This is a genomic window from Cupriavidus basilensis (assembly GCF_000832305.1).
In the GTDB taxonomy this organism is placed as follows: Bacteria; Pseudomonadota; Gammaproteobacteria; order Burkholderiales; family Burkholderiaceae; genus Cupriavidus; species Cupriavidus basilensis_F.
In genome coordinates this window covers 3,527,424-3,584,551 of the sequence record NZ_CP010536.1, presented here as the reverse complement: position 1 = coordinate 3,584,551, position 57,128 = coordinate 3,527,424, and the positions used below count along the sequence as shown (strand labels likewise).

The following is a 57,128-nucleotide window of genomic DNA, read 5'->3' as shown; positions in this document are numbered from 1 at the left end:
GCGGCGACGTCAGAACGTCCAGAAGAGGAAGTGTCGACGCCGCCGCTCATGGACCGGGCGAGGAGGCCGGGTTTCGGGGCCGAGCCGCGCATCCGGGTCGATCACCCGCGCGCGCAGCGCCATGTCGTAGAACGCGCCCACCATCGGTAGGGCGCTGTGCGCGCCTTCGCCCCAGTAGTTACCGAGCGTCACGCGTCCATCGTCGAAACCCACCCACGCGCCCGCGACCAGTTGCGGATGCATCAGGATGAACCAGCTATCCGTGTTGTCCTGCGTCGTGCCGGTCTTGCCGGCCACGTCGGCGCGAATCCCGAAGCGCGCCCGGATCGCCGCGCCGGTGCCCCGGCTAACGACGTCGCGCATCACGTCCACGAGCGTTTGCGCCGCGCCGGCGGGCAGCGCCTGTTCCGGCGGTGCGCTCGGGAATTCGGCCAGCACCTTGCCGTCGTGATCCTCGATGCGCGTGACCATGCGCGGTTCGATATAGGCACCGCGGTTCGCGATCGTGCTGTACGCCGAGACCATTTCCTTGAGCGTGACCGGGCTTGTGCCGAGCGCGAGCGACGGCACCGCTTCGAGCGGACTCGCGCGCACCCCCATTGCGCGCGCGAGCCGTGCGACCTTCTCGGGGCGTTCCTTTTGCATGAGCTGAGCGGTGACGCGGTTGCGCGAATACACTAGCGCGTCGCGCAGCGTCATCGGCCGGCCGGTGGGCGGTTCCGCGTCGGTAGGCCGCCAGATCGCATCCCCGGACAGCGCAATGGCCACATTGCGGTCTACGATCGTGTCGCTTGGCCGCGCACCGTCCGCGAAGGCCGCGCCGTAGACGAACGGCTTGAACGTCGAGCCCGGCTGACGCCGGGCCTGCTGCACGTGATCGAACGGTTCGTCACGGAAATCGCGGCTGCCGACCCATGCCTTGATATCGCCGTTGCGTGGATCGATCGCGACAAAACCCGCCTGGATCTGCGTCTTGCTCCGGCAGAGCGCGCGCACGAACGTGGGGTTCGCGCCGAGCTTGCTGAGCGCGGCCTCATCCGATTGACCCGCATCGCGCGCGGCGCGGTAGTCGGGCGACTGCCGGATGAAGGTGCGGAACAGGTCGTTGCCTGGCCAGCAGCCCGTGCGTTCGTTCCATGCGCCGTTCGCGATCCACTGCAACTGGTTCGTCTGCCAATCCAACGCCTGCGTCGCCATTGCCTGCAGACGCGAATCGATGGTCGTGCGCACGACCAGCCCGTCGGCATAGATGTTGTAGCCGTTGCGATCAGCCCACGCGATCAGCCACTTGCGCAATTGCGCCGAAAAATGCGGCGCGGCGCCCGGTTGCGCGGTCTGCAACTCGAAATCGACGTTGAGCGGTTGTCGCTTCAATGCGGCGTAGGCATCGGGCTTGAGCTTCCCGTATTTGTTCATCTGCCCGAGCACCGTGTTTCGCCGCTGCAATGCGCGTTCGGGATTGAGCACAGGGTTGTAGGTGCTGTTGGCCTTCAGCATGCCGACGAGCGTCGCGCTGTCGAGAATGTCGAGCTGACTGGCCGATTTGCCGAAGTAGGTGCGCGCGGCCATTTCCACGCCGTAGGCGTTGTACAGGAACGGCACCGTGTTCAGGTACGTCTCCAGGATCTGATCCTTGCTGTACACGGCTTCGATCTTGAATGCCGTGATCGCTTCCCTGAGCTTGCGCGTGAGGGTCGGCGCGCGGCCGATTTCGTCGGGATACAAGTTGCGCGCGAGCTGCTGCGTGATCGTCGATCCACCTTGCCGGTCGCCGGAGAACGTATGCAGCGCGGCCGACGCGGTACGCTTCCAGTCGATGCCATGATGCTCGTAGAAGCGGCGGTCTTCGGTCGCGATCAATGCAGCCACCATGTGCGGCGAGACCTGCCTGAGCGACACCCACTCGCGATTGACCGGTTTGAACGTATCAAGCAGCTTGCCGTCGGCCGACACGATCCACGCTGGCCGATCAACGCGGGCTTTGCGGATGTCGCCGATGCCCGGCGTAGACGGCACGAGCGCAAGCACGTACAACACGAAGAGCGCCGGCAATGCGGCGAGCGTCAGCGCGACGCCGCGTCGCGTCGGGTGGCGCAGGCGGCGCAGCGCGCTGTCGAGCACTAGCCTGGTGATGGTGCTGCCGGCGGCGGCCAGCGGTCGGACGCGGGCGAGCCACCGTGCGCAATGCTCACAAAACAACGATGCATATCGGCGAATCACGGTGGCGGGGCGCTGGCGGAAAGAGCGCGATGGTAGCAAAGCGCAAGGGCGCTTCTGTTATCAAAACAGGGCCGCGGCGCGCGGCACTTACATAAGCTTACATTTGTTTCACGTGGACAACGTTCGCCATGGCCACGCAAGCGCCGATCGCCAAGCGCGAGCGCAACGCGCCGGATGGCCGCCTGCGCTCACCGGCCATTCGGCGGGCGGCGAGCGCAGGCTGGACGGCGGGTTCGTCGGCCCCTACTGGACGGTGATGGTCGCCATCATATTTGGATGTATGCCGCAGAAGATCTTGTAGACCCCCGGCTTGTCGAACTTGAACTTGTAGGTGTCGTTCTGATCGAGCGCGCTGGAGCGGAACAGGCCGGCGTCGTTGACAACCGTGTGCGGTTCGCCATCGAGGTTCTTCCAGGTCACGGTCGAGCCAGCTTTGATCGTGAGCGACATCGGCGAGAACATGAAATTCTTCACAACGACGACGTGGTTCTCCTGCGCTTGCGCGAAGGAGAACTCGCAAGCCAATGCTGCCATGAGTATCCCGGCTCCGAGGGGGACGACGAAGGCGCGGCGAAGGATGGTTGTTAGCATGATCTGGGTCCTGGTTGGTTGGCGGTGCCTGGAAATTCAGGCGAGCGTGGTGTCGGCGAGTGTCGCTGCAAGCGGGTGGCGCATGATCTTGATGCTGGTCACGCCAAGCATCCCGGGAAGCTGATCGCCCGGCACCGTCAGCGGCATGGGACCGGGCCCATTGCCGGCAGTCGGTTGTGGATAGGCCGTCGAGCGCGCCGTATGGAAGGTGATATTGCCCTCCACCTTCGACACGATCTGGTGGATATGGCCGTTCAAGACCGTGACCGAGCCGAAGCGCGTCAGATAGCGCATCGCCTCGCCCGCGTCGCCGGTGCCCCAACCCCATGGTTGGTAGATCGTCCACATTGGCATGTGTGCAAAGACGACGATCGGCGTGCTGGACGAGCGGCCCTTCAGATCGGCTTTCAGCCAGGCGAGTTGGTCGTCGCCCAGGCCGCCCAAACCGTTTGGCTTGAAATGCATCACGTTGACCAGGCCGATAAAGTGGACGCCGCTGTGGTCGAAGCTGTAGTAGCCCTTGTTGCCGGAGGCTTGGCCGAAGCGGTTGAAGTATTCCGTTCCAGGCCCGTCGGTCACGTCATGCTCGCCGGGCACGGTATGCAACTCGGTGATATTCAACCCCGACATCAATTGGGCCGCGCGGTCGAACTCTTCGGCCTTGGATAGATGCGTAATGTCGCCCGTGTGGATCGTCAGCGCCGGCTTGATCGGCATGGCATTGACGAAGTCAATGGTCTGCCTGAGCGTGCCCGCGACGTCGGGATTGGCTTCCTTGTTGAAGCCAATATGCGTGTCGCTGATCTGCAGGAAAAGCGGGACGCCCGCGGCAGATGACGGGCCTTTCCCGGAGGCGGCAAGGCCCAGTTCCACGGGCGCGAGAACGCCGCCCGCCAGGACAAAGACGGTGCCCGCGCCACCGAAAGCGAGACACTTCAATGCGCCGCGGCGCGACGGGTTGGACGGAAGATCTGACGACATATTGCCCTCACAAGGAAAGTTCGAGAGGTGGGCCGCCGGACCATCCGGCGGACCTCCCGATTGGATTCACCAGGTAAACCGCCGGGCTATCCGTTTTATTCCGCGATGTGTACCGCGCTGCGGCGGCTAGGAAGCCGGGTGCGCACGCAGGTCCGTGATGAAGCCATTGAGTTCAGCTTCGCCGGCATCGGTAATCGCCCAGTAATTCATCCCCGCGGCACTCCAGTGGGCGAGGTGATAGCCCTGCTGCGCGTATAGGCGAGGCGTGGCGCCCGCGTCGTTGCCCGGCCACACATAAAGATTGATCGGGTGCAGCTTGTAGCGATAGACCATCACGGCCACCGCCCGCCCGTTCAGGTAATCCAGCCGGCCGCCGACCAGCGGATACCCCTGCTGCACAAGATCGACCACGGGCGGCGCAAAGTCCAGCTTGCCGTCAAACCACGGCTTGACCGTATGCCGGTCGGTTGAAATCACATCGGAGAGGTGATTGACCTGCAGCGAGCGAATATGGTTATCCACGAGTTCCTGGGTCAGGCGCGTCTCGCTCGACGGCACGGAGAGGTACAGCCCCACGCTCCAGGTCAACGCGACCACGCTCATCAGCATCGCGCCAGCCGGCGCCCAAGCCAGCGACCCACCGCCACGCCACTGACCGAATCGCTCACCCAGCCGCTGCCAGAGCGGGCGGCGCGCCGGCAGCGCAGCCTTGATGCGTTTCACCAGTGCCTGCGGCGCCGCCACGCGCAAATCCGCCTGGCGCAGTTGCGCACTCACCAGGCGGTGTTGTGCATAGACCTGTCGGCACTGCTCGCAGTCAGCAAGATGGCGCTCGAACTCGAGCGCTTCGGACAGGCTCAACTCCTGGTCGAGATAGCCCGGCAGCAATTCAAACGCTTGCTTGTGATCCATCACGCCTCCTGATCCGTCGGGGCTAGCAGCGCCGCGAGTTGCTGGCGGCCTCGGCCCAGGCGAGACATCACCGTGCCGATCGGGATGCCCACGATGGCGGCGATTTCCTTGTACGACAAATCCTCCAGCTCCCGCAGCACGACAACCTCCCGGTATTCCAGCCGCAAGCCCCGCAGCGCCTTGTGCACCCGCTTCTGGTTCTGGCTGCGTATCAGCATCGCTTCAGGACTGTCGTCATGGTCGGCGACACTCGTCTCAAGGCTATCCATGTCTTCTTCGAACATCATGGTTTGGGCTGCATGCCCCCGGTTTTGCTGATGCCAGGTGTAGAAGGTGTTGCGCACAATGCTCAACAGCCATGCACGGGCATCCTCGCCGTGGAATCCGCCAAAGAACCGGAACGCGCGCAGGTACGCCTCCTGCACCACGTCCTGGGCATCCTGGTCGTTGTGCGTGAGCCATCGCGCAACATTGAAGGCCGAGTTCATATGCGGCAATAAAAGCGTCTCGAAGCGCTGCGCGGTGTCTGGATCGGCCATTGTGAAGTTTCTGCTGTAACCGCAATCCGTGCCCGGCAGTGCGTTAACAGCAAGACCGCCGGCATGCCATTTTTATTCCCGGAACCGCCGCCTGAAATGGATCCCGTGTGGATTTCGCATGGCAAGCGCCGATCATGTGACCGGTGTGCCGCCTGCGCCCGTAATCAAGGGGTGGGCTTCGTCTGTGCGGTCTGGCTGTCACCGGCCTGTGCTGCCTGGTTTCCACCCATCAGCGCATTCCTTTGCGCTTGATGTTTGGCTTCCAGCCTTTGTTCCGCTGCTTGAATGTCGGCGGGATAGTCACCATTGTCGCCTTGGGAGGGGTTGTAGCCGACCGACTCCAATTCCTCGAGTTCATGTCGCACTTGCGCACGCGTGATTGGATGCGTGGCCGGTGCCGGCGGCATTTGCGCATAGACACTAACGGAAGTTGCCATCAACGCGGCGCTCACGATGAGCGAGCCGCGCATGGGCAACACGAAAGGCCGGTTCAGTGAATTCGATTTCATGGCAGTACTCCTTGGTTGTGCGAGCGAGCCATGCCCGCGGTCGACACGACTGCGCAGCAAGACGCTCTGCACGGGTAAACCGCGGGACCGGTCTGCTTATTCCCCAATTTCCTTCGCAGGAAAAACGCATCCGCGACTTCAGCGACATCAGCGACATCAGCGGCATCAGCGGCAAGAGGACAAAGGAACATGAACCCGGGCGCAGGCATTTCCCTTGGCCGCTGGCCGCATCCATAGCCTGTGCGGGAATAAAACGGGTGGCTGCGCGGTTCTACAAATGCACGGCGAACCAGTTCTCGGGATGGATCGATACCCCCGGAAACCGGAAGCGCGTTACGTGCCCAGGCGTAGCCTTCACGGAGACGCGCTTTGGAAGCTATCCCTACTGTATTTGGAGCTCGTCATGAAAATCCTGATTTCGGCCACTGTCGCGGCATTGACTTCCTTCGCTGCCCTGGCGCAGTCGTCCAGCACCCCCCCGACTTCTGACAGCAGCACCCATATCGTCGGGCCGCGCGATCCCTACACGGATGGCGCGAAAGCCGGCAAGTTCGACGTGTATTCCGACGGCGCAAGAATCACGGATCGGCGCGATCCGTTCACCGACGGCGCGCACAGCTAAGACGCTGCCAGATCCACGGGCGGCTTGAATGGAAAGGGCGGGGCCGCGGCCCGCCCGTATCGCGCCAGAGCCCGGAAATTGCCAAGGCCCTCAGGCGGCTGCACACTACCGATTGGCAGTGATGCCAACCCAGCGTGCGCTCGGCAGTGCAGGCGCCTGGTGGCAAGCGCTGGCGCATCGAGAGCCGTGGAGGGCAGAGCATGTCACGCGTTCCCTATCTTCAAAGGTGGCGGCCGGCGGGTGTGCGATCGGTCCGTCTGACTACCGGACTGGTGCTGTTTACCTATGTGGGCACGCACCTCCTGAACCACTCGCTGGGGAATATCTCGCTGGCCTGGCTGGAGCGTGGCCTGCTCGTGCAGAAGTTCATCTGGCAGGGATGGCTTGGAACGGCCCTGTTGTACAGCGCGCTGGTGGCGCATTTCTTCCTGGGTCTGTGGGCTCTGTACGAACGGCGCTCGTTGCACTGGACCCCGGGTGAGGTAGCGCAACTCGTCCTCGGCTTGTGCATACCGCCGCTGCTAGTCAACCATGTCGTGAATACACGGGTCGCCTTTGCCGAGTTCGGCCTGAACAAAAGTTACGCACAGTTGCTGTACGCGTTCTGGATCGATTCACCGTTTTTCGGCCGCGTGCAGCTGATGCTATTGGTGGTGGCCTGGCTGCATGGGTGTTACGGCATCTGGTTCTGGTTGCGCTTGAAACCATGGTTCGGGGCGTGGCGCAGCGTGCTGCTGAGCGTCGCCGTGCTGGTCCCGGTGCTCGCGCTGCTCGGCTTCTTGCAGGGCGGACGGGAAGTGATCGCGCTCGCGCAGGATCCCGTCTGGCGCGCCGCGGCGACCCGGACCACGATCATCGGAACGGGGCTGCAAAACCTCTGGCTCGCCGAGTTGCGCAACGACTTTTTGCTCTTCGATGGTGGTGCGCTGCTGCTGGTGCTCGCAGCGCGGCTGGTGCGCACGGTGCGGGAGCGCCGGGCCGGGCGGCTCTGCGTTCAGTATCCGGACGGGCGAAAGGTATTCGCGCCGCTCGGATTCTCGGTGCTGGAGGCTAGCCGCATGGCCGGGGTGCCCCATGCCAGCACCTGCGGTGGCCGTGCCCGATGCACGCTGTGCCGGGTGCGTGTGCTCAGTGCCGTGCCGCTGCCCGCGCCGGCGGAGGCGGAGCGGCGCGTTCTGGAGCGGCTGGGAGCGGATTCGCGGACAGTGCGCCTCGCCTGCCAGTTGCGGCCGACCCATGATCTGCGCGTGTGGCCACTGGTGCCGCCGGCCGCATCGGCAGCCTTCCTGCAGCGGCGCCAGCGGGACGTCATGCCGCAAGAGCGGTTCGCGGCATTCATGTTCGTGGATATGCGGGATTCCACAAAGCTTGCGGCGGCACAATTGCCGTACGACAGCCTGTTCATGGTCAGCCGCTTCCTCAGTGCGGTCTGCGCCGCGGTGGTTCAGGCGGGCGGTCTGCCAAACCAGTTCCTGGGAGATGCGGTGCTCGCCATCTTTGGCTTGCGCTGCGAGCCGGCCGAGGCCTGCCGCCAGGCGCTTGGCGCAGTGCCGCTGGTTGCAGCCAATATCGAGGAACTCAACGCTGCGCTCAAGCAGCAGTTGCACACGCCAATCCGCTTTGGCATCGGATTGCATTGCGGCCGGGCCGTCATGGGCGAGATTGGTTTCCGCGACCACGTTACGTTTACGGCAATTGGTGACCCGTTGAATGTGGCCTCGAGACTCGAGCAGTTGACAAAGGAGATGGCTTGCGAGGCGATCGTCTCGGAACAGGTCTTCCAGCAAGCCGGCGTTTCGGCCGCAGGCCTGCCGCAGCTTGCCGCACACCTGCGAGGCCGCGATGACCCGGTGCCCGTTTGCGTGCTGACCAAGGCGGCGCAGATGCCTCGGGCCTGACTACGCCCTGCGCGCCGCGCTCTAGTGTCCAGCAGGCCAAGGGCAAGCTGCGCGAAGTGTTCGGTCGGCCACCATCAGCGCTGGCCACGCGCCCCGGGTCGCTTGCGCGATCGCGCTTATGCGTCAATGCTTGTTCCCATACCACATTCACGGAGCCGCATCATGGACACACGAAGCGAACTGCAAGCCACCGTGGATGCCCTGGTTCAAGCAGGCAAAGGACTGCTGGCCGCCGACGAGAGCGGGGCGACGATCGCCAAGCGGTTCGAACGCATCGGCGTGGCATCGAGCGAGGAGAGCCGCCGGGCGTGGCGCAACCTGCTCCTGTCGACACCAGGTCTTGGTGAATGCATCAGCGGCGTGATCCTGTACGAGGAAACGCTGGGCCAGTGCGCCGACGATGGCACGCCGCTGCCAGCGCTCGCCGCGCGCCATGGCATTGTGCCCGGCATCAAGGTGGACAAGGGCAAGCTCGCGCTCGCCCACGCTCCCGGCGACGAGATCACCGAGGGCCTCGACGGGCTGGCCAAGCGGCTTGCCGCCTATCGCCAGCAAGGCGCACGCTTCGCCAAGTGGCGCGCGGTGTACAACGTGTCCGGCGAACTGCCCAGCCGGCTTGCCATCCAGGCCAATGCGCAGGCGCTGGCGCGCTATGCCGCGATCTGCCAGGAGATGGGCGTGGTGCCTATCGTCGAGCCTGAGGTGCTGATGGATGGCGCGCACGCCATGGCGCGTTGCGCCGAGGTCACCGAGGCGGTGCTGCATGACGTCTTTCACGCCTTGCACCGGCATGCGGTAGTGCTCGAACACATGCTGCTGAAACCCAGCATGGTGCTCCCCGGCAAGGACGCCGGGCACGCGGCGCCGGCCGAGGTTGCCATGCAGACCGTGCAGGTGCTCAAGCGCACGGTGCCCGCGGCGGTGCCGGGCATCTTCTTCCTGTCCGGCGGCCAAACGCCCATTGAGGCCACCGCCAATCTCGATGCCATGAACCGGCTCGCCCCGTTGCCCTGGCGGCTGTCGTTCTCCTACGGGCGCGCCTTGCAGGAGCCGCCCCTGCTGGCCTGGCGCGGCGAGGCCGCCAACGCGGCGCAAGCGCAACGGGCCCTGCTGCAGCGCTCACGGCTCAATGGCCTGGCCAGCCTGGGACAATATGAAGCGGCGCTGGAGACCGCTGCGGGCTGAGCATTCGGCAGGCGCGGCCAGGGCAGGGCGCTCAAGCTTTGAGGCAGCGCTCCTGCAGGAAGCGGCGTAGCGCTCGGACGCGCGGCGCCACGCCGGACAGGAGGCAATCCAATGCGTGTTTCAGCATCTCGGCGGCCCCTCATGTGGCTCTGCGGCCTCGCCTTGGCGGGGTCAATGACCTGGGTGCAGGCTGTCCAGGCTGTTCAGCGCATACAGTGCGATGGCCAGCACGTGCAACGCCACCGCCGCCTGCGCTCACGGCGAGACGGGTTCCTCCATCTGATAAGCCCGGTGAAGCAGTGCCACGAAGCTCGGCGCCGCAGGCATGGGCGCGGAACCGATCCGGTTCACCGCCACCCCCGGCGTCCAGGAGTTCATCACCGCTGCCCCGCCCAGGCCAGGCAGGTCCGCAAGCGCCACCGGCTGGACGCGCTGACGCACACCGAGGCGATCCAGTTGCCGGCGGACGATACCCATGGTCGTGCCTGCCAGCATCTCGGCCTCGGGCCACACCACCGTTTCCGCGTCTGCGTCCCAAAAGACCAGGTTCCAGATGGTCCCCTCGCTAAGCCGCCCCCGAGCATCGACGAAAGCGGCATCGTCGAAGCCTTTGCCCACGGACTGGCGGAGGAAATACGTCTTGGCCACTTCGCCAACGTGTTTCAGGGCGGGGAGCACCCGCTCGTGAGGGACAGCGGCCAACCCCAACGGCCCCTGTGGGCCGGACGCGGGCGGCCCGGTACGCACCAGCATTTCAGGCTCGACATCCGCACCGGCCACGGTGAACTCACCCGCCGGCGAGTACACGGTGGCCACCAGCGAGACGTCCGCCGGCGCGCATGCCAGCGCCGCGCGCAGATAGGCACGCACCTGATCGTCGGGCAAGGCGCGGCCGAACAACGCCATCGAGGCAACCCTGAGCCGCTCGAGATGGAGGTCCAGCCCACGGGCCCGGCCCCCGCGCACCTGCATCGCGGTGAAATGCGCGTAGCCCGCAAAGGCAAGGGGTGCCAACCCGGCGAGCGTTGCCGGCAGGCCGTTGCGGTGAACGATAAAGGAAGACTGGCTAGCTGACATGGGTCGCTGTGACTCCGGTAGTGGCATGCAATGGGCTTGGCGAAAGCCGCGTCCCGCCTGCATGTGCAGGGTTGGCCGCAACTATCTGCTATTGACCGCGCTTTGAGAAACGAGTATTTCTTGCCGGATCATTAAAAATGGCTTGAAGATCGATGAAGCGAATGCTGCCGGGCACACGCGCACTGAGGACCTTCGAGGCAGCCGGGCGGCACTTGAACTTCACGCGCGCGGCGCAGGAGGTGGGGTTGACGCCAGCGGCCGTCAGCTACCAGATCAAGGAGATCGAGGGCCAGCTGGGCATCGTGCTGTTCGCGCGCACCAGCCGCAGCATCCAGCTCACGCCAGCCGGCGCCGTCCTGTTCGAGGCGGCCGCCGACGCGCTCGACACCTTGCAGCGGGCCACCAGCCGGGCCCGGAGAATGGCGCGGGGCCCGGCGCATCTGCGCATCTCGCTAGGCGCGATGTTCGCCACCAACTGGCTGCTGCCACGGCTTGCGCGGTTCAGGGCCGCCAACCCGACGCTCGAACTCACATTCGATATTTCCGATCAGGTACGGGACTTCGACGCGGACGACGTGGATATCGCGATCCGCTTTGGCGCGGGGCACTACGAAGACACGTGCTCGGACCGGTTGTTCGACACGGTTGTCGTCCCGATCTGCAGCCCGAAACTGCGCGAAGCCGGTACCCGGCTGCAAACACCGCGGGACTTGCTTGGCCACACGCTGTGCTATGTCGACTGCCCGGTGGACGGCATGGCCTGGCCCGACTGGCGCATGTGGATGGCCGCCGCCGGCATTGACGATTTCGACGACAGCCGATGCGTCGCCTTTGCCGATTCGAGCCATGTCGTGCAGGCCGTGATCGACGGCGCTGCCATTGGCCTCGTGGAACTGCCCATGATTGCCAATGACCTGGCCCAGGGCCGCCTGGTGCGGCTATTCGAGATTGGCGTGAGCATCGCGCCGGCGTATGCCTATCATCTCGTCTATCCGGCGCGAAGCAGCCAGGATCCTCGCATCCTTGCGTTCAGCCAATGGATGCGCCATGAGACGGCGCACACGACGCACCCTGTTAAAGGATAGGATTTTGCCGCCCAGCCTCGCTGAAAGAGACGGTGGGAGCACACCGGTCAGCGGCGGTCAATCGGCTATGATGCTGACGCCGGCGATGCCGGCAGCGACTGGTCATGGCGGGGAGATTCGGGTTTGCCCCGGTAAAGTATTTGCACTCGTTGTCGATATGCAGTGTAGGCACTGCCCCCCCTCAATTCGCCCGATCTGCTGTCATGGCCAAACCTACGCATTCCAGCCGTCGTAAGCGTTGCCCGATGCGGGTTGGCTGCGCATTCACGCGTAGCTATCGCAGCCCGGACGCCACCATGCCGCGCCATCGGTTCTTTCGCGATGCAAGCGCCAACGGTTCGCTTCACGGCACGGCAAAAGTGCCTGCCGAAGCGCGGCTAATCCATCCCGAATCCGCAAAGTGAATCACCAGGCGCGACGCATCGGGTTTGCCTCCCTGCTAACGGGCCTGGTCAGCCTTCTTTTATTGTTCTTGTCCGGTTGCCAGCAGCAAGACAACGCTTCGCCAGGCGCCGCCGTGCCCGCCAGGACTTCCATCACCGCGTTGATATGGGCGCCAGACTGGCCAGAGGAGATGCTCCAGATTGCTGCCGAATTCAGCAAGCTCAATCCAGATGTCCGCGTGGATGTGCAGTTCATGATCGGCAATTCGGTCGAGGAGAACATCAAGCCCCGGATCGCCTCTGGCAACTTGCCGGATCTGGTGAGTGTCAACCCGAACGCCTATGCGGCTGAATTGGCCGATCAGGGCATCCTGGCAGACGTGAGCACCACATCGGCATGGAACAACATGCTCAGCCCGCTCAAGGGGGACTGGACCAGTCGCCAATCCAGGCGATTTGGCATATCCGGCGGCGTGGCGACAACGCTGATCTACTACAACAAGGCACTGTTCGCGAGGGCTGGGATCAAGGAACTGCCAACCAATTTCCACGAGTTCCTGATGGTTTGCGAGCAGCTCAAGCTTGCGGGCTTCACACCCATCATGTGGAGCGGCGGCTTCCCGAACATGCTCGGCAACGGCCCCTTCAGCTTTGGCTTTGCCAACAACGTGGTGGCGCGCGAGCCAGCCTGGAAGCAGAAGATCGGCGATGGCACGCTGGACCTGAACACGCCCGAGGTAGCCGATATCTTCGCCAGTATTGCGCTGATGCCGCAACGCGGCTACGTGCAAGACGCCTTCATGGCGACGGATTACGATGAGGGCATACGGCTGTTCAAGGATGGCAAGGTCGCGATGGCTTTTCACGGCAGTTGGGCGGCTGGCCATTTGCTGCACGGCAATCCGTTCGAGGTTGGCGTGTTCATTCCGCCCTGGAACGCGCCCGGCAAGCGTGTGGTGCCTGTGATCGGCAGCGAAACCGGGTTTGCGGTGTGCGACACGCCCCACAAGGCCGCAGCCATGCGTTTTCTCGAATTCATTGCCGGCAAGGGGTTCTCCATTCTCCAGAGAAAACGCCAGAACATCCCCCCATTCAAGCAAGGCGCGGGAACGCTTGCGAGCGATCAGAGAATGATCGACTACACAAACATGGTCAGCCGCTATCCGGTGACCGCCAGCCCCTACTATTCGGTTCTGCCTTCCAACTCGATCGAGCAGCTTCATCGATTGATGCAGGACGTGCTGACCGGGACGATTACGCCCGCACAGGCAGCCAGACGCCTCGACGCGTCGGTCAAGAATGAAGCAAAGATGCACTACAAATGAGCTCAATCACAGGTTCGCTGCGAAGCGCCTTCGCCTATCTCTCGCTGGACCTGCTGCGCCGTGTCGAAATCCGCTACCGGCTGATGACCGCGTTCAGCCTGCTGTCGCTGATACCGATACTGATTTCGGGCTACATCTCGTATGTGGAATCCACCGCCGCGATCAAGGAGAAGGCGCAGATCTTCTCCAAGGAGATGGTCAAGCAGGTCTCCAAGAACATCTCGCTGCGCATGGAGCAGGTCGAGACGGAAAGCAGCCTTCTTGTCCTGTCCGATCGCGTTCAAAATGCGCTGACAAACGTGGTCAACGGCAGCGCAAAGGAGCAGAACGAGGCGCGCCAGGATATGACCCGGCTGCTGCTGCAGCACTACGGATCGGCTGACTTCATCAACCAGAAGTATCTGCTCGACAAGAACAACCGGATCATGGACACCCAGGTGTTCGCGCAGCTGACGCGGGGTGTCATGCGCCTGGTCAAGCAGGCTCCCGAGCGCAACGGCCGGGCTTACTGGGGCAGTTACGACAACGGCGCCGGACAGCAAAACCTGGGGATGGTGCGCGCCATCATTGGCAAGAGCAACAATCGGCAGATCGGCAACCTGGTCCTGGTCATTCGCCCCGACTATTTCTCGACCATGTTCAATGACGTCGCCTTGGGGAGCGGAACGCAGATCTATGTGCTCGATGCCAGCAGCAACAAGCTGGTTGTCCGCACCGACGGCATATCCACGAACACCGACGGGACGGCCGAGCCTGACCTGATCAGAAAAATCGCGAACAACACGCTAAACGGGGAGCCCAGTGGGTTCGTCGACTTCGAGGGCCAGCGCGAGGGGCGCTACCTGGCCGCGTACACGGGAATTCCCGGCACGACATGGATCGTGGTCAGCACCATCCCTGAGAAGAAGCTGATGGCGGAGGCACAGTCCGTGCGCAATCAGATCGTACTGGTTGGCATCTCGGGTTTCCTGCTCTCGATCTTCCTGGCCTATTTCATCTCCCACAGCATTTCGGCACCACTCAAAGAGCTGGTGCGAAAGATGCACGACACCGGCAACGATGCGGGCGCCGAGGCACAGGCGCTGGCGCGCACCGATGCCGGCGGCAAGGACGAACTGGACTGGCTCGCGCAGTGTTTCGAAAGAATGAGTGGGGCCATCAAGCAAAAGATCCAGAAGATCAACGAAATCAACGCCTCCCTGGAGCAGACCGTCGACGAGCGCACCGCGGAACTCGTCACCAGGGAGCAGGAGTCGCGAACGTTGATCGAGAACTCGCCGGACACCATTACCCGCTACGACCGAGACCTGCGCCGCACTTACGCCAATCCGGCCTTCTGCAACTCGGCAGGGTGCAGCCTTGCCGAATCGCTCGGCAAGCGGCCCTCGGAAATCCCCGGCGGCGCCAATGCGCTGATCTACGAGGAGAAGATCGCCGAAACCATTGCAAGCGGGAAAAGCGGGCAAATGGAGCTGAGATGGCTTAGCAGGGATGGGCAGGAACATTGCACCCATATCCGCCTGACGCCGGAGATTGACCGCTCGGGCAAGGTGAACTCGGTGCTGGCCGTGGGCCGCGATCTATCGGACCGGATGGCGTTCGAGGCGACCATCTGGAAGCAGGCCAATTTCGATGCGCTAACCCATCTTCCGAATCGCCAGATGTTTCACAGCCGACTCGAGCACGAAGCCGGCATCGCGCATCGCTCCCGGCAGCATATGGCCTTGATGCTGATCGACCTGGATCGTTTCAAGGAGGTCAATGACTCCTTGGGACACGACACAGGCGACATCCTGCTGATCGAGGCGGCCAGGCGCATCATTTCGTGCGTGCGCGAATCGGACATCGTCGCGCGCCTGGGCGGTGACGAGTTCACCGTCATTCTGCCCAACACGGGCGATACCAAAAGCATTGAACGCATCGCCAAGGCCATCATCCACAAGCTGGCCGAGCCCTTCGCGCTCGGCGCGGACGAGGCTTTTATTTCCGCCAGCGTCGGCGTCACGCTTTACCCCGACGACACCAGCGAACTGGACGTCCTTTTCAAGAATGCCGACCAGGCCATGTATGCGGCCAAGAACGCCGGGCGCAACCGCTTTTGCTACTTCACGCCCGACTTGCGCGTAGCGGCAGAAAAACGCCTGCGCCTCACAAGCGATCTGCGTGCCGCCCTGCCTGGCGGACAGTTCAAGGTCTACTACCAACCCATCGTGGACCTGGCCACCGGGGAAATCCGCAAGGCCGAGGCACTGATCCGCTGGTTGCACCCCGAGCGCGGCACGATCAGTCCGCTGGACTTCATTCCCCTGGCCGAAGACACAGGGCTCATCGTGCCAATCGGGGATTGGGTGTTCAAGCAGGCCGTGCATCAGGCCCGTCAATGGCGCGGCCGCTTCCATCCGTTTTTCCAGATCAGCGTCAACATGTCGCCGATGCGGATTCGGCAAGACAGCCAGGTTTGTGCGCAATGGTCCGACTATCTCATGCGCGAAGGGATGCCGGGGCAGAGCATGGTGGTTGAAATCACCGAGGGCCTGCTGCTGGACGCTGAACTGAACAAGAAGCTGCTGACCTTCCGCGATGCGGGAATCGGCGTCTCGATCGACGACTTCGGCACCGGTTACTCGTCCCTGGCCTATCTCAAGCGCTTTGACATCGATTACCTCAAGATCGACCGCTCATTCGTGCAGAACCTCGGCTCAGACGGCGACAATCAGGCGCTTTGCGAAGCCATGGTCATGCTGGCTCACAAACTGGGTTTGAAGGTCATTGCCGAGGGCGTGGAGACGACAGAGCAACGCGATTTTCTCGTCGCCGTGGGTTGTGATTTTGCCCAGGGCTATTTGTATTCCCAGCCGGTTCCGCCTGATCAGTTCGAGGGCTTGGTATGGCCGGATATCGGGCAAAGGCCGGGTAGCCAGGCCGGCGCGATGATCTGCTCCGCATAGGCCCGGCAGTCTTCATCGCCATGCCCATCCCGGCATGGCGGCATGGCGGCATGGCGGCATTGCGGCAGCCCGGCAGCCCCTCAGTCCACGCCGTTGCCATGCGCCTTGTGCTGCGACGCCATCACCTGCTGCTGGGCGGGCGGCACGGCTTCGTAGTGACTGAGCTGGATCGTGTAGTTGCCGTGGCCGCCTGTGATGCTGTTCAGGCGCGATTGATAGTCGTTCAACTCCGACAGCGGCACCTGTCCGGCGACGAGCACGCTGTTGCCCGCCGCGGTGCGCGTGCCACGCACCTGGCCGCGCTTGGCGGAGAGGTCGCTGATGATGTCGCCCATTGACGCCTCGGGCATCGTCACCTCGATATCCACGATCGGCTCCAGCACGCTCGGCCGCGCCTTGAGCACGGCCTCGATAAAGGCCTTGCGCCCTGCCGCCGCGAACGCCACCTCCTTCGAATCCACCGAATGGCTCTTGCCGTCGAACACGGTGACGCGCACGTCCTGCATCGGAAAGCCCGCCAGCGGCCCGCTCTCCAGTACCTGGCGGATGCCTTTTTCCACGGCGGGGATGAACTGGCCCGGAATCGCGCCGCCCTTGACCGCATCGACAAACTCGAAGCCCGTGCCGCGCGGCAGCGGCTCCACGCGCAGCTGCACCTCGCCGAACTGGCCAGCACCGCCCGTCTGCTTCTTGTGGCGATGATGCCCCTCGGCCTTGCCGCCGATGGTTTCGCGATAAGCGATCTTCGGCGGCCGCGTCACCACCTCCAGCTTGTACTGGCCGGTCAGGCGCTCCAGCGCGCAGCGCAGTTGCAGCTCGCCCAGGCCAAGCATCACCGTCTCATTGGTGCCCGCCGGATGCTCGATGCGCAGGCAGGGGTCTTCCGCGCCAAGCTTCTGCAGAACCTCCGACAAGCGCTGCTCGTTGCCGCGGCGCGCCGGCTCGATCGCCAGGCCGTAGATCGGGGTGGGGAAGTCAAGCGGGGCCAGGTGGATGTTGCCGTCCTCGCTGGCGTCGTGCAGCACGGCATCGAAGGCGATCTCGTCGATCTTGGCCACGGCGCAGATATCGCCCGGCCCGGCCTGCGGCACTTCAACGCGCTCCTTGCCCTGCAGCATCAGCAGATGCGCCACCTTGAACGGCTGGCGCGCATCGCCGATAAACAACAGGCTGTCGCGCGTGACCGTGCCCTGGTGGATGCGGAATACGGCCATCTTGCCCAGATACGGGTCCATCGTGATCTTGAAGACATGCGCCAGCACATGCTTGTCGGGCACCGGCTCCGCGCGAATCGCTACCTGGCGCCCGCCCGCATCACGGTAAAACAACGGCGGATTGCCCTCGGCCGGGTTCGGCAGCAAGTGCACAAACACATCGAGCAACTCCGCGACACCAGCCCCGCTGGCCGCCGAGGTAAAGCAGATCGGCACCAGGTGGCCCTCGCGCAGCGCCCGCTCGAACGGCGCATGCAACTGCTCCGGCGCGATCTGCTCGCCCTGCTCCAGATACAGCTCCATCAGCTGCGGATCGATCTCCACCACCTGATCGACCAGCGCCTCGTGCGCCGACGCCACCGACAGGAAATCCGCCTCGCCCGCCGGGTTGAAGAAGCAATCCACCACCTCGCCCCCGCGCCCCGCCGGCAGGTTGATCGGCAAGCACTCCTTGCCGAACGCCTCCTGGATATCGGCCAGCAGCTTGGGCAGGTCCACCTTCTCCTTGTCGATGCCGTTGACCACGATCATCCGGCACAGCTTGCGCGCCTGCGCCCAGGCCATCATGCGCCGGGTCGTCATCTCGATGCCGGTCTGCGCGTTGATGACGATGGCAGCCGTCTCCACCGCCGCCAGGGCGCTCATCGACAAGCCGGAGAAATCGGGATAGCCGGGCGTGTCCAGCAGGTAGATGCGGGCGTCGCGATAGTGCAGGTGGGCCACCGCGGTGGTGAGCGAGTGGTGGTACTTGCGCTCCAGCGGATCAAAGTCGCAGACCGTGGTGCCGCGCTCCACGCTGCCGGGAATGTGCAGCGCACCTCCCTTGTGCAGCAGCGCCTCCACCAGGGAGGTCTTGCCGCACCCCGCGTGCCCCAGCAGGGCGACGGTACGAATTGCATCGGGACTATAAAGCATGGTCGCCCTCGTCCGGCAATGTCAGTTAGACCATTATTGGCGAAATGGGGTGGGAACGCCATGTGGGGTGAATCCGGATCTCGTGCAGGGTGGCGACGGTGTGCTGGGTGGGAAGGGGATTGTCGGCAGGAGCTTCTTCTTTTGGTGCGCTGCACGATGACTGTTTCGCACCTGCAATTCACCTGGCGATGCCGTCGTCACGGGACCTACGCTTCCACCAGTCAACGCACCAGTGCGCGCGCAAGCGCTATCACCCCCGCCTCGATGGCATCGATGCCGACAGACGCAAAACCCAGCACCAGCCCCGGCGGCGCCGGCCGGTCGATCGCGTAGAGCGATAGCGGTCGTGTCTCGATGCCCTCGCACGCCGCGCGGCGCGCTACGTCGGCGTCGACCATGTCTGGCGGAAGAAAGGCCGGCGCATCGAGCCCTGCAATGATTCGAGGGACATCCAGCAGTCCCGAAAGATGCCGGTCGGCGGCGCTATTGAGCGCTTCGGCACGCTCGCCGTACAGCATGCGCATGCGACGGATGTGGCGGCCAAAATGGCCGTCCGCGATGAATTCGTGCAGCACTGACTGCTGGTCCAGTGGCACATGCCGCGCAGTCAGCGACAACGCAGCCACGAACGGGTCGACTAACCGCTCGGGCAAGATTGCGTATGCGGTCCGCAGCGCGGGAAACAGTACCTTGCTGAACGTTCCGCAGTAGATCACGTGCCCATCGTGATCGATGCCCTTCATCGCGGCCAATGGATTGCCCACGAAGCGGTATTCGCTGTCGTAGTCATCCTCGATGATGACGGCGCCGCGCTCCCGCGCCCATTCGAGCAGCGACAACCGCCGTTCAAGCGCAAGCGGCGGTCCGAGCGGCGCTTGCCGCCCGGCCGTGACATAGGCGAGACGCGCGTCTGGCGCGTGCTGCCGTCCCCATTCCACGTCGATACCGCACGCATCGACAGGCACGCCGACAACCCGGGCACCCGCAGCTTCGAGCACCAAGCGCGCGCCCGGGTAGCCCGGATCTTCCATCCACGCGACGTCGCCCGGATCGAGCAGCAGACGCGCGCCCAGATCAATAGCCTGCTGGACGCTGCCCAACACCACGACGCAGTCTGCCGTGCACGTAATCCCGCGGGACATTCCCACGTATGCGGCAATCGCCTCGCGCAGCGGCCGATACCCTTGCGCCTCACCATCGCCGAGCAGATCGCGTCGGGTGCGGCGAGCGCGTTTCGCCGCCAGTCGTGCCCATAGGTCGAACGGAAACGCATCGAGATCGGGTTGGCTGGCCCGAAAGGCCTTGGCGGGACTCGAGCGGCCGCTCGCCTGAAACGCTGTTCGCCCCAGAAGACGACCACGTGCGGAGAGTGCGACACCATGATTTCGCGCGCCGTCATCGTCCTCGTCATTGCCCTTGCGCTCGTGCGCGCCAAACCGTCCGTCGCGTTTCTTGATCGACGGCCGATCGCTGCTGTCGATACGTCGATCCGGCAATTCGGACGCGACGAAACTGCCTCGCCCGACCGCGCCCGTCAGATACCCTTCGGCCGTGAGTTGTGAAAACACGCCTAGTACCGTGCCGCGAGATAACGCAAAACGTGCCGCAAGATCGCGCGACGAAGGCAGGCGCGCCCCTGGCGACAGCCGGCCCATCAGAATGGCGTTGCGCAGTTCGTCGTATAGCCAGCGTTGCAATGGCATCCCGTCCGGTCGCGGCGCAAGTGCAAGTTCGATCTGTTCGGCTCGGCGCATCGTTGCTTTTCATAATGGCTCAATCAATTTCTCAATAATGGACCTTTTTTGTGACCATTAACACCCCTATCCTGCTCGTCATCAAGCATGCGACAACCCGTTGCATCGTTCGCAATCGCAATCGCAAACAGGAGAAGAGAGATGACGCACAGGGTTTTGGTAGCCGGAGCAAGCGGCGCCATTGGCACCGCACTGGTGCCCCTGCTAATCGCCGCGGGCTATACGGTGTTCGGCAGCACCCGGCGCCCCGACCGGGCAAAACACCTCGAAGCCGCCGGTGTCACGCCGGTCGTCGTGGACGTATTCGATGCGCTCGCGCTACGCGACGCGTTGGGTCGCATCGCGCCGCATAGCGTGATTCACCAGTTGACCGATCTGCCCTCCGGGCTGGACCCCGCCCGCATGGCCCAGGCGGTGACCGCCAACGCCCGGATTCGCGACGAAGGAACGCGTAACCTGGTGGCAGCGGCCATTTCAGCCGGTAGCAAGCGGATGATTGCGCAAAGCATCGCGTGGGCGTATCGACCAGGCGCGACGCCCTACGATGAAAGCTGCGCACTCGATATCGATGCCCATGGCCCGCGCGGCACTAGCGTGCGGGGCGTAGCGGCACTGGAGCGCCATGTGTTGGAAACGGCGCCGCTGACCGGGACCGTGCTCCGGTATGGACAGATTTACGGGCCCGGCACGGGTTGCGATGTCCCCGCCGGCTCAAGCCCGCTGCACGTCGAAGCCGCCGCGTTTGCGGCTTGGCTTGCGCTCGAACGGGGCACATCGGGGATATACAACATTGCGCAGGACGACGCCGAGGTCAACAGTGCCAAGGCGAAGCGTGAGCTGGGTTGGTCGCAGGACCTGCGATCGGGGACACAGGTATGAACCCGCGTGCTCTGCCGCTCCTCGCACACTTGGCGCACCTGCCGCGGCTGCCGGGCAATCCCATGATGCTTGCGGCAATCGCAGTGGCATTGCTGGCGCCCGGTCCGGCGACGCCCCGTTCGGTGATCGACTGGTTCGCCAGCATTTGTAGCAGCGGTGGCGATCCGCTGCTGTCCAGTGCATCGCCGGATGCCAGCGCGACGGGCCGTCCCGCTTCGACCGTAAAAATTCTGTCGTGCGAAGCCCTGCCTGACGCGCCGGGCAAATCGTTGACGACGGCCATCGTCGACTTTCCGCCGCTCGGCTTTACGCCCGCGCATCGTCACCCGGGTTCGGTGACGGCGGTCGTGCTGGAAGGGACGATCCGCTCTCAACTGGCGGGAGGACCAGCCATCGACTATGTCAGCGGACAGACCTGGTTTGAGCCGCCGCGCGCGCTTCACCTGTTCGCCGAGAATCCCGATCCGACGCGTCCGGCTCGGCTTCTTGCGACATTCGTTTCCGACACCGGTTGTGGGGCATTGGTGCTGCCCCAGGATTAGATTTCACGGTCAGTGCCCAGGCGGCCGCCCCAGAGCGGCATCCCCGGGCAGTTGACGATGGTGGCGTTCGATAACGCAAGAATTTGTCACCACATCGATCAGCGGACATCAGCGGGCACTTGACCGCTGGCTCTCCGAACCTCGCATGGTGCTGCTGCATCCGCCGCCCTGCAGCCCCGCGCTGAACCTGATTGCAATCGTCTGGAAACAGGCCAGGCGCCACTGGGGCAACTCTGTCACCCGGGCCAAGGAAACCATCGGCTCCGAGATCACTGAACTTCTCGGCGGCTATGGGGAAAAACGCCAAATCAACTTCTCTTGAGCGCTTAACCTGCGGTTATAGGGCGACCATCAAAAAGCACGCGACGACGAAAATATTTGTTCCTATGATACGGACAGCCTCCTGACCAGCATGCGACAACGTTCCGGGGGGCCTAAGGTTCGGTAATCCATCGGCAGCCCAAACCACGGCGTCGTCGTCAATGGCCGAACACCAGTCGGTGGTGTGCGTCTCGCGCGCGGAACCGCTCTTCACGCGAATCGACAACAAGTGAGAGTTCGATGAAACGATGGACTTATGCCGCCACGGCAGTGGCGTTGCTCAGTGGGTTCGCGACGGCGAGCGTCGCTTTCGCCGCACTGCCGGCGAAACTCAACGCAGCAACGAGCGGCGACCTGCCGCCGGTGTCATTTACGAACGCGCAGAACGAGCTCGACGGATATGACGTCCAGGTCGCGCGCTTTGTCGCTAAATACCTCGGCATTCCCATGCGACTGGACCGCCTCGAATTCAAGGGGATTCTGCCCGGATTGCAAACCGGTCGCTTCGATATCGTTTTCTCGAACGTCAATATCACGCCTGAGCGAGCCGCTATCTTCGATTACTCGATCCCATATTCGCGATCCGCAGTCGTCGTCGTCGTGCGCGATGGGGTGACCGACGTGAAGAGTTTCAAGGATCTGAAAGGCAAGCGCGTCGGCGCTATCGCCGGCGCGAGCGATGGCGAAATTCCGGCTCGGGAACTCGAAAAGCAGTATGGGGAGTTCGCGATCTTCAAGGGTTACGCCGGCTACGCCGAAATGTTCACGGATCTCGCTGTTGCTCGGCTCGACGCCATCATCGCGCCGGATACCTCGGCGGCGAACCTGTTACGCCAACGCCCGGGGGTAGCGTCGATTGTCCGCGAGCCCTATCGGATCCGCTATGTCGGCGCGCCAATGCCAAAAGGTTCGGCCGAGCTGAAAGCCAAAGTGGATGCGGCGATTCGGGAGATGAAAAAGAACGGACTGCTCGACAAATGGGGCATGCAGTACTTCGGCATCGATCATTACAGCGCCCAACTACCGGAAGACACGAAGTGACTTTAACAAACGAAAGCGCTAACGCATCTGCGGGCAGCGATTCGACTGCCACGCACGAGGGGAACCCATGAATATCGATTTCGTACAGGTTCTGCCATATCTGCCGATCTTGCTCAAGGCCGCGCTGCTGACGATACTCCTGGCCGTGGTGACGCAGGTTTGCGGAACCGTGTTCGGCCTTCTGCTCGCCCTCGGGCGCGACTCGCGCCATGCAGTCCTGCGCGGCGCCGCGTTCATCTACATCTGGATTTTCCGGGGCACGCCGGTTCTGTTGCATCTGTTTTTCGTCTACTACGCAGCGCCCATGTTCGGGTTGCGGCTCGAGGCGTTGCCCGCGGCAATCATCGCCCTTTCGATGAGTTCCGCCGCCTATAACGCCGAGATTATTCGCGCCGGCATTCGCGCCGTGCACCGTGGCCAACGCGAGGCCGCCCAAGCGGTCGGCATGACCAATCCACGGATTCTGCGGCATGTCATCCTGCCACAGGCCACACGCATCGTGCTGCCTCCGTACATGGGCAACTTCATCAGTCATACCAAGAGCACGTCGCTTGCGTCGGTGATTACGGTGCCAGAACTGATGCTGAGCGCGCAGACGATCTACAGCAGCACGTACCGCGCCGTGGAAGTCCTCACGATAGCCGGGGCAATCTATCTGGCGCTTACAACCGTACTGACGCTGGTGCAGCTCCATTTCGAGAACTCGACGGTCGAGCGTCGTGGCCTGCCAGCGCGTCGAAGGCGCGCACTCGGCCTCGGCGCTGCAACGCGGGAGGGCGCGTGATGATTGATGTGCCGATGATCGACGTACGCGATCTCTACAAACACTTTGACGCCGTCAAGGCCCTGAATGGCGTGAATCTTGAAGTTCAGCGCGGCGAGGTGGTTTGCCTGATAGGCCCGAGCGGATCGGGCAAAAGCACGCTGCTGCGCTCGATTAATTATCTGGAACGTCCGACCCGCGGCGACATTTCCATTGACGGCCAAACTGTCGGTCACGTGAATCAAGCCGGTAAGAAAGCGCGGCCGATGTCCGGCAGGGAGCTCGCTCGCGTGCGCTCCGAAGTGGGCATGGTGTTCCAGATGTTTTACTTGTGGCCGCATCTGTCCGTGCTGGAAAACGTGACGCTCGGCATGGTCGAAGTACGCGGCGTGCGACTTGCGGATGCCGCACAACGGGGACGCCAACTGCTTGCGAAAGTCGGCCTTTCGGGAAAGTATGATGCCTATCCCGAGCAATTGTCGGGCGGGCAGCGGCAACGTGTCGCCATTGCTCGTGCGCTGGCGATGGACCCCAAGATCATCCTGTTCGACGAACCGACGTCCGCGCTAGACCCTGAACGTGTGGGGGAAGTGCTGCAGACCATGGAAACCGTAGCGGCGGAAGGCATGACGATGATCGTCGCGACGCATGAAATGGGCTTTGCCCGGCGCGTCGCCGATCGCGTCGTCTTCATGGACGAAGGCCGCGTTGTAGAGGCAGGTAGTCCCGGGGACATATTCGATCGGCCACAGAGCGCCAGACTCAAGCAATTCCTCGACAAGGTGTTGCAATGACTGAGCACCCGCAGTCAATCACGCTTTCGGGAGGGGCGCGCGCAATGTCTGAGTTCGACCTGGTAGTGCGCAATGGCAGCGTGTTCATCGATGGCAGGCTGGAACGCGTTCATGTGGGCGTAAAGGACGGCCGGATCGCGGCACTGGCGGAAACGCCGCTCGAAGGCGCGACTGTCCTCGATGCGTCAGGCAAACTCGTGCTGCCCGGCGGCATCGACGTTCATTGCCACATCGCACAGATGACCTCGACCGGAGCCACCACCGCCGACGATTTCTATAGTGCGACGGTAGGCGCGGCTTTTGGCGGCACCACACTGGTGATGCCTTTCGCCGCGCAACATCGAGGCGATTCGCTGCGTGCAAGCGTGTCCGCCTATCGCGAGCGAGCAGCGGGACGCGCGGTGGTCGATTACGCGTTCCACATGATCGTGACCGACCCCAGCGAGCAGGTGCTGAAGGAGGAGTTGCCGGCGTTGGCGGCGGAGGGCTTCACGTCGGTGAAGCTCTACATGACCTATGATGCGCTACGCCTTGACGATCGGGCGATGCTGGAAACACTCTTGCACGCGCGCCGACTCGGCGTACTGCCGATGATCCATGCCGAAAGCCACGACATGATCGGATGGTTGACCGAGCGCCTGCTCGCGCTCGGCTACAGGAAGCCGAAGTATCTTGCTCACGCAAGGCCCGCGCTTGCCGAGCGAGAAGCCACGCATCGCGCGATCAGCATGGCGGAACTCCTCGATATCCCCATCTTCGTGGTTCATGTATCCTCCGCTGCAGCTGCCGAGCAGATCGCTATCGCTCAGCGTCAGGGCCTGCCGATCCTCGCCGAGACTTGCCCCCAGTATCTGCTGTTGACTGAAAGCGATCTCGATCGGCCGGCGAAAGAGGCGGTCAAATATTGCTGTTCACCGCCCCCGCGCGATGCCAGCAATCAGGCCGCGCTATGGGACGGTTTGCGCGATGGTCTGTTTTCCTGTTTCTCATCCGATCACTCGGTATTTCATCTCGACGGACCGCATGGCAAGTGGCAGGCCGGGGACGACCCGCCATTCAACAAGATTCCGTATGGCTTGCCTGGACTAGAAACGCGGCTGCCTTTGCTGTTTTCCGAAGGCGTGACCAAAGGGCGGATCTCGCTCGAGCGATTCGTCGAATTGACGTCGACGGGGCCCGCGCGGGTATTTGGCCTCGATGGCCGAAAAGGCAAGATCGCGCTGGGCGCCGATGCCGATCTCGCGCTCTGGGATCCGCAGGCCGAAGCTACGCTCTCGACGGCCACGCTGCACGACGGCACCGGCTACACGGTCTATGAAGGAACGAACGTACGCGGCATGCCGGTAACGACAGTGAGCCGCGGTGTCATCGTCTGCCACGAGGGCACGCTGCGGGCTTGCGCTGGCCATGGAACGCTCGTTCCTTGCGAGCGTATCGGCAGCGTCGGCAGGCGGCCAGCGCCTGCGCCATGGCTCGCATGACCGCCGGAGGCTGTTGCGGGGCGAATCCGCTCTGCCTGCCAGGAGCGGCGCGATGACAGTCCTGATCACCGGGGGCTCGGGTTTTATCGGGTTGAATGTTGCCGCGTGCCTGCTTTCCCGCGGCGATACGGTTATCGCGTTTGGACCCGAACCGCCGCCCGCGCCAGCGTTCGAGCAACTCAGCGAGCTTGCGGGAACGTTCCTGTTCAAATCGGGCGATGTGCGGGATCGCGGCTCGATTGTCGACGCGCTACGCCATCACGACGTTTCGCGAGTCATCCATGGCGCCGCGATCACCGCGAGCCTCGCGCGAGAGCACTCGCAGGCTCCACTAATCGCCGAGGTCAATCTGATCGGCACGCTCAACGTGCTTGATGCGGCTTGCGCCGCAGGCGTGCATCGAGTCGTTCACTTGAGCAGCGGTGCGGTGTACGGCATGGGTGGCCACGGGCAGACCGAGTTGGTCGAAGATCGCGATGTGCCGGAGCCGGAGTCACTGTACGGGATCACGAAATATGCCGCGGAGCGCGCGGCCCTGCGCTACCGGGCAACGCGAAGCCTCGACGTGATAGTGGCCCGGCTCGGCGTGGTATTCGGACGATGGGAATACGATACCGGCGTGCGCGACACGATGAGTATTCCCCTGTTGCTCGCCCAATTGGCAGAAGCGCGACACCCAGCGCGCTTCTGCGCTGACTTGCCGGACGACTGGCTTTACGCCGGCGACGCCGCCGATGCCATCGTCGGAATCACCGATGCAATCAACCTGGCGCATTCTCTTTACCATATCGGTACGGGCCGGCGCTGGTCGCCATCCGCATGGTGCGAACGCCTGCGCGCGGTCTATCCGGGCTTTACGTACGAACGGGTTGCGCGGCGGCAGGACGCAAATGTTGGTGTGCATGCCCCGGCCGCGCGACCGCCGTTTTCGGTCGAGCGCTTGCGACAAGACCTCGGATTTGCGCCGCGTTTCCACGAGGAGCGAGCCTTTTCCGATTATCTGCAGTGGCGGGCGAGCGTGTATGAGGGGGCTGCGCAAGGCAGCACGGGATCCTGATCGCATGCGCGCCGAGCCAGGGAGCACGGGGGCGAATTCGAACGAATGGGCGCGATGTGGTGCGTGGTCGCGGCGCATCGGTCGCGGCTCCCCGGCGGATACAGGCGCATCGCCATCAAGAGACGCGCCAGCACTTCGCGTGGCTTATCACGCCGTATCACGCCGTATCACGCCATATCCCGCTGGCACGCCGCACCTGGCGAAAGCGCCTCTTTAACCTGCCCCGGCTGGCAGTCGAGCGCCAGGTACCTCGCTGTCAGATAGTCCGCCAGCCGCGCCTCACCGGGCAGTTCCTTCTTGTGGCATCTCAGGCCCAGAGAATCGAGCTAAGGATGGTGTTCAGAACTCGTTTTGCCGCACTGAGCCATCAACATAGCGCCGATGCGGTGCAGGCGGTGCGGCACCGGGCTCGAATGCAGCGCGACGTTGGGCATAAAGAAGGCGCCGATTGCCTCCCCGCTCGGGCGGCTTTTGCGCTCATGCAATGGCCTCGCGCATCAGTCGTTCGCGCGTCATCCGCAGATTGCTCAGAGCGAACAGCGTGTGCAACTGCTGCGTGTTCTTCATCAGGCCGCGATAGCGCACCTTTAGATGCCCGAACTGGCGCTTGATGACCCGAAACGGATGTTCCGCTTTCGCCCGGATACGCGCCTTGACCCGCTCCAGTTCATCGGCGAGCTTGCCCACCACGGTGGCCTTGTCCAACGCGCGTCGCTTGCCCGGGCGCAATGCCGCGTGCCAACGCACCTTCAGCTTCTGCGTCTCTTCGCGCTTGTCTATGCCCTGATCGCCCGCATCGCCAAACACGTCGGCCTCCTTGCTCGCTAATGGCGGCTTCCAAACCAGAAGGGACATCAGTCTGAGCGCCCAAAGACGCCCAGCTCCACCGAGCGGGGCGTCTCCCCTGTTAATGCCTGTCAGCTTGCCGGATTGCGTGCCATGACGATCCACGCAGCGCCGTCGATCATCACCGACCGCTCGCCGGGGAGTCCCGCGAATGCGGCACGAACCGCGGCCGAGGCGCGGGCGCGGATGTCGTCGGGCTGATCAGCGAGCGCACGCGACAGTGGGCCGACCTCGAGCGTCATCTTCACCGCGTCGTCGATCGCCGCGTCCCGCGTCCCGCCCTCGCCGAACGGGACGGAAGCGTCGAAGGGCACGATAGCGATATCGGTGAAGCCGGCCGCCGTCAGGATGCGTGCCACGCGCCCCCGGTCGCCGAACGAAAATGGGCCGGGCGCTTCGGGATCGGGCTGCGCACTCGGCGGGACGATGCCCTTGAGCGCGCCCATCGGCACGCGCACCCAATCGTTTTCGGCCGCGCCGCGCCAGCAGACGAAAGCGACCCGCCCGCCGGGCCGCAGCGCGCGTCGCATATGGGTGAACGCCGCTGTCGGATCGTCGAAGAACATCACCCCGAAACGCGAGAACAGGATGTCGAACGCGCCCTCGGGCAGCTCGGCGCTGCTGGCGTCGGCCACCTGGAACAGGACCGGCGTATCCTGTGGCGCAAGCGCGCGCGCTCGGCCGATCAGCGGTGCGGATATGTCCACGCCCAGCACTTGTCCCCCCGCGCCGACGCGGGCGGCCAGAGCCAGACTCGACGCGCCCGCGCCGCAGCCGACGTCCAGCACGCGCTCACCCGTCGCGGGCGCGGCGGCTTCTATTGCGGCCTGGCCGAACACCGCCACCATAGCGTCGAGCCGGGCCTGGTTGGCGACCCAGCGCTCCCCGCTTTGACCATTCCAGTCGGCGACCTGATAGGCATTTTGCTCTGCCATGTCATCTCCTTGTTCTGATTCGTTATTAACTAGCTACCCTTTGTTCGAGGCAAGGGGGAGCCGAACCGATGATCGGTGCCGCCTGGTGCCGGACCTCGAGGGACAACCGCTCCTGCCATTCCGTCAAACTCGACGATCCGTCCTTCACCGCGCCGATCTACGCCAACCTTTTCGAAGGCGACGACGCAACGGGAGAAGTGAATCTGTGCTCTCAAACCAGCATCGACTGCTGGGCGAAGATACCCGCCATCGCGCCCTGCGATGATGCCTGGGTGACCGAGGGCAAGAGGGGCGTGGCAAGGTCGCCGGCGGCGTAGATGCCGGGCATGGTGGTTTGGCGGCGCTCGTCGACCTTAATGGCGATGCCGGCGGGCGTATCCACCGTGGCGAGGCCCAGCGATTCATGCAGGCTTGCGGACGGCTTGTTGCGCGGCTGGGCGAACAGGACGTCGACCGCGACATTGCGGCGGGTATCGAGATTGACGGTGGTGATATGGCCCTTGTGATGGGCGATCTCGACGATCCGGCCATCGACGACAGGTATGTTGCGGCGCGCCAGATCGGCCTGGATATCGGACGCAATGGCATGACCATCGGCGAAGACAGTCAATTTGTCAGTCCAATCGCGGAACAGCCTGACAGACTGGTGCGACTGCGGGCCGGACCAAACGAGGCCCCAATGCTGGCCGGCGACTTCAAAGCCGTCGCAATAGGGGCAGGGCACGATGGACGTGCCCCAGCTTTCGGCAAAGCCCGGAACATCAGGCATCTGGTCGGCGATGCCATAGCTCAGTATCAGGCGGCGCGCCCTTAGGCTTTCGTTATCGTCAGTGACGACGCAGAAATCGTCGATGGCGCCAGACACGCTCTCGGCCCGGGCATTGACCAGCCTGATCGTTGGATAGCGCGCCAACTGCTGCCGCGCCTCGACTAGGATGTCCAGCGGCGGCTTGTGATCGTGGCCGAGCAGGCCATGCGAGTGGCCGGCAAAGCGGTTGCGCGGCCGGCCGGTATCGAGAACGGTGACCTTGCGGCGGGCACGGCCGAGCTGCAGGGCGGCGGCGAGGCCGGCAAAGCTGCCGCCGATGATGATGACGTCATCCATGGTGATGGGCTCCGTGTTGTGGATGGAGGGGGTTGGGCTGGGCCTGGCTTGCACATTTAGGGTACTATGTGGTATCGTAATGCAGGAATTTTAATACTGTCAAGTACTGGAATTGTCGTGACCGAAAACAGCCAGGGCCGGCGCGGCCGGCCCGCCAACGAGGCGCTTCGCCAAACGATAGTCGACGCCGCCTGCGAACTCTTTGTGGAATTGGGTTTTCAAGCGACGACCATGGACAAGGTCGCCCAGCGGGCGAAGATATCCAAGCTAAGCATCTATCGGCACTTCGAGAACAAGGAGGCGCTGTTCAGCGCGGCCATGGCGGCCCACTGCCATCAGTTTGCACCACAGGCCCTTTTTGAAGGCGTCAACGGTTCGGCCGAAGATCAGCTCATGGCGGTGGGATCATCCCTGCTTCGCACGCTGTTGAGCCCGGACGTCCGCAGTGTCGAAGCCATGGTCTTGGCCGACAAGACGAATCAAAAGTCGTTAAGCAAGCTCCATTACGAAGCCGGGCCCGCCTATGTCATCGCCCAAATCGAGGCCCTGTTGCGTCAGTTGCACGCGAAGGCGGTTCTGAACGTGCCCGATGCTCTCCGGTCCGCCCGCTTGTTTGCCGCGCTTTTCAAAGGATCCGATCTCCTGCTTATCGCACGCTTCGATGAGGCGAGAGCAGGGGACGACAACGAAATCGAATCCTATTGCCGGTCGGCCGTCGCCATGTTCATCGCCGCGCACGGTGGCATCTAAAGGTGCGCTATCTGTTAGCGCCGCTGTAAAAATGACCCGCCTGGGTCAGATTTCAATCGGCGCCTTCTTTATGCCGAACGTCGCGCTGCATTCGAGCCAGGTGCCGCACCGCTTGCACCGCATCGGCGCTATGTTGATGGCTCAGTGCGGCAAAACGAGTTCTGAACACCATCCCTAAATCCAATGTCTGCGGCACATTCCGCCCCAGTGCCGTCCCGGAACAACCCCGAGCTTGCGAAAGAGCGGCTAGACGGCACCCCGCGGCGGATTACCTGGCGAGTGTGTCAGGCAACTCGCCGCAGCGACTCGAAATCCAGTTCGGTGAGCGTATGGATGAACTCTTGTGCCAGCTGCGACAGTGGCTCGAAGCGCGCGTGCAAGACGTTGACGTCCATTGTGATGTCCGGCAACAGGGGGCGAATGACGACACCCGGCCAGACCTGCCCGAGTACGGCAACTTCATCGGCGATGGTGATACCGACACCCGCTTGTACCAAGGCGCAGGCGGCATGGGTCAGCCGCACCTCGACCGCCAGCCGCACCGCAATGTCGGCGCCCGAAAACAACTGATGGATCAGATTGCCGAACGGCGTATCGGCTGAGTAACCGATCAGGTCGACATTTTCCAGGTCACGTACATGCAATGTGCTGCGGCTTGCAAGTGGATGGTTTTGCGGAAGAACGACGACGAGATGATCCTCATAGATCGATTTTTGCTCGATATTCGGGTGGTCGAGCGAAAACATCGCGACACCCAGTTCAGCTTTACTGGTCAACAGCGTCTGTATGAGCTGCGTCGAGGTCTGCGTCATCAGGTTGACGCAGACCGTCGGAAAGCGCTTGCGAAAGCGGGCGATCGCCGCCGGGATGAGTGTCTGGCCCAGGCTCGGACTGACCACTAGTTGCAGCGTCCCACTTGTGTTCTGGACCAGATCCTTAGCCACATCGTTGACGCGCAGGAGGCTCTGATGGAGCGCGTTGACTTCGACATAAAGCCGGCGTGCCTCCGGCGTAGGATACAACCTGCCCTTGATGCGTTCGAAGAGCTTAAGCTTGAGCTGTGATTCCGTGTGCGAAATCATCCTGCTGATCGCCGGCTGGGAGACGTACAGAAGCTTTGCCGCACCGCTGATTGTTCCAGCCACCATGATGGCGCGGAAGACTTCGATCTGACGCAGGTTTATTTGCATTTCATTGATCTTGTTGTGTCAAGAAGCTAACCGGACATGCCAGCAAAACGGATGGCGAGCAAGCCTGCTTGTGATCACGCGGGCGATGGGCAATCGCAACGTAGAAATCAGGTGCAGGCGCGTCATGATGCCTTCCTCTTCGCCCGGGCCTCGCTGCGTGTCCTGGCGTCCACATTACATCACGTCATTCGTCAAGACGAACAAGAATGATCGCAACGACGCGCAAGCCATAGGTGGGGTCGCGTCTCTCCCGATCATGAGCTTGTCACAGTGAAGTCCGTTGAACAACAGGACGGGCAAGCGGCACATCGTCTGCGCGAATCGTCCTGGCGGCAGAATAGTGATGCCATCTACACCCCGATGTCTGCATCGTGATCCGTCATCCGACAGCGCAATACACGATGAAATTTCTTTGGTGGAGGGCAACCCGGTACCGGTTTGCGAAGCCTCTTAAAGGTGATGATAAGACCGCCTTGAGGGGTGCATGTGGCGCTATCAACGCAAAAAAACCCCGCTACGGCACCACGCGTCGCTTTTCATCGAGAAGTATTGCTCGCGCCTGCGCCGGCTTCTCAGGTTCAGGTCGGTCCGTTTCATGAGCTTATTGGGCCCGTTGTGCCTATTGGGCCTATTGGGCCTATTGTGCCTCTTCTGTCCATCCGGCAACGACCAATATCGGCTGCGTGTTGAACGCCACCGCTGCCGCCATTCTCGAATACCCGTTGCCTAGGGTATTTACGAATTGCGATAAATTATAAAAACTATCCTTAACAACCGGTTATGCGATGGAGAAAAATAAGCATACGACATTCGGAATTTGAAATGGTTAAATCTGTCGGTATCGCGCCCCTGCCCGCAGCCGCAAAGCGTGTGAAAACGCGCTCGACAGTGTCGTTGAGTTGCGGTAACGCCATGCCATGGAATTCCTTGAGCCACAACATCCGCTTATGCCAGATCCGAATGCTTCGTTTCTCATGCTGACCCCAAGCCCCTTGACCGCGGAAGCGTTTGCCCCGTTCGGCGACGTCATCGCGATTGCCAATGGTCAGCGGCGCAATCACTTCAAGCTCGCGTTCGAGTCGTCCTCCGAGACGGGCGAGCCTGCGTTGTGGGTGAGTTGGCCGCCGCAGGTTGCAGGCGACCTGATCGAGGTCGCCAAGCTCGAGCGCCATCCGTATGCCGCTCAGACCTTCATTCCGATTCGCGAGGGCAGGTACCTGGTGGTCGTGTGTCATGCGGCCGCGGACGGAAGTCCTGATTTATCGACGCTGCGTGCACTGATCGCGCAGGCCGATCAGGCAGTCACCTATCGCCGCAATGTCTGGCATCACGGGTTGACCGTACTCGATGACCGGACCCGTTTTGCGGTCGTGACGACGATATCCGGTCAGCACGACGACGACACTTTTTTCGAACTCGAAACGCCGGTGCGGGTGAAGTTGCCGGCGGCCGGCACTGCAGGAGCGTTCAATGTCGAAGCCAGATGATTCGTTCGTTCGCGATTTCGTGGGTTATGGCCGCACTCCGCCGGATCCGAAGTGGCCCGGCGGCGCTCGCCTTGCTCTGAATTTCTGCATCAACTACGAGGAAGGCGGTGAACCGTCCATCGGGGACGGAGATCCGGCGACCGAAGCCGGACTTACCGAGGGTGGCGCGGGTGGATTCGACGGGCGCGATCTTGCCGCCGAATCGATGTTCGAATATGGCAGCCGTATCGGATTCTGGCGCATCGCGCGTTTGCTTCAGCAACACGGTATGCCTGCGACCGTTTTCGGCTGCGCGCTGGCGCTCGAACGTAACCCCGAAGCGTGCGCGGCCATCCGGGAATTCGCTTTCGACGTGTGCGCGCATGGCTGGCGTTGGGAGCGGCACCAACTGTTCGACGAAGCCACCGAACGCGAGCGTATCCGCCGCACCGTGGCGAGCCTCGCACGAAGCGTCGGTGAGCGTCCGCTCGGCTGGTATTGCCGCTATGGCCCGGGGTTGAATACGCGAAGGTTAGTCGCCGAGGAGGGCGGTTTCCTGTACGACTCGGACGCCTATAACGACGAGCTTCCCTACTGGACCATGGCTGCCGGCAAGCCGCATCTGGTCATTCCCTATGGGCTTGTCAACAACGATGCCAAGTTCATCCGCGGCGGCATGGCGACCGGCAACGACTTTTACGAGTATTTGCGCGACGCGTTCGACCTGCTTTATGAGGAAGGTGCCGACGCACCAAAGCTGATGTCCGTCGGCTTGCATCTGCGCCTGAGTGGCCATCCGGGACGCGCCGCCGGCCTGCGACGGTTTCTCGATCACGTGTCGCGTCACAAAGATGTCTGGGTCTGCCGGCGTGCGGATATCGCGCATCACTGGTACGCGTCACACCCTCATTCGGTCAAGCCTTTGCAATCCCATCGATAAACTTCAAACAGTGAGCGGAAAAAATGAATCTCGGAAAATCATCGCGTAAGGCGGTCGTCGCGTGCGTCGGCCTGTTGCTTGCGTTGGGCTACGCCGCGAGTCAGGCGGCCGAATCGGAACATCCGGCCAGCCAGCCCGTCGTGGTCGGCACCGATTTCGGGATCGCGCCATGGGTCACGCGCACCGAAACCGGTCCGCAAGGCTTCGGTGTCGATCTAATCAACGAGGTCGCGCGCCGCATCGGTCGCCCTGGTGTGAAGATCGTGGATATCAATTTCTCGGGGCTGTTCTCGGCGTTGTTTTCGAAACGCATTGAATTCACGGTAAACCCGTTGAACATCACTGCCGATCGTGCCGAACGCGTGCTGTTTACCGAGCCCATTATTTCCACCGGCAATGGATTCCTGGTGCGCGCGAACGATCAAATGAAGGGATTTGAAGACCTTAGGGGGAAGGATGTGGCCGTCAATCGCGGCACCATTTCCGATACCTGGGCGACGGAGAATGCCGCGAAATTCGGCTTCGAGATCCAGCGGTACGACGCGTTTCCCGACACGGTTCAGGCCGTCATTACCGGGCGCGCATTCACAGCGCTGAATGAAATCCCCACGGTGGTGTTCGCTGCCAGCCGGAATAAGTCGATCAAGGTCGGCTACGAAGATTTCAACGGCCGCAACTTTGGCTATGCATTCCGCCCCGACGATGTGGCCTATCGGAACAAGGTTGACGAAGCCCTGAAATGCATGAAGCTGGATGGCACGCTTCGCAAAATGTATGTGAAATGGTACGGCACGGCGCCCGGCAAGGGTTCAGCCGCCGACACGGTCTATCCGGGTTACGGCGCGCCGGGCTTCAAGGGCTACGATCCGCACCCGCATACGCCGCAATGCAATTGACGACCCAAGTCGCCGGTCCGCGTGTGCGGGCTGGCGCTTCCCCCACCGTTTAGGCATAAGTAGCATGGATCGCATCGTCGATAATTTCTTCAACGTCAGCGTCTTTAGCCAGTCGATGCCGTTGATCCTCAGTGGCTTCGGCATTACCGTATTGGTCTCCCTGCTTGTGATCATCATCGGGATGGCCTGGGGTCTGCTGCTCACCATCGTACGGACGATGGAAGTGCGCGCAATCAATGCGCTGATCATTTTCTACGTCGATTTCTTCCGAACAATGCCGCAGCTCGTCGTGCTCGTGCTGGTCTATTTCGGGCTGCCGTACATCGGCATCAAGCTTTCGCCGCTCGTGACCACCGTGTTGGGCCTTGGCGCGGTGCTGTCTGCGTTTGCATCGGAGATCTTCTGGTCGTCGATCAAAGCGTTGCCGCGTGGCCAGTGGGATGCAGCGCGCGCGCTCGGGTTCGGCTCCTTTCGTACGCTCTTCACCATTATTTTGCCGCAGGCTGTGCGGATGTCCATTCCCCTTCTGACCAACCGCGCCATCGCGGTAAGCAAGGGCACCGCGCTGGGCACCGCCGTGGCGTTGCCGGAAGTACTCGGGCAAGCGCAGAGCCTGGTCGGAATGCTGGCGAATCCGTCGCCGCTTACGCTCGCGGCGGCATGCTACCTCGTGTTCTTCATCCCGCTGGTCGTCGCGAGCCGCTGGCTTGAGCGGGCTTACTGCGTTGGCTCGTGAGGCTCATATGGACCTATTCCTCGACAATTTCTTCAACCTGGAATCCCTGCGACAGGTTTATCCATTGCTGCTGCAGGGCCTGAAGCTGACCATCCTGCTTGCGCTGGTTGCGGCGCCGGTCTCCATCGCGCTCGGCGTTGCGATTGCCGTGGCTTACAGCTTCCATCGACGCTCGCTGAACCTCGCGCTGTTGACGTACATCGATCTGTTCAGGTCGTTTCCTGTGGTTGTCTTGCTCGCCCTGATCTTTTACGGCTTGCCGTTTTTTGGTATCACGCTGGACAGTTTCACCGCAGTGGTGCTAGCGCTGGCGCTAAACAATTCCGGTTACTACGGCGAAATCTTTCGTGCCGGGATCGAATCCGTTCCACACGGCCAGCGCGAAGCCGCGCGCTCGCTCGGGTTCGGCCCGATCCGTGAGATCGCCTATATCGTGCTGCCGCAGGCGGTGCGAAACGTACTTGCTCCGCTGGCGAGCAATTCTCTGGAACTGATCAAGGCAACGTCAATCGCTTCGCTCGTCTCGCTCCCGGAACTGCTGCGCTCGTCGCGCGTAGCTCAGGAGCAAACCTACAATCCGACGCCGCTGATCGCAGCGGCCCTGATTTTCTTCGTGCTGCTGTGGCCGATGGCGCGCTGGGTAGCGCGCCTTGAACGCCAGACGCTGAAGAGCCGATAAGGTGCACCCATGACGACCTTGGTAACTGGAGGTACCGGCTTTATCGGCCTGGCGATCGCGGAGAGATCGCTACAAGCTGGCGAGCAGATCGTGCTCTTTGATCTGCCGATGGTGAGCGGCGAAACGTGTGCTTTAGCCTCTCAGCCAGGCTGCCGCATCGTGAATGGCGATATCCGTTCCGACGCCGATCTCGAGCGGGCTTTCGCAGCCGGGACGATCGACCGCGTGATTCATGCGGCTGCCATGACGCCCGGCCCCGAGAGTGAACGCGACGACGCCGCGCGTATCTTCGATGTCAACGTGGTTGCTACCGCCCGCCTGCTACAGCGGTGCGCACGTTCGCCCAACCTGAAACGGGTGGTCGTCGTTAGCTCGGTCTCCGTCTACGGCTTCACGGCACCGGCTGCGTCGGGTTGCTATGAGGAGAGCGCATCGACACCGGCGCCGGCGGGTCTTTATGGGATCAGCAAGCTCGCGGCCGAACAAGCGGCGTTGCGAATCGGCGAGCTTCACGGACTCGATGTGCGCGTTGCGCGGCTCGGGCCTGTATTTGGACCATGGGAACGCGCGAGTGGAGCGCGCGAGCATTTGAGCCCGCACCGGCAGGTGACGTGCGCCGCGATCGCCGGCGACGAGATCGTGTTGCCTCGACCGATGACCGCCGACTGGCTTTATGCCCGGGATGCGGCCGACGCGCTTGTGCGGCTTGCCGGCGCGCCAGCCTTGGCGCACGCGGTCTATCACATCGGTGGTGGTTGCCTGACCGACCTACCGCAGTGGTGCGCCGCACTCGCGCATCATTTTCCTGGCCTGCGTTGGCGTTTCAGTGAACCTGGCGAACCGGCGACGGTTGACTACGTGCTGCCAATGGATCGTCCCGCGCTAAGCATCGCACGACTGATGACAGAACTGAACTACGTCAGCCGCTTCGACCTGAAGGCCGCCGCCAACGACTATCTCGCGTGGCTTTCGAGTGATTCCAGCCCGGTCAACCAATTGGAGGGCAAGGATGCGACGTCTTGAGGGAAAGTCCGTGCTTGTCACCGGGGCCTCGTCCGGCATTGGTCGGGCGATCGCGCTGCGTTTCGGTCGTGAGGGCGCACGCCTTGTGCTCGCCGACATCACCGAGACCGTCCGCGAAGGTGGCGTTCCGACCGCGGACGTGCTGCGATTGGAGGGGCACGAAGTCGAATTCATCCGCACCGATGTCGCGCAGGAATCCGATGCCGACGCCGCGGTCGCCCATGCCGTGCGGCGCTATGGCCGGCTCGATGTGCTCGTCAACGATGCCGCGATCAGCGCGGGCAAGCCGCTGACGGAAACCACCATCGATGAATGGAATCGCGTTATGGCGGTGAATCTCACGGGTGTGTTCCTGATGTCACGCGCGGCGGTCAGCGCGATGCTTAAGCAGGAAGTATGTCGCGAAGCGCGTGGCCGCATCGTCAACGTGTCGTCGCAGCATGGCATGGTCTGCGCGCCGCGCAACGTCGCGTATGGCACATCAAAGGCGGGTGTCGTCTACCTGACGCGCCAGATCGCGGTCGACTATGCCGACCAAGGCATCATCTGCAATGCGGTTGCCCCCGGAAAGATCGTGACAGGCAAGGCCGGCCCGGCTGCCTCGGCGGCAGCACTTGAATACTCGGAAGCCCGCACGCCGATGCCGCGCCTCGGACGCCCGGACGATGTCGCAAGCGCCGCGCTCTTTCTCGCCTCAGACGAGGCGACTTTCATCACCGGCGAAAATTTAATGATCGACGGCGGCTGGATGGCCGCTTGACGAAACCTAGGTGAACCTTATGAGAGCCCTCGAGAACAATCCCCCCGCGCAAGATGCCGCAAGCCAGCCGGCCACGATAGAACTGCGCCGCGTTAGCAAATGGTTTGGCGAAACCCAGGTGTTATCCAATATCGATATGCGTGTGCAGCGCGGCGAGAGGATCGTCATATGCGGTCCATCCGGCTCGGGCAAATCCACGATGATTCGCTGCATAAACCGGCTGGAGGAACATCAGCAGGGCGAGATCCTGGTCGAAGGCGTGAGCCTCACCAAGAGCCCGCGAAATATCAGCTTCGTGCGCCGCGAGGTCGGTATGGTGTTCCAGCAGTTCAACCTGTTCCCGCATCTGTCCGTGTTGCAAAACCTGATGATCGCGCCGATGAAGATTCGCGGGATCAAGAAGAAGGAAGCGGAAGAAACAGCACGCCATTTCCTTGAGCGCGTGCGCATCGGCGATAAGGCTGACCGCTATCCGGCCCAGCTCTCTGGTGGCCAGCAGCAGCGCGTGGCCATTGCCCGGGCGTTGTGCATGAAGCCGAAGATGATGCTGTTCGACGAGCCGACCTCGGCACTCGATCCCGAAATGATCAAGGAAGTTCTCGACGTGATGATGCAACTCGCGCGCGATGGCATGACGATGGTCTGTGTCACGCACGAGATGGGTTTTGCGCGCACGGTCGCAGACCGGATTCTCTTCATGGACAAGGGTGAAATCGTCGAAGAGGCGCAGCCGGAAGCGTTCTTCTCGATGCCGAAGAGCGAGCGCGCGAGAGCGTTTCTCGGCCAGATATTGAATCGATAAATTGATAAAGATTGAAAGGAGAACAACTCATGGATTTAAAAATTTCCGGCCGTGTCGCACTTGTGCTTGGCGCCGGCGGTGGACTTGGCAGCGCTATTTCTCGCCAGCTCGCACAGGAGGGGGTGAGCGTCGCGCTTGCGGACGTAGATGAACAGGCGCTCGCCGCAACGGCCGCAAGCATCGAGGAGGACGGCGGGCGCTGTATCACGCACTGCTGGGAACTGGGCGACCGCGCCGCGGCCGACCGGCATGTGTCGCAGATCGAGCAACAATTCGGGCCGGTCGACATTCTTGTCAACAATACGGGCGGACCGCCGCCATCGGAAGCGAGCGGCGTCGATCCGGAAGTGTGGGCCAAACAGTTCAACGCGATGGTGTTGTCGGTGATCGCGATCACTGACAGGATTTTGCCGGGTATGCGCGCTCGGAAGTGGGGACGGGTGATCACGAGTTCGTCGTCCGGAATCATCGCTCCGATTCCCAATCTCGCTATGTCGAATGCGTTGCGGATGTCGCTGGTGGGATGGTCGAAATCGCTGGCCCGCGAGGTTGCCGCGGACAACGTGACGGTGAATGTGATTCTCCCTGGCCGGATTGCCACCAGCCGAATCCGGTATCTCGATGTGATGAAGGCTGAACGCCAAAATCGTCCGCTTGACGCTGTGATCAGCGAAAGCGTGGCTTCGATTCCGATGGCACGCTACGGCACACCGGCTGAATACGCAGACGTAGTTACCTTCCTTGCCAGTGAGCGCGCATCGTACATGACCGGATCGATCGTTCGCGTCGACGGCGGCTATCTGCAAAGCGTCTGATGTGCTCGCGACCGGCTCGCCCATGAGGGAGCGAGCCGGTTTGGGCGTTTGGAATACGCTCCGTCCATCAGGGGGGAGATTCCTGCGGCCCCCTGACTAAAAAGGCCTGAGCCGCTTCGGCGGGCCACGGCTTCTTCGATCCATGCCTGACGCGCCATGTCGCAGTCAGCAAAGACTCAGGTGATCCTGATCGACGGTGGCGCCATCGACGATGGTGGCATCGACAATCATGCCTTCCTTCATGATCAGCCCCCGCACGCGCAACATGATGCCGATCTCGTCGATCAGTTGTCGTGTCAGCTCGTCCCCGGCGAGCACGCGCTTCGCCATGCTGTCATGCAGCGTGTCTTGCAGCGCCTCGGCTGACAGCCCATACCACTGCTGAAGGAACCAGACGCGCAGCATCCGCGCCAGTCCGATCGGCTGCCGTCCGCGATGGCTCTTGGCGTAGTACGGCTCGACCACCGCTATCAGGCGCTTCTTGCCGCGATTTTCCGCTTCGGCAAGGCAGATCCGTCGCTTCATCTCCGACTCGTCTCTTGGGTATGCACCCGGCAATACGTACAAGCCACTCAGCGATGACGTTCGCTCTGAATAAATCAGTATTTACATAGCAAATATTTGTCTTGAGTGTTTAACCGGATGTTATATGCGGGCAATAAATGAGCATGCGACGAAAGAATTTTACAAATTTATAATTCGAGCCATTCAGCCGGTTCCATGTCGCTGGATGGTGCGCATCCTCGTTTGCTTATCCATATCCCGCGTTACCTATAAACCTGTTGATCATTTTCTATCCATAGATTTCGTATTCAAAATTGTGTGGCTACGGAAAACAGGATGGACCAAGCCGAAGTCCATGGCGGACGCACCGCATCGAGAAACGAGCGCGCCGCTTACATCACGGAGGAAGACTACTCAAATGGAACACCGTCAACGTTTCGCTCCCAATACGGGCTTGTCGATATTTACCGCAACACTGGCCATCCTCGCGGCGCCAGGCATGGCCCGAGCGCAATCGAGCGTTACCCTGTATGGGAACATCGACACCTTCGTGACAAGCATTCATGCCGCTGGCGTCCCCGCCGTCACGCGCATTGACGCCAGCGGCCTTTTCGGAAGCCGCTGGGGCATCAGAGGCAGTGAGGATCTGGGCGGTGGCAATAAGGCGACGTTCGCGCTGGAGAGCGGGATCAATTCGAACGACGGCACGCAGGCAGATTCGAACCGTCTTTTCAATCGGCAAGCGTGGGTCGGCCTGGCCAGCGGTCAGTATGGTGAAGTGCGGCTCGGGCGCCAGAACAGTCCGCAATTCCTGATGGGCGGCCGCCTGGATGCGTTTTACGCGGCGACGCAGGCGTCAGGCTGGAACAACATGTCCGGCACAACGGTGCGAGCCGACAACGCGATTGGCTATATTTCGCCAGTGATTGCAGGGCTCAGGTTTCAGGGGCTGTATGCACGCGGCGCTGTCTCCGGTGGCGCAATCCTGCCGCAGAATCAAGGAAATCAAAACGTTCATTTTTCGCTGGAGTACGACAGCACGCCGGTCTATCTCGGTGCCAACTACGAGCGGGTGAAGAACGAAACGCTCGGCTATGCGATGACGCGGATGGTGGGCGGCGGTTCGTATACGCTTGACAGCCACTGGCAGTTCTTCTTCTCCGCCAACGACGAGAAAGCCTCTAACGGCACCATACATACCAACCTGCTTGCGACGTCCCTCGCTTACTCATTCACAGGCGCGTCAAGGCTCGCCCTTGGCTACGCATACACCCGCGACCATCTATCCGGCCTCGGCCACGGCAATGCCTCCCAGGTCGGCGCCATGTATAGCTATGCGCTGTCGAAGCGGACAACCCTCTACGCCACTTATTCGCGGCTGAACCAGCAAGGCACGCGCAGCAATTTCGTGCTGGGCGGTGCCGCTGTTGTGGAACCTTCGGCACGCATCAGGTCGGTGCCGGGCGGCGCGATCAACGGCACACAGCTTGGCATTGTCCATTTCTTCTGATACCCGCCCGAGGCCAATCCACCCTATAAGGCAAGAAGGCAAGAAGATTGCCTATGCAATCGAGGGTGACACCGGTCCAGGGAAGACGTTTGGCGAAGGCTTTGCGGGCTTGCACCGTCAACCGGGACACGAGACTGCAGGCAGGGACACGCGCAAGCCGACGTGCGCAGCACACCCCTCGCGCCCGCACCGCATGCATCACACGTCGGCTGCCGTCGCTCGCGCCGCTAGCAGCAAACGCTGCCTTGGCGCGCGCCGGGGGGGGGGGGTCTGTTCCTGCAGCGTCTTCGTGTTTGGCTTGGCACGGCGGAGCGCGTAGTAGCCGGAGCGGCTCACCCGCCCGCCATCTTCGAGCCGGTACATGAGGAGGAGGTCGCCACCAACATGACACTCTCGATAAACCGATAGTTGGCCTGAGAGAGGATGGTCCAGGTATTCCGGCGGTAGCGGACCATCGTTGGCGATCAGGAGCATCATTGCCTCCTTGAGACCGCCCATGTTGTAGCGCCCAGAGTGGGCCGGTCGCTTTCAATCCTTGTCAAATTCCTTGGTCCTGTCGCTGGCTCGCGGCAGGCACGCTGTCTTCTGGTCTTTGGTGGTCATTGAACAATGGGAGAGGAGGGGGACGGAGCATCCATCCCCCTTGCCTGCTTGCGAATTGGCAGCCGAGCCGTCAGGCCGGCCGCTTTGCCCCGCACTCGCCGCAGAAGAGGTCGTCCGCCGCCATAGGGGCGTTGCAGGTGCCGCAGGCCAACGCCACTGCTGCAGGCGCCGCAACTTGCGCAGCCGCCTGAACCGCCGGCTTAGCTTGCGGCGATGCCTTGGCCTCACGCATGCGCTCCGCAGCACGGTCCCGCGCTTGCTCGGCCTGCCGCTTTGCCTGTGCCATGCGTTCCTTCAGCATCGCCTCCGAGTCCGAGAAGTCCATGCCGTTCACGGTCTGCAGATAGATCAGGCAAGTGCCATTGATAAAGGTCAGGAACGGGATCACCAAGGCAATCGTCAGCAGCAAGCCTGCGCCAAAGCCAAACGACTTGGCATAGGCCATGCCATCCTGCAGGGCAGCCATGTCGCCACGGCCATAGCCGCCGCCAAAGCCGCCGCCGTAGGCGCGCCCAAACGGATTGACGTCAGAGAACATAGCCAGCAGCGAGCTCATCGGGCTGGCACCTACCGCGCTCGACAGCGACGCCGACATGACGGCGCCATAGCCCAGGATGCCAAAGACCACGAATGACAGCACCACCACCAACACCAGCAACAGAAACATGTTCACGATCACCTGGAGCAGCCGGTGACGTCCGATCTGCATCAACCGCGCCACCGTCTGCACCGCCGTGTTGCCTTCCCAGATAGCCGGCGCGGCCAGCGGGTATCCCACGTACCCCAGGCCAGCGAACGTTGCGCCAATGACCACCGCCACCAGCGGGAACGCAAACGCGTACAACAGCGGCCCCAGGCCCGGGATCTTGCACAGCAGGAAGATCAGGAGCGCCCCCAGCAGCACCGCCAGGTAGCCCAGCAGCAGCAAGATGCCAACGCCAAGGAACCGGTGCGCGGTGAACACCGCCTGCAGCACCGCATCCACAAAGCCGATGGTGTGCCCCTGCGCCTGCCGCATCAGCGTGATGCCCACGGCGGAATACCCCACCAGCATCACCCCCAGCGTGACCAGACCAAGCAACAGGCCCAGGAAGAAGCTATGCGCGATCGTATAAGTGGTGAGCATGCCCGCGATCAGCGTTGCCACGCCCGCCATGCCGCACATCGCCAACGCGCGCCAGTTGGTGATCGCCTCTGCCGCCCGAAGCAACGCGTAGGAAGGCGCTGCAGCTTTTTCGTTTGTCGTCATGAATTTGTTTATCCGTATTGTTATCGGTTCTGCGGTTGCCTTAGTGATCAACGCAGTGATCGGCTCAGTGATCCAGCACGGCAACGGTGAACGTGTCGCCCACCCGCGCCAGCTGCAGCTGGTTCTCTCGGGTGATGCCAGGCTTGCCATTGAGCACCACTTGGCTCTTCAGGCGATATGTGCCCTGCGGGGCGCCGACCGGCAGCTTCAGCGTGAAGCTGTTGTCAAACTCACCGCTGCCCGGCGCCGAGCTGACGATCTTCTCGCCACGCTTGAATTCCTCTCCGGACGGCGCATAAACGGTCAGGATTTCCTTTACTTCCTGAACCGGCTCGTTGGTGCCGGACACGGCGCGGATCGTCGACTGCAGCTTGATCGCTTCGCCAGCCTTCACGGCACCGTTCGGTGTCACAACGGTGTTGTACGCATTCACCTCCGCAGTGCGCGGCAGGCGATTGCGGTTGCTCACCTTGTACTCGCGATCCACCTCTGCCGCGGTCTTGGTCTGCCGCGTGGCAACCTCGATCACCGCGCATGCAGCCAGACCGGCAGCCGCGCCCCCAATGGCGCCCTTGGTGCCGCCGATCAATGCACCCAAAATGGCACCGCCCGTGCCGAGCGCGGCGCAGCGCAGGACCGTGTCACTGCTGACAGTGCTTTCGCCGCCCTGGGTGGCGCAGCCGCTGGCCAGTAGCGCGCCAAGGGCCGCTACTAGAATCGTCTTCTGGAGTTTCATGATTTGCAGGTAGTTATTCGAGGGAGGTGTTGGAGCGCAGCGCTTCCATCTGCCTGGATTTGGCGTTGCTGATCAAAGCCTTGGCAGCGCGGTTGCCGGCGTCGATAGCCAGGACGCTTTCGCCTGTGGCGATGGCCTTGTCGTATTGGCCTTTGGCGACGTGGCCTTTTGCCTTGCGTAGCAACTCGTCGATCTTTGCGTCCATGGGATCGACCTGCACAACTGGCTTGGCGGGTTTGGCCGGTGGTGTGGGCGTGGGAACGGCCGGCGCCGTGCTGGCGAGCGGAGCCGGTTCCGGTGCGGGCGCGGGGGCGGGTGGCAGGGTGGCCGCCACGGGTGCGCTTGGCTCGGGCTGCGCCGCAGGTTCTTGCGGCTGGATGGGCTGGGCGGGTTCGCTCGGCAGGGTTGCCACCGTGGTTTCAGGCGGCGATGCCGGCTGGGATGCCTGCACCTGCGTCGCTTGGTCGACTGGCGGGGTGGGTTGCTTGCCGCTGTACCACCAGAACAGGCCGCCTCCGGCGACAGCGACGGCCGTGACGATGCCGGCGGCGATTAGTGCTTTCGGCGGTTGTCGTGGTGCTGGCTCTGTGGTGCCTCGGGATGTCGATGTATTGGTGCCTTGCTCCACCGCCGGCGGCGATGCCGGTTGCGCTGGTGCTTCGTACTTGGGATGCTTGGGACCGACGGGCTGAGGCACGTGCTCAGGCTCGACCTGGCGGGTGGCGATGGCTTCGGTCGGTTCCGTACCTTGCGGGAGGGCTGCATCTGGCGTTACGTCGCGGACTAGGGGAGCCTCCAATTGCGCTGGCTCGGCCACTACCTCGGCGGGTGCCACGGCCTCTGGCACTGGCATAGTCGAATGCTGTGAAGCATCTTCTGCATGTACCGAATCCGCGGTCGACGGCCGCGTCCCGCATTTCCTGCAGAACTTTGCGCCAGCTATCAGTTCAGCGCCGCAGCCGCTGCATCCTGCAGCGGCTACCGCCGGTGCTTGCGCTTTGAATGGGGTTCCGCATGTTTTGCAGAAGCGGGCGCCGGCCGGGGTGCTGGCGCCGCAGTTTGTACAGCTTGTCATTCCATTCCCTTGGTTATTGGTATATCGAGGCGCGACTCTCTTGATGAGCATCCGAGCGTCGCCGGCTCAGGAGGGGTTGCACTTGCGCGAGTCCGATTCATCGCAAAGGCGGCTGGGAGGCTGGCGTAGCCGTCATCGGATGCCCGACTTTGCCGCCTTAACGGAAGGTGGGCGTGCGTTCTAAACCCCACGTTGGAGGGGCGGGAAGTCCATTCAACGTGAATGCTGATTCCCGGCGCGCAAAGGGCTTGATGCGCCGGTGCTTGCGTGGGGCGGGCTCATAGACTGTCAACGGCGCTGAGGAAGAGCCAATCGGTGGGATTAAAGTTCGGCCGAAGTCAGCCGTAAGTCTGCAATCTGGTCCGTCTCACATAGCGTACATATGGGGAGAGGCGAGAGCCGATCAGGCAACGGCCGGTGGTAAATTCGGACGCATAGCCCAGTAGAGATATATCGATGACGAGACCCGTATTGACTCGCACACTGCTTTGCCGCTGGGTTGCTTCTGTATCCATCGCAGCTGCGCTTTCTCCTTCAGCGTTGGCAAAGGCGACAGCAGACGAGGAGCTCTTTCGCGTCTTTTCGGCGTGTGACCGGACGTTTTTCGAAAAGCTGACGGAAGAAAGAGCGCAGTGGTCGGAGCGCATGGCGTTGTCCATGACCAATGGGGTCGCCCATCCGACGGTAGAAGATCGTCGGTACGAGCGAATCAATTGGCAAACGCTAAGACAGCCGCTTAGCGTCGCAGGCGTTAGCTTGATTGCCTACCACGATGCGAAGAACGAGGTGCCATCGGCCGATGGAGTCGGTAAGCAAGCTTTCTGGGGATTCCTTGTGGAAGGTGCGCCCGCTAGCATCGTGGCGAAAATTAGGCCTTTCGTCCGAGACGAAGAACGCTTCAAGCCAGCCGTGGGGGTGGATTGGCCAGCGTGGATACGCGGGGAGATGAGGCTGGCAAAGGATCCCGTAGATCAATGGACTAAGATCGACGTTCCACTAGGTGAGGTGCCCAAGCCCGCGACAGTCGAGCGCGTACTTATCGTTGAGCCCGCGGAGACGGGACCAGGAATGAAACTTGTCAACGGCATGTCAGTGATCGAGTGCTCGCTTCAGGGGGATGTATCCCCCGCGCTACTGCACCGCGTACGTCCTGATATGGACGATGCGGTGATTGCGAACTGGTGACATCGCGTGTTCACGAGTGCACTGTGGAATTGGGGGCAGTCGCCGGCTCGAATAGGTCGCGCGATCCGCGGAAATGAACGAGCCAACCTTTTCGCGACCATGTCGTTCTTGTGGATTGAGAAGGCACACCGTAAAGCGGTTGTTTGCCGACCTCCGCTATCTGGCCTGGCGACTGAATTTATTTCTCGACGGCGAACGGCTGCCACACGGAAAGCAGTCGCTCGATTACGAGTTGAACGGAGTCGCGTCCGTCCGCAAGGGACGAACTCGGACGTCGGCGTTTCGTTCCAACCCTGTTCAAAGACGCCATCATCACGGGTCCGGCGAGCGGTCGATTCGAATTCCGTCGGGCCCGTACGTGGATGCCCTTGAAGCCAACGCTGGTGCTGACGCACTCCACTGCGTAGACCCCGATTGACATCCTCCCCAAATCTCCCCGACAATTCCCAGTCACCTCAAACAAAGGTGACCAGGAGTGGAAACCTGCGAAAACATAGGCGACCAGCCGCCGCACGCGGCTAATTTTTCTATGGAACCGCAATGTCCAACTCCTCCGCCCACATCGGCCAGTCCATCCCCTTGCAGTACCCCGAGCGCACGCTCACCCTCTCCCGGCAATCCGACCTGCTCGCCGACCTCATCCGCATCACCTTCCCGGCAGACACCCCCACAAAACTAAGCGTCCAGGAACTAGCCTACCAACTAGACGCGCTGCGCAACGACGCCCAAGGCATCGCGCAGGAAAGCTGCGCCGACTTGCTACGCGTTAGCGCGGGCCTTGGCTCTGTTCTGAGATTGCTGGACTACGACGGCGACGAGGTAGAAGACAGCCACGGTCTGCATTGCTTGCTGACGCCGTTGAAGCAGCAGTTGGATGCGGCTTTGAATCGGGTGCAGGGGTTGCTTTGAGGTAGGGGGAGGGGGGCTTGCGCAGGTTCGGCGCGTGTCGCGCCTGTGCCCCCTCCCAAACAGTCGGTTCACGGCTGTCATTCCACGAACGGAAGCAGGCGCCTTCGTACGCTACGGGAGTCTAGCCCGCAGCCAGTCCCAACGTGTCGGGGGCAGTGTTACATAGCCCTTGCCATCGCGCGCGCCGATGTCATACAGCACATGGTCCTGAAACCAGAGTAAGCGCGGAGCGTCGGGGTCAAGGTACGTGCGTTCTGCGAGTAATTCGTCGCTACGCGCGGCATAAAGGCGAAACAAAGTGCCGTACTCACGCGCCAAATAGCAGGTTTCACCGATGTAGTCGCCAGAATTCTCCCGCTTGCATTCGTGCGCAGTTGATCTGTCTCTAACATCCAAGCCATAGAGAACAAGAAATACAGCAGCGGCGGCGAGCGCTGCCAGCCTGATCGCCGAATGTTGCCGAGGTTCGGCTTTACGAGGTTCGGCTTTGATTTTGGTGCCTGTCTTCATAGATCGAACTCCACAACAAGCGGATCTTGACGGGCGCGTTCAGCCGTTCGCGAAACGCCAGAAGCGTCTTTCGATGCGCGATGTCGGCGGGTGCACAGGCGCCTTCGGCTTTGGCGGTGTGGGCGGCGATCGGGGGCGGTTGCGTAGGAGGGGTGCAGGGCATCCCGTAGGAACTTAGAACGCTTCCACATCCTCAATGGTGCAGCATGCGCGGCTCGCGCCTGAGCACCCACAGTGTGCGGAATGCACTGAACGGTAGCCGCTTTTCTGATCGTTTCATAGCCGCCCTCGTCGCCGAATTTCTCATTGAATTTCGTACTTGTCCGATTGCGGCATAGCGTTTCTCGCTGCACGATACCGTCCTGGTATTTGTGAAAATCACTTGCGGATCGGTGCGCCAGCACTGGCGCAAGGTACATCAGGTTCAAGCCTCATGGCCTTGCGGATCTTGTAACTTCACCTGCAGCGGAGCGTTTGGGTTCAATTCCAGAATAGTCTCATAGACATCCCGTTTCCAAGTCCATAGGCTTGGGAAGCCAAATTCATCGGAGTAGCGGATTTTTTTCGGGAGCCCAAGTCACGTCAGGTGGCCTGGGGTGTTTCGCGTCGCGTCAGGAATGCGCCGAGGGCGCCTGACATCACGGAGCTTACTTGCATGCGTAACCGCTTGCCGTTTTTTTCTCGTACCGTCACCGTGTCCGGTGAGGGGTTGCCGGAACTGATGGGACAGCCGCTGTTGGTGTTTTCTCGCATATCCGGCACTGAGGGCATTAACGCCCTTTTCGAGTACGAACTGGAGTTGAAGACCCCCGACGACCGAAATGCCCTTTACGGTCCGGCAGGCGACTTTGATATGGAAGCCATGCAGGGCAAGGAGCTCACCGTCAGTATTGAACTGGACGGATCTGGCACCGGCCTGGCCGGTGGCCTGGGTCAGGGCACGCGGGAAATCACCGGGCTCGTCACCGAAGTTCGGGGGCCGTTCCATGACAGCGAGCGCATTCTGTACCGGTTGACCCTGCGTCCGTGGCTGTGGCTGGCAACACTGACGAGCAACTACAAGCGGTTCCAGAACATGAACGTACTGGAAATCGTCGAAGCGGTACTCAGCAACTACACCTTCCCCGTCGAGCGTCGCCTGCTGGATAGCCAATATCCTCAGCGCGAATATCAATTGCAGGCCGGTGAAACCGATTACCAGTTCGTGCGGCGCCTGCTCGCGGAATGGGGCATATCGTTCTTCTTCGAGCATTCAAATGGTCACCACCGTCTGGTGCTGACCGATGGCAACGGGGCTTTCGAGGTCATTCCCAGTGCCGCGTATCACACCATCAGCTGGTATCCATCCTCTGACCGGGTTGACGAAGAACACCTCTATCAGTTTGAGGTGCGCGACCGGCTGATCACCGGAAAATGGACGCACGGGGATTACGATTTCAAGCAACCGCGCGCCGACCTCAACGTGTCTGCCGAAGATCCGCGCGACACCAGTCATTCGACCTACGAGCTGTTCGACTGGCCGGGTGACCACGCCGAGCCCGCAAGCGGCAAGGTAGCCCGCGCCGAGGGCGACATGCGGGCGCGCATCCGCATGGAAGCCATCCGCCAGCATGGACACCGTGTGCGCGGCAAAGGGAACGTCCGCGCGATGGCGCCGGGCAATACGTTCACGCTCGCGCGCTCCCTGCGCGAGAAGGCCAACCGCGAGTACCTGGTTTTCGATACGCGCCTGCTGATCGAGGATGTGGGCGAGGTCTCGGGCAGCGGCCAGCAATGGCGCTGCGAGGTGGAATTCGAGGCACAGCCGACCCACGAGATCTTCCGGCCCGAATGGGTCAGCAAGCCTTACATCGGCGGCACGCATGTCGCGAAGATCACCGGTCCGGCCAATCAGGAAATCTGGACCGACGAATTCGGTCGCGTGCGCTGCGAGTTTGCCTGGGACCGCTACGGCAACAGCGACGAGAACAGTTCCTGCTGGATTCGCGTCGCCAATTTTGCATCGGGGAGCCGCTTTGGCAACACGCACCTGCCGCGCATCGGACAGGAGGTCGTTGTGGCCTACCTGGGCGGCGATCCGGATCGGCCGATCATCGTCGGGGTGGTGAACAATCAGGAAAATCTACCGACGTGGAACCTGCCGGGTCAGCACGCGCTGTCCGGCTACCAGAGTAAAGAGCTATTCGGCGAAGGCCGCAACCAAACGCTCTATGACGACACGCAGGGCCAGCAGCAGGTGCAGGTCGCCTCGGCCCACCAGAACAGCCTGCTGGCGCTCGGCCACAACGTCCGCGTGAACGATTGGCAGGGGCGCAAGGAAAAGCGCGGCGAGGGCTTCGAGTTGCGCACCGATGGCAGGGGGGCCATCCGCGCAGACGGGATGCTGATCACCACAGAGGCCCGAGGCAAGGCGGACGGCCATGTGCTGGCAATGCAGGAAACGATCCGGCGGCTGGAACAGGCATTGGCCGAAGCCCGCAACGTGCTGGATGCCAGCGTGGCGGCACTTGCGCAGACCGATGAACAGAAGCATGTGGCGCAGGCCATTGCCGAACAGAACGACGCCATCAAGGGTACAGGCGAAGCGCTGGGCGAACTGTCACAGCCGATGATGGTCATGGCGAGTCCTGCCGGGATCGCCAGTACGACACCGAAGACCACGCACCTGCACAGCGGCGACCATACGGCGCTGACCACCGGCAAGCATTTGTCCATGTCTGCGGGTCACAGCATTGTCGGCAGTGCGGCCAAAGGTGTCTCGCTGTGCGGCCATACCGAAGACGTGAAGCTGATCGCCTGCAAGGGAAAAGTCGCGGTGCAGGCGCAAGACAACGAAATGGAAGTCGTGGCGCGCGACACCCTGAAGGTCACCAGCACCGAAGGCAGGATCGAAGTCACCGCCGCCAAGGAGATCGTGTTCAACGTTGGAGGCACTTACTACCGCATGACGCCCAACGGCATCGAGAGCGGCACCAGTGGCGCATGGACGGTGCACGCGGGCAGCAAGCAATTGACCGGCCCGAAGACTGCCAGCGTGCCGATGCCGAGCTTCGGCAAAAGTTACGAGGGCTTCTACAAGCTGCATTGGGATGGCACCGACCACCTTGCACCGTACCAGCCTTACCGCATTACGCGCACCGATGGCAGCCTCATCGAAGGCGTGACCAATGCTGACGGGGAGACTGCGCTCAAGCTGGCCGAGTTCGGCGAAACCGTAAAGATTGAAATTCTATAAGACAGCTTATGGCGACCCATTCCGCACATCCTTCGCAAAAGCCGCCTGCAAGAACGCCCGCGCGGCCTGCACCGAATCCGGAGTTGACCCTCAAGCCGGGCGGTGCGGTGTGCAAGGTGGTGCTGCCGCTGCGCCCATTGCGCATCTATTTCCAACTGTTTCCGGGTATCTCCCGCACTGAGGCCGAGCGCGGGTTGGCTGGCCTCAGCTACAAACTGCGCATCCCTGGACAAACGGACAGCGAAGGCACGACCGGGGCCAACGGCCAGATTCTCTTGCCGGGCCTGCAACCTGGCATCACAGGCGAACTGGAGATTCTTGGCACGCTGATCCAGTTGACCGCGCGTGACTACAGCGATGACGAGAAGACCGACGGCACGACGACGATGGGCATCCAGGGTGCCAAGCGTCGCCTGATGGTGCTGGGTTACTACGACAAGCCCTATCGGTCCGTACGTCCCGGGCAAGTGGCTGTGTCGCAGATTCCCGATGACACGTTGGACCACATCGAAATCGAGGACGCGATCCTGCGCTTTCAGGTGGACAGCGGCTTTGAGCCCAATGGCGAAATTGAGCGGCACGAACTCGCTGGCAGCAAGATCGATCCGTCGCAGGCGTTTGGCTTTCACCGCGACCTCACTGGCTCGAACGTCAAGCAGTTTCACCCCGACTTCGTCGCCAAGCTGGCAGCGGGCGGCGGCAGCGCCCCTCCGGGCACCATGGAGCCATGTACCGTCCCGCCCCCGCCACGACCGAAAGACAAAGGCACAGCCGGATCTGCCGCGCCGGGACCGTCGCCAAAGCCGCTGGCACGCGAAATCTACGATGGACACCGGTTTGTACCGGTGCGTTTCGTGCGGTACAACGAATCGACCACCTTTCATCCGGGCAGGCCCGAACTGGACGAGCGCGGCTACCGGGAGCATGACGGGCCAATCGTGAGCCTGATGGCTGGACAGAGAATTGACCTGTTGCTGCTGCGCCTGCATGTCGGGGCAAGCGTGCCGCTGAGCTTCGTCAGCACGGATGAAAGCACGGTCAGGATCAGTCAGGTGACGGGTGACCTGATCGAGCTGACGGGCATCGCTGGTCTGCGCAACAAAGCGGAAGGAACGACGGCCGCAATTGAAGTGCGCTATGGCGGTCCCAGCGGGCCGCTACTACATACCCTGGCCGTGCAGGTCTACGCGCCCATCAACGTTGCTGTGGCGGTGCATTTTGTGTCCATTGGGCAGGCCGGAAAGCCGGAGATTCCACGGGTTGCCCCGTCCCTTCAGCGCCCAAGGCTTGGACCCATCTTCGACAAGATCAATGACATCTGGCGGGCAGCGGGGGTTCGCTTTGAGGTCAAGCAATGGCTGAATGACACCATCGACCTGACGCAGGCAGGGGCGATGACCGTCAGGCCTGCCAAAAACGGGCAACCTGCAGTGAACGAGTTCCCCGCGGTGACCAATCTGAATCGCAAGGCGAGGCATCTGAACATGTATGTGGTGGAATCCACAATCGGTAGTGGCATTGGCTGGGGGCTTTGCAATACCGCCCTGGTGGCCGCCGAGCAGATGCATGGTGGCCAGCCTTCCAGTCAGGATCAGCTCATCCAGACTTTCGCCCACGAGATCGGGCATTTTCTCGGACTATGGCACCCCGCAACGCATAACCCCGAGGGGGACGATGTTCACGTGCAAATGCAAGGCAGGGATGAACGCCACAACCTGGAGGATTTCTGGTCTCGCCGGATGCTGATGTATGTCTATACCGGTTTGAACGGCATCGGTCCACTGGACGCCAATACGCGGCAACGAGGACGGCAACAGGATGTTGGCAATGGCTGGCATGTGGGCGGCAAGATGCTGTGTTGCAAGACGGTGCCGAAGGTCGTGTCAAGCGATCCATTTTCTGAAATCGTCACGGCGCGCGGGATCGCACTACTCAACAAGTCTGAATCGTCAACGGAGAAGAAAACGGCATGGGCACCACCGTCCGACAACGCTGGGCAAGGCGTTTTTGCCTGAGTCTGCTGCTCACCTGCACCGTAGCTGTACCACCGGTGTGTGCTGCGCAAGATCAAGTCATACAGGAGCAAACGAATATGCCTGGCCTGGCAAAAATGATCGACAACGAGCAGTGGGATGAAGCTTATGCCTATGTGCGTCGGCAACAGAATGCCATCGTGCCGGAAGTCCGCGCTATCGTGAGCGACCCAAGAACGAGCAGTGCCGCGATGGAAATTGCCTACGGCTTTCTGCGGAAGGTCCCCTCGCTTGAATCGGCGACGTTATTGGCGCAAGGCTTTAGTAACGGAGGAGGTCAAGCAAGCGTACTTGGCTTGATCGAGAACCCTCGTCCCGAGGTTTACCCAATTCTGAAGGGGCAGATGCGACCACCTGCAAAAGAAGGCGACAGGGATCTCCTGCTCACGATGGCGCAAATTCCCGTGCCACCGGAGCAGCGCATCGTCGATCTGAAGCCCTATGTGGGAGCAAAGGACTATGGAGTGCGGGTCGGCGCGGTCTTCGGCCTCGCGCTGCTGGATGACCCCGGCAGCGAGGAGTTGATGGTACACGCCCTAGGCTCGGGGGTTCGCGGCAAGAAGGAAGTCCCACTCATGATCTTCTATCAGTTCCGCGCATGGCGCACGCCGAAATTTGTGCCGGTGCTGATTCCCGTGCTGAACGACCCCATGCCGATCAAGGATATCGGACTGCGCCGCTATAACGCGGATGGCAGCGAATCGGCCATGACACCCCAAGAACTGCGCTATCTACGCGCCCGCGACTACGCGCTGAACATCATTGTCAAGACGCTGAAAATCGACGTGCCGTTCAAGCTCGAGGACGATGTGACCTATTCCAAGGAGCAACGCGAACTGGTCAAGCAGAAGCTGCGCGACTTGGGGTACACGGTGACCGATGAGCCCCATCCGGTCACGAACGGAGTGTAAGCAAGATGGCCGACATGGACCCGCAAGGCATCCCCTCGCCCGAGCCGGACAACAAACCAGCAGCTGGTAACGATTCGCAGCCGACGCCTCGCTGGATGCAGCCGCCGCGAATTTTTGCGCAGCGCATGGGCACCACCGTCCGACAACGCTGGGCAAGGCGTCTTTGCCTGAGCCCGCTGCTTGCCAGCACCATTGCATTGCCACAAACATGGGCTGCGCAAGATCTCGCCATTCCGGAGCAACCGAATATGCCTGGCCTGGCACAAATGATCGACCACGAGCAGTGGGATGAAGCTTATGCCTATGTTCGTCAGCAACAGAATGCCATCGTGCCGGAAGTCCGCGCCATCGTGAGCGACCCAAGAACGAGCGGTACCGCGATGGAAATTGCCTACGGTTTTCTTCGGAAGGTTCCCACGCTTGAATCGGCGACACTACTGGCGCAAGGCTTGGGAAAAGGGGGCGGTCGAACAAGCGTATTTGGCTTGATCGAGAACCCTCGTCCTGATGTCTATCCCATTCTCAAAGCGAAGCTCCAGCCTCCAAAGGAGGAGGAAAACAAGAACCTTCTGCTCACGATGGCGCAGATCCCCGTGCCACCGGAGCAGCGCATCGCCGATCTGAAGCCCTACGTGGGAGCAAAGGACTATGGCGTGCGGGTCGGCGCGGTCTTCGGCCTCGCGCTGCTGGACGACCCCGGTAGTATGGAATTGATGACGCGTGCGCTGGGTGCGGATGACCGCGACGGGAAAACGGTCCCGCTCATGATCTTCTATCAGTTCCGCGCGTGGCGCACGCCGAAATTTGTGCCGGTGCTGATTCCCGTGCTGAACGACCCCATGCCGATCAAGGATATCGGACTGCGCCGCTATAACGCGGATGGCAGCGAATCGGCCATGACACCCCAAGAACTGCGCTATCTACGCGCCCGCGACTACGCGCTGAACATCATTGTCAAGACGCTGAAAATCGACGTGCCGTTCAAGCTCGAGGACGATGTGACCTATTCCAAGGAGCAACGCGAACTGGTCAAGCAGAAGCTGCGCGACTTGGGGTACACGGTGACCGATGAGCCCCATCCGGTCACGAACGGAGTGTAAGCAAGATGGCCGACATGGACCCGCAAGGCATCCCCTCGCCCGAGCCGGACAACAAACCAGCAGCCGGTAACGATTCGCAGCCGACGCCTCGCTGGATACCGCCGCAGCGAATTTTTGAGCAGCGTCTCGCCGATGTGCAGCGTGCCCGGAATCCGATCTTGGAGGCATCAGGGCGCTTGGTTCGTTGTCTCTGCGACCTACCGGAGCGGTTGGCTCCGGCGGAAACGGAACGTCTGCGCGAGTTGATCAACGAAGAGCTGGACACGTTCAAGGCACTGGTCGAGCGCGCCAACGTCAAGCGCGAACATGTCATTGCCTCGCACTATGCCATCTGCACGGCGCTGGACGACGTAGTCTTGCAGCAAGAATGGGGGCAGGGCTGGTGGGCCAGCCACAGTCTGCTGGTTCAACACCACCAGGACAATCTGGGCGGCGAGAAGGTATATCAAGTGCTGGGCCGTCTGGTGGAATCGCCTCACGAGCATATTGCGGTCATCGAACTGATCTACTACTTGATGTCCCTGGGATTCATGGGGCGTTATCGCACGATGACCGACGGAGACCGGCAGCACCACACGATTCGGCAGCGCTTGTACGACTTGCTGTTGAAGCACTACGGCCCCGTCCCCCAAGAACTGTCGCCGCACATTGAAGCCGCGCCGCCGGGGCGCTTTCCTCGTCTGTACAGTGTGTCGCCGTGGATGACGGCTGCAGTGCTTGCCGTGGTTCTCCTGGGGATGTTCGCTTGGATGAAACGCGAGTTGCTGCTCAGGCAGCATGATCTGCTGCAGCAGATTGAGGCCATTGGCAGGATGACGCCGCCACCGTGGCCCCAGGCGCTGCATCTGGCCGAATGGCTCAAGGATGAGATCGCACGTGGCGTGGTGACGGTCCACGACAACGACCGGGGCGCCACTGTTGTATTCCGGGGCGATGACATCTTCCGTGCCGGTCAGGCTGATGTGAACAAGCGACTGTTGCCAACGCTCAACAAGGTGGCCAGCGAAATCAACAAGGTGCAAGGTAAGGTGCAAGTGATTGGCCACAGCGACAACCAGCCCATCAAGAGCGTGCGCTTTCCGTCCAATCAGGTGTTATCCGAAGAACGCGCCGCCGTCGTCAGTGCTTATCTTGCAAGTCAAGGGGTCGCCAAGGGCCGGCTCGAAGCGATTGGCAAGGGGGATAGCGAACCCGTTGGCGATAACAAGACCATCGCTGGTCGCGCTGCAAACCGGCGTGTCGAAGTGGTGGTAACCCAATAGTCGAATAGTCGGATAGTCGAATAGTCGCAAAGCCAATCCAAATGCCAAGGAAACTCATCAAGAAAGGCGACAAGACCACGCATGGCGGCGAAGTCATCAGTGGGTCCGCCAGCGATTTGCTGGACGGCCAGCCAATGGCGCGCCTGGGTGATCTCGTCAGTTGCCCGCTGATCTACCCGGATGGCCGGCCGCACGGCACTAACAAGATCGTGGAGGCGAGCTCCGGGCTAACGGTCGAAGGCGGCGTCGTGGCTTGCGAGGGGGACCGCACAGCGTGTGGCTGCCAGTTGATTGCGAACACCGACACGAGTGCGGGGGCATAGTCAG

General features: G+C 62.0%; 49 protein-coding genes and 5 pseudogenes. 34 read left to right on the top strand and 20 right to left on the bottom strand.

Going from position 1 to position 57,128, the window contains the following annotated elements:
• Positions 1 to 9: 9 nt before the first annotated feature.
• The 6 genes from RR42_RS16540 to RR42_RS16515 form a co-directional block, all read right to left on the bottom strand.
• Positions 10 to 2,199, bottom strand: a complete 2,190-nt coding sequence (locus RR42_RS16540) for a penicillin-binding protein 1A (RefSeq protein WP_043349061.1) — start codon at positions 2,197 to 2,199, stop codon at positions 10 to 12.
• Between the two features lie 264 nt (positions 2,200 to 2,463).
• Complete coding sequence (locus RR42_RS16535; protein WP_043349057.1) at positions 2,464 to 2,811, bottom strand: cupredoxin domain-containing protein; 348 nt, start codon at positions 2,809 to 2,811, stop codon at positions 2,464 to 2,466.
• A gap of 36 nt (positions 2,812 to 2,847) precedes the next feature.
• A complete protein-coding gene (locus RR42_RS16530; RefSeq protein WP_043349054.1) occupies positions 2,848 to 3,792 on the bottom strand; it encodes a metallophosphoesterase family protein in 945 nt (314 codons plus the stop codon).
• Positions 3,793 to 3,918: 126 nt separating this feature from the next.
• A complete protein-coding gene (locus RR42_RS16525) occupies positions 3,919 to 4,704 on the bottom strand; it encodes an anti-sigma factor family protein (RefSeq protein WP_043349050.1) in 786 nt (261 codons plus the stop codon).
• Positions 4,704 to 5,243 carry a sigma-70 family RNA polymerase sigma factor gene (locus RR42_RS16520; RefSeq protein WP_043349047.1) on the bottom strand — a complete coding sequence of 180 codons (540 nt, stop codon included), beginning with the start codon at positions 5,241 to 5,243 and terminating at the stop codon, positions 4,704 to 4,706. Before RR42_RS16520 ends, RR42_RS16525 begins: the two co-directional genes overlap by 1 nt.
• Positions 5,244 to 5,407: 164 nt before the next feature.
• Complete coding sequence (locus tag RR42_RS16515; protein ID WP_052494668.1) at positions 5,408 to 5,752, bottom strand: DUF4148 domain-containing protein; 345 nt, start codon at positions 5,750 to 5,752, stop codon at positions 5,408 to 5,410.
• A 403-nt stretch (positions 5,753 to 6,155) separates the two neighbouring features.
• On the opposite strand from RR42_RS16515, the gene RR42_RS16510 reads away from it, so the two are divergent.
• The 3 genes from RR42_RS16510 (at position 6,156) to RR42_RS16500 (ending at position 9,457) form a co-directional block, all read left to right on the top strand.
• Positions 6,156 to 6,374, top strand: coding sequence for a hypothetical protein (locus tag RR42_RS16510; RefSeq protein ID WP_043349044.1), 219 nt, complete (start codon positions 6,156 to 6,158; stop codon positions 6,372 to 6,374).
• Between the two features lie 200 nt (positions 6,375 to 6,574).
• The gene (locus RR42_RS16505; RefSeq protein WP_063778447.1) at positions 6,575 to 8,272 is read left to right on the top strand and encodes an adenylate/guanylate cyclase domain-containing protein; all 1,698 of its coding nucleotides are present in this window, start codon (positions 6,575 to 6,577) and stop codon (positions 8,270 to 8,272) included.
• A gap of 162 nt (positions 8,273 to 8,434) precedes the next feature.
• Positions 8,435 to 9,457 carry a class I fructose-bisphosphate aldolase gene (locus RR42_RS16500; protein ID WP_043349038.1) on the top strand — a complete coding sequence of 341 codons (1,023 nt, stop codon included), beginning with the start codon at positions 8,435 to 8,437 and terminating at the stop codon, positions 9,455 to 9,457.
• A 255-nt stretch (positions 9,458 to 9,712) separates the two neighbouring features.
• Here the strand turns inward: RR42_RS16500 and RR42_RS16495 are convergent, their stop codons facing one another.
• Complete coding sequence (locus RR42_RS16495) at positions 9,713 to 10,534, bottom strand: aminotransferase class IV family protein (protein ID WP_043349035.1); 822 nt, start codon at positions 10,532 to 10,534, stop codon at positions 9,713 to 9,715.
• A gap of 152 nt (positions 10,535 to 10,686) precedes the next feature.
• On the opposite strand from RR42_RS16495, the gene RR42_RS16490 reads away from it, so the two are divergent.
• The 3 genes from RR42_RS16490 to RR42_RS16480 all read left to right on the top strand — a co-directional run bounded on the left by RR42_RS16490 (position 10,687) and on the right by RR42_RS16480 (position 16,275).
• A complete protein-coding gene (locus RR42_RS16490) occupies positions 10,687 to 11,619 on the top strand; it encodes a LysR substrate-binding domain-containing protein (protein WP_043349032.1) in 933 nt (310 codons plus the stop codon).
• Positions 11,620 to 12,091: 472 nt separating this feature from the next.
• On the top strand, positions 12,092 to 13,327 hold the full coding sequence (locus RR42_RS16485) for an extracellular solute-binding protein (protein WP_043352254.1): 1,236 nt from the start codon (positions 12,092 to 12,094) through the stop codon (positions 13,325 to 13,327).
• Positions 13,324 to 16,275 carry an EAL domain-containing protein gene (locus RR42_RS16480; RefSeq protein WP_043349028.1) on the top strand — a complete coding sequence of 984 codons (2,952 nt, stop codon included), beginning with the start codon at positions 13,324 to 13,326 and terminating at the stop codon, positions 16,273 to 16,275. Before RR42_RS16485 ends, RR42_RS16480 begins: the two co-directional genes overlap by 4 nt.
• Positions 16,276 to 16,355: 80 nt before the next feature.
• Here RR42_RS16480 and fusA read toward each other — a convergent pair whose 3' ends face one another.
• Together fusA and RR42_RS16470 are read right to left on the bottom strand one after the other, a co-directional pair.
• Complete coding sequence (gene fusA, locus RR42_RS16475; RefSeq protein WP_043349025.1) at positions 16,356 to 18,404, bottom strand: elongation factor G; 2,049 nt, start codon at positions 18,402 to 18,404, stop codon at positions 16,356 to 16,358.
• A gap of 221 nt (positions 18,405 to 18,625) precedes the next feature.
• Entirely contained in the window at positions 18,626 to 20,158 is a 1,533-nt protein-coding gene (locus tag RR42_RS16470) for a PLP-dependent aminotransferase family protein (RefSeq protein WP_043349020.1), read from the bottom strand.
• 141 nt (positions 20,159 to 20,299) lie between these two features.
• Here RR42_RS16470 and RR42_RS16465 point away from each other — a divergent pair, with 141 nt between their 5' ends.
• The 8 genes from RR42_RS16465 (at position 20,300) to RR42_RS16435 (ending at position 27,036) form a co-directional block, all read left to right on the top strand.
• Positions 20,300 to 21,037: an NAD-dependent epimerase/dehydratase family protein gene (locus tag RR42_RS16465; protein ID WP_043349016.1), complete on the top strand. Its 738-nt coding sequence runs from the start codon at positions 20,300 to 20,302 to the stop codon at positions 21,035 to 21,037.
• The gene (locus RR42_RS16460) at positions 21,034 to 21,579 is read left to right on the top strand and encodes a cupin domain-containing protein (protein ID WP_082054923.1); all 546 of its coding nucleotides are present in this window, start codon (positions 21,034 to 21,036) and stop codon (positions 21,577 to 21,579) included. Before RR42_RS16465 ends, RR42_RS16460 begins: the two co-directional genes overlap by 4 nt.
• A gap of 145 nt (positions 21,580 to 21,724) precedes the next feature.
• The gene (locus tag RR42_RS40445; protein WP_158408288.1) at positions 21,725 to 21,901 is read left to right on the top strand and encodes a hypothetical protein; all 177 of its coding nucleotides are present in this window, start codon (positions 21,725 to 21,727) and stop codon (positions 21,899 to 21,901) included.
• Positions 21,902 to 22,140: 239 nt separating this feature from the next.
• Positions 22,141 to 22,941: a substrate-binding periplasmic protein gene (locus RR42_RS37780; protein ID WP_082054922.1), complete on the top strand. Its 801-nt coding sequence runs from the start codon at positions 22,141 to 22,143 to the stop codon at positions 22,939 to 22,941.
• Between the two features lie 67 nt (positions 22,942 to 23,008).
• Positions 23,009 to 23,725, top strand: coding sequence for an amino acid ABC transporter permease (locus RR42_RS16450; protein ID WP_063778419.1), 717 nt, complete (start codon positions 23,009 to 23,011; stop codon positions 23,723 to 23,725).
• A complete protein-coding gene (locus RR42_RS16445; protein ID WP_330218524.1) occupies positions 23,725 to 24,498 on the top strand; it encodes an amino acid ABC transporter ATP-binding protein in 774 nt (257 codons plus the stop codon). Before RR42_RS16450 ends, RR42_RS16445 begins: the two co-directional genes overlap by 1 nt.
• A 44-nt stretch (positions 24,499 to 24,542) precedes the next feature.
• Complete coding sequence (hydA, locus tag RR42_RS16440) at positions 24,543 to 25,979, top strand: dihydropyrimidinase (protein WP_043349013.1); 1,437 nt, start codon at positions 24,543 to 24,545, stop codon at positions 25,977 to 25,979.
• A 52-nt stretch (positions 25,980 to 26,031) separates the two neighbouring features.
• Positions 26,032 to 27,036: an NAD-dependent epimerase/dehydratase family protein gene (locus RR42_RS16435; protein WP_043349010.1), complete on the top strand. Its 1,005-nt coding sequence runs from the start codon at positions 26,032 to 26,034 to the stop codon at positions 27,034 to 27,036.
• A gap of 477 nt (positions 27,037 to 27,513) precedes the next feature.
• Here RR42_RS16435 and RR42_RS16430 read toward each other — a convergent pair.
• Together RR42_RS16430 and RR42_RS16425 are read right to left on the bottom strand one after the other, a co-directional pair.
• Positions 27,514 to 27,855: pseudogene (locus tag RR42_RS16430) on the bottom strand (IS5/IS1182 family transposase); the annotation flags it as partial.
• Positions 27,856 to 27,953: 98 nt separating this feature from the next.
• Positions 27,954 to 28,817, bottom strand: a complete 864-nt coding sequence (locus RR42_RS16425; protein ID WP_043349006.1) for a class I SAM-dependent methyltransferase — start codon at positions 28,815 to 28,817, stop codon at positions 27,954 to 27,956.
• Between the two features lie 71 nt (positions 28,818 to 28,888).
• On the opposite strand from RR42_RS16425, the pseudogene RR42_RS41635 reads away from it, so the two are divergent.
• A pseudogene (locus RR42_RS41635) lies at positions 28,889 to 29,011 on the top strand (DUF736 family protein); the annotation flags it as partial.
• Between the two features lie 17 nt (positions 29,012 to 29,028).
• Here RR42_RS41635 and RR42_RS16420 read toward each other — a convergent pair.
• Entirely contained in the window at positions 29,029 to 29,922 is an 894-nt protein-coding gene (locus RR42_RS16420) for an NAD(P)/FAD-dependent oxidoreductase (protein WP_043349002.1), read from the bottom strand.
• Positions 29,923 to 30,039: 117 nt separating this feature from the next.
• On the opposite strand from RR42_RS16420, the gene RR42_RS16415 reads away from it, so the two are divergent.
• Positions 30,040 to 30,672 carry a TetR/AcrR family transcriptional regulator gene (locus RR42_RS16415; protein ID WP_043348998.1) on the top strand — a complete coding sequence of 211 codons (633 nt, stop codon included), beginning with the start codon at positions 30,040 to 30,042 and terminating at the stop codon, positions 30,670 to 30,672.
• Positions 30,673 to 30,956: 284 nt separating this feature from the next.
• Here RR42_RS16415 and RR42_RS16410 read toward each other — a convergent pair whose 3' ends face one another.
• Positions 30,957 to 31,862 carry a LysR substrate-binding domain-containing protein gene (locus RR42_RS16410; protein WP_043348994.1) on the bottom strand — a complete coding sequence of 302 codons (906 nt, stop codon included), beginning with the start codon at positions 31,860 to 31,862 and terminating at the stop codon, positions 30,957 to 30,959.
• Between the two features lie 917 nt (positions 31,863 to 32,779).
• Here RR42_RS16410 and RR42_RS16405 point away from each other — a divergent pair.
• From RR42_RS16405 to RR42_RS16365, 9 genes are all read left to right on the top strand, one after another.
• Positions 32,780 to 33,349 carry an ureidoglycolate lyase gene (locus RR42_RS16405; RefSeq protein WP_082054919.1) on the top strand — a complete coding sequence of 190 codons (570 nt, stop codon included), beginning with the start codon at positions 32,780 to 32,782 and terminating at the stop codon, positions 33,347 to 33,349.
• Positions 33,333 to 34,268 (top strand): allantoinase PuuE, encoded by a 936-nt coding sequence (locus RR42_RS16400; RefSeq protein WP_043348992.1) that lies wholly within the window; start codon positions 33,333 to 33,335, stop codon positions 34,266 to 34,268. The genes RR42_RS16405 and RR42_RS16400 overlap by 17 nt, the downstream gene beginning before the upstream one ends.
• A 23-nt stretch (positions 34,269 to 34,291) precedes the next feature.
• Entirely contained in the window at positions 34,292 to 35,164 is an 873-nt protein-coding gene (locus RR42_RS16395) for a substrate-binding periplasmic protein (protein WP_043348989.1), read from the top strand.
• 64 nt (positions 35,165 to 35,228) lie between these two features.
• Positions 35,229 to 35,900: an amino acid ABC transporter permease gene (locus tag RR42_RS16390; RefSeq protein ID WP_043348986.1), complete on the top strand. Its 672-nt coding sequence runs from the start codon at positions 35,229 to 35,231 to the stop codon at positions 35,898 to 35,900.
• A gap of 7 nt (positions 35,901 to 35,907) precedes the next feature.
• Entirely contained in the window at positions 35,908 to 36,579 is a 672-nt protein-coding gene (locus RR42_RS16385) for an amino acid ABC transporter permease (protein ID WP_043348984.1), read from the top strand.
• Between the two features lie 9 nt (positions 36,580 to 36,588).
• Positions 36,589 to 37,602: an NAD-dependent epimerase/dehydratase family protein gene (locus RR42_RS16380; protein ID WP_052494665.1), complete on the top strand. Its 1,014-nt coding sequence runs from the start codon at positions 36,589 to 36,591 to the stop codon at positions 37,600 to 37,602.
• Positions 37,589 to 38,362, top strand: a complete 774-nt coding sequence (locus tag RR42_RS16375) for an SDR family NAD(P)-dependent oxidoreductase (protein ID WP_043348980.1) — start codon at positions 37,589 to 37,591, stop codon at positions 38,360 to 38,362. Before RR42_RS16380 ends, RR42_RS16375 begins: the two co-directional genes overlap by 14 nt.
• A 19-nt stretch (positions 38,363 to 38,381) precedes the next feature.
• Entirely contained in the window at positions 38,382 to 39,164 is a 783-nt protein-coding gene (locus RR42_RS16370) for an amino acid ABC transporter ATP-binding protein (protein WP_043348978.1), read from the top strand.
• Positions 39,165 to 39,193: 29 nt separating this feature from the next.
• Positions 39,194 to 39,979, top strand: a complete 786-nt coding sequence (locus RR42_RS16365; RefSeq protein ID WP_043348975.1) for an SDR family oxidoreductase — start codon at positions 39,194 to 39,196, stop codon at positions 39,977 to 39,979.
• A 204-nt stretch (positions 39,980 to 40,183) separates the two neighbouring features.
• Here the strand turns inward: RR42_RS16365 and RR42_RS16360 are convergent.
• A pseudogene (locus tag RR42_RS16360) lies at positions 40,184 to 40,504 on the bottom strand (transposase); the annotation flags it as partial.
• A gap of 397 nt (positions 40,505 to 40,901) precedes the next feature.
• On the opposite strand from RR42_RS16360, the gene RR42_RS16355 reads away from it, so the two are divergent.
• Positions 40,902 to 41,993, top strand: a complete 1,092-nt coding sequence (locus tag RR42_RS16355; RefSeq protein WP_043348974.1) for a porin — start codon at positions 40,902 to 40,904, stop codon at positions 41,991 to 41,993.
• 198 nt (positions 41,994 to 42,191) lie between these two features.
• Here RR42_RS16355 and RR42_RS16350 read toward each other — a convergent pair.
• The 5 genes and pseudogenes from RR42_RS16350 to RR42_RS41755 form a co-directional block, all read right to left on the bottom strand.
• A pseudogene (locus RR42_RS16350) lies at positions 42,192 to 42,497 on the bottom strand (type II toxin-antitoxin system YafQ family toxin); the annotation flags it as partial.
• A gap of 169 nt (positions 42,498 to 42,666) precedes the next feature.
• Positions 42,667 to 43,845 (bottom strand): DUF883 domain-containing protein, encoded by a 1,179-nt coding sequence (locus RR42_RS16345; RefSeq protein ID WP_043348971.1) that lies wholly within the window; start codon positions 43,843 to 43,845, stop codon positions 42,667 to 42,669.
• 64 nt (positions 43,846 to 43,909) lie between these two features.
• Positions 43,910 to 44,581 (bottom strand): hypothetical protein, encoded by a 672-nt coding sequence (locus tag RR42_RS16340; protein WP_043348968.1) that lies wholly within the window; start codon positions 44,579 to 44,581, stop codon positions 43,910 to 43,912.
• A 13-nt stretch (positions 44,582 to 44,594) separates the two neighbouring features.
• Entirely contained in the window at positions 44,595 to 45,434 is an 840-nt protein-coding gene (locus RR42_RS38640) for a hypothetical protein (RefSeq protein ID WP_236701923.1), read from the bottom strand.
• Positions 45,435 to 45,503: 69 nt separating this feature from the next.
• A pseudogene (locus tag RR42_RS41755) lies at positions 45,504 to 45,656 on the bottom strand (double zinc ribbon domain-containing protein); the annotation flags it as partial.
• A 471-nt stretch (positions 45,657 to 46,127) separates the two neighbouring features.
• Between RR42_RS41755 and RR42_RS16330 the strand changes: the two are divergent.
• Positions 46,128 to 46,841, top strand: coding sequence for a hypothetical protein (locus tag RR42_RS16330; protein WP_144409839.1), 714 nt, complete (start codon positions 46,128 to 46,130; stop codon positions 46,839 to 46,841).
• A gap of 540 nt (positions 46,842 to 47,381) precedes the next feature.
• Entirely contained in the window at positions 47,382 to 47,750 is a 369-nt protein-coding gene (locus RR42_RS16325) for a DUF1484 family protein (RefSeq protein WP_052494662.1), read from the top strand.
• Positions 47,751 to 47,861: 111 nt separating this feature from the next.
• Here RR42_RS16325 and RR42_RS38635 read toward each other — a convergent pair whose 3' ends face one another.
• Positions 47,862 to 48,260: a hypothetical protein gene (locus RR42_RS38635; RefSeq protein WP_144409838.1), complete on the bottom strand. Its 399-nt coding sequence runs from the start codon at positions 48,258 to 48,260 to the stop codon at positions 47,862 to 47,864.
• Positions 48,261 to 48,915: 655 nt separating this feature from the next.
• On the opposite strand from RR42_RS38635, the gene RR42_RS16320 reads away from it, so the two are divergent.
• Genes RR42_RS16320 through RR42_RS16295 form a run of 6 tightly spaced genes read left to right on the top strand, consistent with a single transcriptional unit; the run spans position 48,916 to position 57,124 of the window.
• Complete coding sequence (locus tag RR42_RS16320) at positions 48,916 to 51,495, top strand: type VI secretion system Vgr family protein (protein WP_043348960.1); 2,580 nt, start codon at positions 48,916 to 48,918, stop codon at positions 51,493 to 51,495.
• A gap of 8 nt (positions 51,496 to 51,503) precedes the next feature.
• A complete protein-coding gene (locus RR42_RS16315; RefSeq protein WP_144409837.1) occupies positions 51,504 to 53,510 on the top strand; it encodes a zinc-dependent metalloprotease family protein in 2,007 nt (668 codons plus the stop codon).
• A complete protein-coding gene (locus RR42_RS39710; RefSeq protein ID WP_144409836.1) occupies positions 53,465 to 54,439 on the top strand; it encodes a hypothetical protein in 975 nt (324 codons plus the stop codon). Before RR42_RS16315 ends, RR42_RS39710 begins: the two co-directional genes overlap by 46 nt.
• A gap of 5 nt (positions 54,440 to 54,444) precedes the next feature.
• A complete protein-coding gene (locus RR42_RS39705) occupies positions 54,445 to 55,539 on the top strand; it encodes a hypothetical protein (RefSeq protein WP_144409835.1) in 1,095 nt (364 codons plus the stop codon).
• A 5-nt stretch (positions 55,540 to 55,544) separates the two neighbouring features.
• The gene (tssL, locus tag RR42_RS16300; protein WP_144409834.1) at positions 55,545 to 56,801 is read left to right on the top strand and encodes a type VI secretion system protein TssL, long form; all 1,257 of its coding nucleotides are present in this window, start codon (positions 55,545 to 55,547) and stop codon (positions 56,799 to 56,801) included.
• Positions 56,802 to 56,842: 41 nt separating this feature from the next.
• Positions 56,843 to 57,124, top strand: a complete 282-nt coding sequence (locus tag RR42_RS16295; RefSeq protein WP_043348947.1) for a PAAR domain-containing protein — start codon at positions 56,843 to 56,845, stop codon at positions 57,122 to 57,124.
• Positions 57,125 to 57,128 lie beyond the last annotated feature (4 nt).

Excerpts from the sequence above, each read along its gene's own strand:
- RR42_RS16525 (WP_043349050.1), bottom strand. The coding sequence starts at position 4,704 with ATGGATCACAAGCAAGCGTTTGAATTGCTGCCGGGCTATCTCGACCAG.
- RR42_RS16400 (WP_043348992.1), top strand. The coding sequence starts at position 33,333 with ATGTCGAAGCCAGATGATTCGTTCGTTCGCGATTTCGTGGGTTATGGC.
- RR42_RS16480 (WP_043349028.1), top strand. The coding sequence starts at position 13,324 with ATGAGCTCAATCACAGGTTCGCTGCGAAGCGCCTTCGCCTATCTCTCG.
- RR42_RS16420 (WP_043349002.1), bottom strand. The coding sequence starts at position 29,922 with ATGGATGACGTCATCATCATCGGCGGCAGCTTTGCCGGCCTCGCCGCC.
- RR42_RS16345 (WP_043348971.1), bottom strand. The coding sequence starts at position 43,845 with ATGACGACAAACGAAAAAGCTGCAGCGCCTTCCTACGCGTTGCTTCGG.
- RR42_RS16410 (WP_043348994.1), bottom strand. The coding sequence starts at position 31,862 with ATGCAAATAAACCTGCGTCAGATCGAAGTCTTCCGCGCCATCATGGTG.
- RR42_RS38635 (WP_144409838.1), bottom strand. The coding sequence starts at position 48,260 with ATGAAGACAGGCACCAAAATCAAAGCCGAACCTCGTAAAGCCGAACCT.
- RR42_RS16385 (WP_043348984.1), top strand. The coding sequence starts at position 35,908 with ATGGACCTATTCCTCGACAATTTCTTCAACCTGGAATCCCTGCGACAG.
- RR42_RS38640 (WP_236701923.1), bottom strand. The coding sequence starts at position 45,434 with ATGCCAGTGCCAGAGGCCGTGGCACCCGCCGAGGTAGTGGCCGAGCCA.
- RR42_RS16460 (WP_082054923.1), top strand. The coding sequence starts at position 21,034 with ATGAACCCGCGTGCTCTGCCGCTCCTCGCACACTTGGCGCACCTGCCG.
- RR42_RS16295 (WP_043348947.1), top strand. The coding sequence starts at position 56,843 with ATGCCAAGGAAACTCATCAAGAAAGGCGACAAGACCACGCATGGCGGC.
- RR42_RS16365 (WP_043348975.1), top strand. The coding sequence starts at position 39,194 with ATGGATTTAAAAATTTCCGGCCGTGTCGCACTTGTGCTTGGCGCCGGC.
- RR42_RS16490 (WP_043349032.1), top strand. The coding sequence starts at position 10,687 with ATGAAGCGAATGCTGCCGGGCACACGCGCACTGAGGACCTTCGAGGCA.
- RR42_RS16470 (WP_043349020.1), bottom strand. The coding sequence starts at position 20,158 with ATGCGCCGAGCCGAACAGATCGAACTTGCACTTGCGCCGCGACCGGAC.
- RR42_RS16530 (WP_043349054.1), bottom strand. The coding sequence starts at position 3,792 with ATGTCGTCAGATCTTCCGTCCAACCCGTCGCGCCGCGGCGCATTGAAG.
- RR42_RS16325 (WP_052494662.1), top strand. The coding sequence starts at position 47,382 with ATGTCCAACTCCTCCGCCCACATCGGCCAGTCCATCCCCTTGCAGTAC.
- RR42_RS37780 (WP_082054922.1), top strand. The coding sequence starts at position 22,141 with ATGAAACGATGGACTTATGCCGCCACGGCAGTGGCGTTGCTCAGTGGG.
- RR42_RS16435 (WP_043349010.1), top strand. The coding sequence starts at position 26,032 with ATGACAGTCCTGATCACCGGGGGCTCGGGTTTTATCGGGTTGAATGTT.
- RR42_RS16510 (WP_043349044.1), top strand. The coding sequence starts at position 6,156 with ATGAAAATCCTGATTTCGGCCACTGTCGCGGCATTGACTTCCTTCGCT.
- fusA (WP_043349025.1), bottom strand. The coding sequence starts at position 18,404 with ATGCTTTATAGTCCCGATGCAATTCGTACCGTCGCCCTGCTGGGGCAC.
- RR42_RS16320 (WP_043348960.1), top strand. The coding sequence starts at position 48,916 with ATGCGTAACCGCTTGCCGTTTTTTTCTCGTACCGTCACCGTGTCCGGT.
- RR42_RS16495 (WP_043349035.1), bottom strand. The coding sequence starts at position 10,534 with ATGTCAGCTAGCCAGTCTTCCTTTATCGTTCACCGCAACGGCCTGCCG.
- RR42_RS16505 (WP_063778447.1), top strand. The coding sequence starts at position 6,575 with ATGTCACGCGTTCCCTATCTTCAAAGGTGGCGGCCGGCGGGTGTGCGA.
- RR42_RS16405 (WP_082054919.1), top strand. The coding sequence starts at position 32,780 with ATGGAATTCCTTGAGCCACAACATCCGCTTATGCCAGATCCGAATGCT.
- hydA (WP_043349013.1), top strand. The coding sequence starts at position 24,543 with ATGTCTGAGTTCGACCTGGTAGTGCGCAATGGCAGCGTGTTCATCGAT.
- RR42_RS16390 (WP_043348986.1), top strand. The coding sequence starts at position 35,229 with ATGGATCGCATCGTCGATAATTTCTTCAACGTCAGCGTCTTTAGCCAG.
- RR42_RS16450 (WP_063778419.1), top strand. The coding sequence starts at position 23,009 with ATGAATATCGATTTCGTACAGGTTCTGCCATATCTGCCGATCTTGCTC.
- RR42_RS39710 (WP_144409836.1), top strand. The coding sequence starts at position 53,465 with ATGGGCACCACCGTCCGACAACGCTGGGCAAGGCGTTTTTGCCTGAGT.
- RR42_RS40445 (WP_158408288.1), top strand. The coding sequence starts at position 21,725 with ATGGTGCTGCTGCATCCGCCGCCCTGCAGCCCCGCGCTGAACCTGATT.
- RR42_RS16315 (WP_144409837.1), top strand. The coding sequence starts at position 51,504 with ATGGCGACCCATTCCGCACATCCTTCGCAAAAGCCGCCTGCAAGAACG.
- RR42_RS16425 (WP_043349006.1), bottom strand. The coding sequence starts at position 28,817 with ATGGCAGAGCAAAATGCCTATCAGGTCGCCGACTGGAATGGTCAAAGC.
- RR42_RS16370 (WP_043348978.1), top strand. The coding sequence starts at position 38,382 with ATGAGAGCCCTCGAGAACAATCCCCCCGCGCAAGATGCCGCAAGCCAG.
- RR42_RS16380 (WP_052494665.1), top strand. The coding sequence starts at position 36,589 with ATGACGACCTTGGTAACTGGAGGTACCGGCTTTATCGGCCTGGCGATC.
- RR42_RS16395 (WP_043348989.1), top strand. The coding sequence starts at position 34,292 with ATGAATCTCGGAAAATCATCGCGTAAGGCGGTCGTCGCGTGCGTCGGC.
- RR42_RS16445 (WP_330218524.1), top strand. The coding sequence starts at position 23,725 with ATGATTGATGTGCCGATGATCGACGTACGCGATCTCTACAAACACTTT.
- RR42_RS16515 (WP_052494668.1), bottom strand. The coding sequence starts at position 5,752 with ATGAAATCGAATTCACTGAACCGGCCTTTCGTGTTGCCCATGCGCGGC.
- RR42_RS16375 (WP_043348980.1), top strand. The coding sequence starts at position 37,589 with ATGCGACGTCTTGAGGGAAAGTCCGTGCTTGTCACCGGGGCCTCGTCC.
- RR42_RS39705 (WP_144409835.1), top strand. The coding sequence starts at position 54,445 with ATGGCCGACATGGACCCGCAAGGCATCCCCTCGCCCGAGCCGGACAAC.
- RR42_RS16500 (WP_043349038.1), top strand. The coding sequence starts at position 8,435 with ATGGACACACGAAGCGAACTGCAAGCCACCGTGGATGCCCTGGTTCAA.
- RR42_RS16535 (WP_043349057.1), bottom strand. The coding sequence starts at position 2,811 with ATGCTAACAACCATCCTTCGCCGCGCCTTCGTCGTCCCCCTCGGAGCC.
- RR42_RS16355 (WP_043348974.1), top strand. The coding sequence starts at position 40,902 with ATGGAACACCGTCAACGTTTCGCTCCCAATACGGGCTTGTCGATATTT.
- tssL (WP_144409834.1), top strand. The coding sequence starts at position 55,545 with ATGGCCGACATGGACCCGCAAGGCATCCCCTCGCCCGAGCCGGACAAC.
- RR42_RS16520 (WP_043349047.1), bottom strand. The coding sequence starts at position 5,243 with ATGGCCGATCCAGACACCGCGCAGCGCTTCGAGACGCTTTTATTGCCG.
- RR42_RS16340 (WP_043348968.1), bottom strand. The coding sequence starts at position 44,581 with ATGAAACTCCAGAAGACGATTCTAGTAGCGGCCCTTGGCGCGCTACTG.
- RR42_RS16465 (WP_043349016.1), top strand. The coding sequence starts at position 20,300 with ATGACGCACAGGGTTTTGGTAGCCGGAGCAAGCGGCGCCATTGGCACC.